The sequence below is a fragment of the Tabrizicola sp. genome (assembly GCF_034366665.1).
Taxonomy (GTDB): domain Bacteria; phylum Pseudomonadota; class Alphaproteobacteria; order Rhodobacterales; family Rhodobacteraceae; genus Tabrizicola.
In genome coordinates, this window is record NZ_JAXMMF010000032.1 from 1 (window position 1) to 54,349 (window position 54,349).

The following is a 54,349-nucleotide window of genomic DNA, read 5'->3' on the forward strand; positions in this document are numbered from 1 at the left end:
CCTCGGGCGCCCAGCAGGGCGTGTCCAAGATCGAAGTCATCCTGGTGCTCGACATCACGGGTTCGATGGGCGAATCCTCGGGCACGACCACCAAGATCGCGGCGCTGCGCACGGCTGCGACGAACTTCGTCAACATCCTGAAGTTCAGCCGCGACGCCGGGGGCAACTACACGATCCCGAAGGATCCGAACAACCTGATCTCGATCGGGATGGTGCCCTATTCGTCGAACGTGAACATTCCCAGGAACCTGCGCGACCAGTTCGCATTCAGCAACCTGGCAAGCTGGAGTGTGTCGCCGGTGCCAGCGGCAGGCACGGGCGTGCCGAACATCAACTGCCTTGAATTCCCGGTCAGCACCTGGAGCGAGACTGAAATGTCCCGCACGACGTCCTATCCACTGGCAGCGGTGGCCGACACCTATGCTCCCGGCACGACCCCGAACCCGACCGTCACCACCTCGAACACGGGTGGACGGGTCGTGCTGAACTTCCGCAGTCCCACGGCCACTGGCACGGGAACGACAGGGTCGGTTCCGAACATGGCCGGCAACGACGTGATCTGCAACCACGGCGACAACCCCAGCACTGGCACGAACGAGACGACGGGAAACATGGTCCTGCTTCCGACCACGGTGCCGTCCACCGTCACCAACCAGATCGCCCTGCTGCAGCCGCGCGGTCGGACCTCGATCGCCGTGGGGATGCGCTGGGGCACGCTTCTCATGGATGAAACCGCCCGCCCGATCTACTCGGCGCTGCGCGGCGGCGAACCCGCGATGGCCGGACGTCCGACCGCCAACAACGACGGCGAAACCCGCAAGATCATCGTTCTGATGACCGACGGCGACCACGTTGCCAGCGACCATATCCGCGACGCCTACAAGACCGGCCTTTCGCCGATCTGGCGCGGGGCGGACGGCAACTTCGCCATCCGTTACACCAATGGCGGCACTGCGCTTACCGGCGGGACCCGGCCCTTCATGCCGACGACGACGAACACCTGCTCTGGCTGGCCGATGGCGTCGAACCGCGAATATTTCATCCCTCACCTCAAGGCCAACTCGCTTGCGCCGCGTAACCGGGCCTCGGATCCCGAAGGCCAAAGCTCGGGCGGAACGGCCGTAACGGGCGCTTGCGATCCGCGTGCGTGGCAGGCTGCACCGACCTGGACCGGCAGCGGCACAGCCCGGCAGCTCGACTGGTCGGAAGTCTGGCGCTTTGTCCGCGTCGACTGGGTCGTGCAGCAGCTTTACATGCGCTCGGGCGTACAGGGGACCAGCGGGTACAACACGGTCCGCAGCCTTTTCGTCGCGCCCTACCTGCAGAACGACGCCTACATGGACGGCCTTCTGAACACGAACTGCACGGCTGCAAAGACCGCCGGTTTCGAAGTCTTCGGCATCGTCCTTGGTAACGCCGGAACGGTGAACGAAGCGCCGGTCCAGAACTGCGCGTCGCCCGGCACGGGCTACTACTACCGTGCGTTCAGTGGGGACGAGCTGAACTCGGCCTTCGAGCAGATCGCTGTCCTTGTCTCGCCGCTGAAGTTGACGCAATGACCCGGATCCGCGCATTCCTCAAGGACGAGACCGGAACGGGGCCGATCGAGTTCGTCTTCGTCTTCCCGATCATTTTCATGATCTTCACGGTCTCGTTCGAAAGCAGCATGTTCATGGCGCGCCACGTGATGTTCGACCGCGCCGTGGACCAGGTTGTCCGCCAGATCAGGCTGGGCAATTACCGAAACTTCACGCACCAGAACCTCAAGCAAAGGATCTGCGAGGAAGGGATGATGATCAATTCCGTCGCGACCTGCATGAACAACATGAAGATCTGGATGCAGCCGATCAACACCGGCTCGTTCGCGATGGTCGCTCCGCCGAAGAACTGCGTCGACCGCGTGCAGGACGTCAACCTGGACGAGCCGCCGGCCAACGAGTTCGCCTACGGCACCGACAACGACATCATGCTTCTGCGCATCTGCCTGAAGGAAAGGCCGATGTTCGGTGCCGCTTCCGCCTTTGCGGTCGGGATGAGCACTGAACCCGATGGCACCTACGCGCTGCTGGTGAACTCGGTCTTCGTGAACGAACCGGGATGAAACAGATGCGCAAATCCGTTCAACGTTTCCAGGCCTTTCTGCGCGAAGAAGATGGGCTGATCCTCGCCGAGGGGGTCATGATGCTGCCCCTGATCATCTGGGCGATGGTGGCGATGTTCATCTACTGGGACGTCTTCCGCACCGTCAACGTGACGCAGAAGGCCGCCTATTCCGTCGCGGACCTTCTGTCGCGCCAGAAGGACGACATTCCGGTCGCCTTCGCGAATGGCCTGCAGAATGTGGTGAACTTCCTGACGCCGGGTGGCCACGAGGTTGCAATCCGGATCACCAGCTTCGAATGTGTCTCTCCGGCCGACCTGGTCTGCGATTCCGACAGTGGGTCCTACCGGCTGCTCTTCTCGATGTCGCCACAGGGCAAGGTACCCGCGCTGACCCAGGCCGGCATCCAAGGCTGGCGGGGCTCCAGGATCCCTGTGATGAATGCGGGGGAAAGTCTGTACGTCGTCGAGACCGAGGTTCAGTTCCAGACCCAGATGAAATCGGTTCTGGCGGGCTTTCTGGTCGCGGTTGAAGACAGAACCTACGGCCAGTTCGTCGTGACCCGTCCGCGTCACCGCAGGCTCTGCCTGGTGGGCACGACCACCTGCACCTGATCGCTTGGCACCGACGCCTGCGGATCGCGGCCGTCCAGCGCTGACACCGGCTTCCCCCCGGCGCGTTCCGGGGGTAGCGTGCCGGGGTCACACCGGGATCATCATGCGCCTGCTTGTCCTTCTGCTATTGGCCAGCCTGTCAGGCTGCGCCCCCTTCCCCGAAATCGACGCGATGGGCCCGGATACCGGCCCGCCGCCGCAGTTGCTGCCGATCGACGACCTGCTCGCGCAGGCCGCACCGCAGACCACGGATCCCGGTCCCGCTGTCCTGGCCCGCGCGGCCGGGCTGCGGGCCCGGGCCTCGGCCGTATCCGCAGCCCCGCCCGCGCCCTGACGGCGTTGCACCCGCTTCGGCTTCCGGCTAACAGACGACAGCCGCAAACTGCCAAAGGTTCCCCGATGTCCGCCGTCCCCTTGCGTCTTGGTCTTGCCGGCCTTGGAACTGTCGGCATCGGTGTCGTCAAGATCGTCCAGGCCCATGCCGACCTGATCGCCGCGCGCACTGGCCGCCCGGTGGTGATCACCGCCGTTTCGGCCCGCGACCAGACAAAGAACCGCGACGCCGACCTGTCCGGCTATGCCTGGGAGACCGACCCTGTCTCCCTTGCACAGCGCCCCGACATCGACGTCTTCGTCGAGGTGATTGGCGGCCACGAGGGCCCGGCGAAGGACGCGACGGAAGCGGCCATCGCTGCGGGCAAACACGTCGTCTCTGCCAACAAGGCGCTTCTTGCCCACCACGGCCAGGCCCTTGCCGAGGCGGCCGAGGCTGCAAACCTCGCCCTGCGGTTCGAGGCCGCCGTCGCCGGGGGCATCCCCGTCATCAAGGCCCTGACCGAAGGGCTGGCGGGCAACCGCATAAAGCGCGTCATGGGTGTGATGAACGGCTCGTGCAACTATATCCTGACCCGGATGCAGTCGGAAAACCTGCCCTACGAGACCGTGTTCGAGGAGGCCCGCCAGCTGGGCTACCTGGAAGCCGACCCGAACCTCGACGTCGGCGGCATCGACGCGGGCCACAAGTTGTCGCTTCTCGCCTCCATCGCCTTCGGCACCCGCGTCGCGTTTGACGCCGTGGAACTGGAAGGCATCGGCAATGTCTCGATCGACGATATTCGCCTCGCCGAGGACATGGGTTACCGCATCAAGCTTCTGGGCGTCGCCCAGATGACGGGGCGCGGGCTGGAGCAGCGCATGACCCCCTGCCTTGTCCCCGCCGACAGCCCCCTGGGCCAACTGCAGGGCGGCACCAACATGGTCGTCCTGGAAGGCGACAGCGTTGGCCAGATCGTCCTGCGCGGCCCCGGTGCCGGGATGGGTCCGACCGCCAGCGCGGTGATGGCCGACGTCATCGACATCGCCCGCGGCTTCCGCCTGCCGACCTTCGGCCAGCCCGCGAGCACGCTTTCGGCAGCCCAGCCCGCGAAGTCGGCGACGCCCGCGCCCTACTACCTGCGCATGACGCTTCTCGACAAACCCGGCGCGCTGGCAAAGATCGCGACCTGCCTTGGCGATTCCGGCGTTTCGATCGACCAGATGCGCCAGTACGGCCACCAGGGCACCAACGCACCCGTGTTGATCGTCACTCACAAGGCCGCCCCCGACGATGTCGCCCACGCCATGACCCGCTTCGCCGCGACCGGAGTCCTCGTGGGCGCCCCCGTCGCGATCCGGATCGAGGAAGTCTGATTTCTTGACAGAACTTGCCCGCCGGTCCGATGCTTGGCCTTGAACCGGTTCAGTGAGATCAGACAATGCGGGGGGTCCTTCTGACCCTCTTGTTCGCCGCGCCCGCGCTGGCCGAACAAGTCGCAGGCATCGACGATCCGGCCTTTCGCCAGCCGTTCGAGATGGCGTTGCAGGCTGACGATCCCCTTGCGGTGATCGACCTGCACAACGCCGCATCGACAGGAAACACTGCTGCGCTCCTTGCGCTTCCGGCTGCATTGGACTGGTTTTCAAAGGACGTACCGTCGTCGGTCCGGCGGCAATTGGTCTTCGTAAATGGTGTTTCCGTGTTCGATGCACTTGCCAAGGCCGACCCGGTCGCCGCTGCCTGGGGAATGATGGGCGGTGTCGGAACGTCCGATATGGATGCCCTTCTTGACCGCGCCTTCTTCCTCTACGCCGCGGGCGAAGTGGAAAAGGGCACTGCTCTCTTCCTGACCTGACAGCGCCAGACGCAAGCCTATGCGCCGTTGCCGCCGGGCTTTTTTGACCAGCCCCTTCCCGATTGGGCCGTGGCCATGCACCTGCAAGATCGGCTGACCTATGTGGGCGGCGATTATCCCGCAGCAGCCGAGGCCTTGCTGGCCGAACGTCTGAAGCTGGATGATCGCGCGGGCTGGATGGGACTGGTGTTGTACTCCGGGCTGCACCTTCCGCTGGAAAACCGGGCCCAGGTGGATCAGCAGCGGATTGACCGGATCCTTTCGGCAGCAGGATATTCACCCGCTGACGGACTTGCGCGCATGGCAGAGGTGATCCCGGTGCTACAGGCCCTTCAAAGGCCCCGCCCGATCCTCAGCGCCCAGACCGCGCTGGCGGCCGCGGCGCTATTGGCCGATGACCCTGCGTTCAGGTCGTTGGAAACGTTTTGCCAAACGCGATGCTCCGCTACGATGACGGCCTGTGCCGCCGGTTACCTGGCCGCCTTTGGCCACCCGCAGCAAAGTATTGCCCTTGAAGCGCAGCCTTTCGTTGCCGTGATCTCGCAGGACGCCTTCTTCGCATCGCTGCGCGGCCAGAAGGTCATTCTGCAATCGACGCAGCGGCTCAGCGGCGCGAACCGTGCGGACTCGCCAGTCCAATTGGCCTTGCGGCAGATCGACACCTGTCTTGCCGATGCCATTCTGAACTTCCCTCGCTGACCGTTAGCGCCACCACGCTTGCCGCGTCCAAGGCCCCCGGATACACGGAAGAAAACCCCGGGGGACCAGATGTCAGAAAAATCGCAGTTCCAGGATCGTCTCCTGTCCCTCGGCCTTGGCCGTGTGTCCGAAGCCGCCGCGCTTGCCTCCGCCCGCCTGATCGGCCGCGGGGATGAGAAGGCCGCCGACCAGGCAGCCGTCAACGCGATGCGTGACCAGCTGAACCTTCTCGACATCAAGGGCGTCGTCGTCATCGGCGAGGGAGAACGTGACGAGGCCCCGATGCTGTACATCGGCGAAGAGGTCGGCACCGGCAACGGACCCGAGGTCGACATCGCCCTCGACCCCCTCGAAGGCACCACGCTGACCGCCAAGGACATGCCGAACGCCCTGACCGTCATCGCGATGGCCCCGCGAGGCACCCTTCTGCACGCCCCCGACGTCTACATGGACAAGCTTGCCATCGGCCCCGGCCTCAAGCCCGGCACCGTCACGCTGTCGATGACCCCGTCGGAACGCGTCTCGAACCTCGCCGCCGCCAAGGGCTGCTCGACCGAGGACATAACCGTCTGCATCCTCGACCGCCCCCGCCATGAGGACCTGATCGCCGAGGTCCGCTCTACTGGTGCTGCGATCCGCCTGATCACCGACGGCGATGTCGCGGGCGTCATGCACTGCGCCGAGCCCGAGCTGACCGGAATCGACATGTACATGGGCTCGGGCGGCGCACCGGAAGGCGTCCTCGCCGCCGCCGCGCTGAAATGCATGGGCGGGCAGTTCTACGGCAAGCTTCTCTTCCGCAACGACGACGAACGCGCCCGCGCCCGCAAGGCCGGGATCACCAACTTCGACCGCGTCTACACCCGCGACGACCTGGTGCGCGCCGACGTGATCTTTGCCGCCACCGGCGTGACGAACGGCTCGCTCCTGGCGGGCATCAAGCGCGATCCGGGTTGGGTGACGCTGGAGACGATCCTGATGCGCTCCAAATCCGGCTCGATCCGCCGGATGACCTACAAGACCCCGGTAAAGTAGGTCGGGCTTCAGCCCGACTCACATGCTCACAGCCGAACGCAGGTTGCCGCGTCAGGCCTCCATCGGTAACGATGCGGGACCTTGCAGCAGGACCCCGGGGAAAATGCCCACCCGCCGCGTGACTGGCCTTCTGGCCACCAACATCTTTCTGTCCGGTGCCGCCTTCGCCGCGATGACGCCCTATCGGGCCATCGTAGGCGTCGATGAGCTTGGCCTGTCGAACGCCGCTTTCGGCACGATCATGGCGCTGACCGCCGTCGGCAGCGCCTGTGCCTCGGTGGCGCTTGGCTGGCTCTCGGACAAGGTTGCCGACCGCCGTGTCCTGATCTTTCTCTGCGCGGTGATGGGCGTCGTTGCCTTCGGTCTGATCTGGGCCATCCAGACACCGTTCGTCTTCGTCCTCGCGTTCTGCCTCCTGGTTCCCTTCGGCAACGCGCTCTTTTCGCAAAGCTTTTCCTACTCGCGGGCCTTTTACAACCGCACCCACCCCGAGCGGGCCGAGTTCATCCTGTCGCTTCTGCGCAGCATGTTCACTCTGGCCTGGATCGTCGTGCCGCCCCTGGCCGGGTTGATCGCGGCACGCTGGTCGGCCTATTCGGTCTTCGCCTTCTCGGCCGTGGCCCATGTTGGCTGCACGCTGGTGATCGGCCTCCTCTGGCTGCAACCGAACGCAAAGATCGGGGTGGCTGCCTCCGACCCGGACACACCAGCGGACCCGCCGCCCCGCATCCGCATCGCCACCCCTTACAGATTCGGGATCATCGGCGTGACCTGCGCAATGGCCGCCGTGCAGCTGAACATGGTGCTTCTGCCGCTGGTCATCCTGCGCGACCTGAACGGGAGCCTGGCGCAAGTCGGCATCAACGCCTCGATCGCTGCGGCCATCGAAGTGCCCGCAATGATCGGCTGGGGCTACCTTGCGATGCGGGTGCGCAAGGACGTGATCCTTGCCGTCGCCAGCGCGCTCTTCGCGCTTTACTTCGGGCTTATGCTCTTTGTCGGCAGCTTTCTTCAGGTCGTCCTTCTGCAAGCCATCGCTGCCGTCGCCATCGCGGCTTTACTCAGCATCAACATCAGCTACCTGCAAGAGGCGATCCCGTCCCGCGTCGGCCTGTCGACGTCGCTCGTCGATCTGTCGCGGGTTGTCTCGGTCTGGATCGCCGCAGCGGTCTTTTCGCTGAACTCCGCTGCAACCTACACGCCGTTCATGGCAGTGGCCGCACTTCTCAGTCTGGCAGGGGCCGCTCTGATGCTGCTGGCCGCGCGCAGCCGCCGTCTGCAAATGCCCGGATGAACCGGACGCCACATCGGCCCCTTGCGTCCCCTCCCTGGCCAGACTGACGGCCGGAAGGTAAACGCATCCATCCAACCCCTTGATACCAAAATCGGCAGCCCACTCCCCCCTTGCGCGGCCTTCGCCTTTCCGGCACCCCTGTCCGCATGACCGCCTTCCTTTCCGTTGAAACCTCCCTCTCCGGCCGCCGCTGGGTCGGCCCCGACCCCGTGCAGGACCGGCTGGCCGAGGGCATGGCCCAGCAGACCCGCCTCCCTCTCCCCCTCTGCCGCATCCTTGCGGCGCGCGGAGTGTCCCCCGAGGACGCCCCCGCCTTCCTGGCCCCCTCGCTGCGCGATCTGATGCCCGACCCCCTGACCCTGCGGGACATGGGGACCGCCGCCGACCGTCTGCTCCACGCGGTCAGTCGCCGCGAACGGATCGCCATCTTCGCCGACTACGACGTCGACGGCGGCTCTTCGGCGGCCCTTCTCCTGGTCTGGCTCCGGGCCTTTGGGCTGCAGGCGACACTCTACATCCCCGACCGCATCGACGAGGGCTACGGCCCCAACGTCCCCGCGATGGCCCAGCTGGCCGCGGCCCACGACCTGATCCTCTGCGTCGACTGCGGCACCCTGTCCCACGAGCCCATCGCTGCCGCCAAGGGGGCCGACGTGGTGATCCTTGACCACCACCTCGCGCTGGAAACCCTGCCCGCGGCCCTTGCCATCGTGAACCCCAACCGGCAGGACGAGGACGGCGCGCTTGCCCATCTCTGCGCCGCCGGAGTTGTCTTCATGCTTCTGGTCGAGGCGAACCGACGGCTGAAGCAGCAGGGCAGCCAGGGCCCCGACCTGATGGCGCTTCTCGACCTTGTCGCGCTGGCGACCATTGCCGACGTGGCCCCGCTGATCGGTCTCAACCGAGCCTTTGTCCGGCAGGGCCTGAAGATCATGGCCCGCCGGGATCGCCCCGGCCTGCGCGCGCTGGCCGATGTCTCGCGCATGGATCAGGCCCCCACCCCCTATGCCCTGGGCTTCCTGCTTGGCCCCCGCGTCAATGCCGGGGGCCGCATCGGTCAGGCCGACCTTGGCGCACGGCTTCTGGCCACCGATGACGAGATGGAGGCCTCGCGCATTGCCGCCCGCCTTGACCAGTTGAACACCGAACGCCGCGAGATCACCGAGCGGGTCCGCGAAGAGGCCCTTGCCCAGGCCGAGGCGCGCGGGCTTGACGGACCTCTGGTCTGGGCCGCGGCGGAAGGCTGGCACCCCGGCGTCGTCGGCATCGTCGCGGCGCGGCTGAAGGAAGCGGCGAACCGCCCCTCGGTCGTGATCGGCTTCGAGGGCGACATCGGCAAGGGCTCGGCCCGGTCGGTGCCCGGCGTCGATCTAGGTGCCGCAATCCAGCGCATCGCGGCCGAGGGGCTGATCCAGAAGGGCGGCGGCCACAAGATGGCGGCGGGCCTGACCTTGACCCGGCCGCAACTGGAACCGGCGATGGCGCGGCTGGGTGAGCTGCTGGCCCGTCAGGGGGCCGGGGCCACGGGCCCGCGCGACCTGCGGATCGACAGCCTGCTTGCCACCTCGGGGGCGACCGTGCCGCTTGTGGAAGAGATCGAGAATGCCGGTCCCTTTGGCCAGGCTGCCCCCGCGCCCCGCTTCGCCTTTGCCAATGCAGCCGTCACCTGCCGCCGGATCGGCGAAAGCCATCTGAAGATCAGCGCCTCGGACGGGTCTGGCCCGGCGCTGGACGCCATCGCCTTCGGGGCCTTCGACGGCCCGCTCGGCGCAACGCTGGAAGGCGCAGGGCACAAGCGTTTCCATCTGGCGGGAAAACTGGAGCTGAACCACTGGAACGGCCGAACCCGGGTGCAGCTTCGCCTTGACGACGCAGCACCCGCGTAACGCATTTTTCCTCTTGCGGAACCCCCGCGCAGATTCTACACACCGCCCCACCAACAGCGTGGCCCGTTCGTCTATCGGTTAGGACACCTGGTTTTCAACCAGGTAAGAGGGGTTCGACTCCCCTACGGGCTGCCACTTCACCAACATGTCAGAGACCGCAGCGCGATCTTCACAAAGGCGTGCTTGATTGTTGCTGCGCACTCAATAGATTGGCCAAAATTCCAATCATAGGTGCCTGATGTTAAGCCTTCTGTCCCGTTTGTCTGCCACCGCCCTGCTGATCGCCCTGCCCTTCGCCTCGCATGCCGCAAGTTGCAGCGACACAGGTGGGCAGTACGAGGGCTGGAAGACCGAGATGGCCGCCGAGGCAAAGGCCGAAGGCGTCGGCAAGCGCGGGATCGACGCGCTGATGGCGACCTCTTATTCCAAGGCGACCATCGGTGCCGACCGGAACCAGAAAAGCTTCAAGTACAGCCTGGAAAAGTTTCTGAATGTCCGAGGGGCCGATACGATCGTCGCCCAGGGCCGCAGCCGCAAGGCGAAGAACCCCGACTTCTATGCCAGCCTTGAGGCAGCCTATGGCGTGCCCGCCGGCGTCATCATCGCGATCCACGGGATGGAGACCGGCTTTGGCGGCTTCATGGGCGACACCAACGTCGTCGCGGCCATCGCCACGCTGACCTATGACTGCCGCCGGTCCGACTTTTTCCGCCCGCACCTGATCGGGGCGCTGAAAATGGTCGACAAGGGCATGATCTCGCCCAACACCGTTGGGGCCAAGCATGGCGAGCTGGGCCACACCCAATTCCTGCCGGGCAACGCCTATACCTACGGCGTGGACGGCAATGGCGACGGCGTCGTCGATCTGTACAACCAGGCCGATGCACTGGCGACCACCGCCAATTTCCTGGCCCGCAAGGGCTGGAAGGCGGGCAAAGGCTACCAGGAGGGCGAGCCGAACTTCGCCGTCATCAAGCAATGGAACGCGGCGAAGGTCTATCAGCAGGCCATCGCGATCATGGGCGCCAAGATCGACGGCTGACCCCTTGCGCCCGTCCGCGCCTGCGGGTAACAGGCGCGCCAGTGGCCCGTTCGTCTATCGGTTAGGACACCTGGTTTTCAACCAGGTAAGAGGGGTTCGACTCCCCTACGGGCTGCCACCTTCCGTTACATCTCGCCAACGGCCATGTGACTGGCTTTCCAGCCAGTTATCGGCTTGATGTGCGCCAGTCCTGAAACTGGAGCCATCATGTTGCGATCCCTGGCCGCTCTCCTGCTTTTGTCCACCGCCGCCTTGGCCGACACCGCCGATGGCGAGGCCCTGAAAGCGATGAGCTGGGACCAGATCGTCGACCAGGCGCGCGGCGGGACGGTGAACTGGTTCATGTGGGGCGGGTCGGACACGATCAATGCCTATGTCTCGGGCTATGTCGCCGACCGGCTGCGCGCCGACTACGACATCACGCTGAACCGGGTGCCGATCACCGACGCCGCCGATATCGTGAACCAGGTCCTGTCCGAGAAAGAGGCCGGAGTGACCGACGCGGGCTCGGTCGACCTTGTCTGGATCAACGGCGAGAATTTCCGCTCGATGAAGCAGGCCGAACTCGTGTTCTGCGGCTATACGGGGCTTTTGCCCAACGACACGCTGATCAACTGGGACAACCCGGCCATCGCCAACGACTTCGGCGTGCCCGTCGACGGCTGCGAGGTGCCCTGGAATACCGTCCAGTTCGCCTTTGCCCATGACAGCGCCGTGGTGGCCGAGCCGCCGCGCGACATGGCCTCGCTTCTGGCGTGGATCAAGGCGAACCCCGGCCGCTTCACCTATCCCGCGCCGCCGGACTTCACCGGCTCGGCCTTCCTGCGCCACGTGTTCATCCACGCCGCGGGTGGCCCCGAAAGCCTGATCGGCCCCTTTGACCAGGCCAAGTTCGATGCGACCGCCGCCAAGACCTGGGCCATTCTGAACGAGATCGAGCCCTTCCTCTGGCGCGAGGGGGCGACCTATCCCACCACCGTCACCCAGCTGAACGAGCTTTTCGCCAATGGCGAGATCGACTTCAGCTTCAACTACGATCCTGCCCAGTTCGGTCTGGCCGTGCAGGCCGGGACCTGGCCGGAGTCCACGCGATCCTTCGGCCTGACGGACGGCACCATCGGCAACACCAACTACACGCTGATCCCCTACAACTCGCCCAACAAGGCCGCCGCGATGGTGGTGCAGAACCTGCTTCTGTCCGGCGAGGCGCAGCTGGAGAAAGCCAAGCCCGAGGTCTGGGGCGCGGCCCCGGCAATAGAGGTCTTGCGCACGCCCCCCGAAGTCCAGGACGGTTTTGCCGCGATCAAGACGCATCCTTCCGTGGTCCCGGCCTTCGAACTGGCCAAGGCCGCCCTGCCCGAGTTGCAGGCCGACTGGCTGACCGCCATTGAAAAGGGCTGGGCGGCGAACGTCGGCAACTGACCGCTCCTCGTTCGACTTCGTCTCCTCCTCGCTGCGCCGCGTCCGCACCCGGCGAGGAGTGACAAGGTCATCGACGAGGAAGTCTCCCTCCAAGATCAGGCACGTCCGACGTCCCCGGCTGCGAGGAGTGACGAAGTCATCGACGAGCCAGCCTCCGCTTGCCCGTAATGTTCCCATCGCGCAAGCTGCCGCCGACCCGCCCGAAAGGCCCCCTCGTGACTGATCGCCCCCGCATCGCCCTCATGCTTGCTCCGGCCCTTCTGGTGCTGGGTGGGCTATTCCTGACTGGGCTTGGTCTGACGCTGCTGCGGTCCTTCCGCTACATGCCTGCGTTGGGGCTGACCGATCCTGACCTGTCCGCCTATGCCGCCATCCTGACCGCGCCGGGCTTTCTGACGTCGCTCGCCCTGTCGCTTTGGATCGCCATCGTATCAACCCTGATCGCCGCCGTACTGGCAATGGCCGTGGCTCTCCTCCTCCGCCAGACCTTCCCGGGCCGGGCGTTCATCAGCTTCCTTGTCCAGCTGAACCTGACGATCCCCCACATCGTCGGCGCCATCGGCATCCTCTACCTCTTCTCGCAATCCGGCAGTTTCGCGCGCCTGGCCCACGCCGCTGGCCTCATCGCAACCCCGGCCGAGTTTCCCGTCCTGACGCAGGACCCCTATGCCATCGGCATCATCCTGCTTTACATCTGGAAGGAACTGCCCTTCATCACGCTGATCCTGCTGGCCAACATGCAAACCCTTGGCGAAGATCACGAATCTGTCGCCCGCAGCCTGGGTGCGACCCGGTGGCAGGCATTCCGGCATGTCCTCTTGCCCCTGCTGATGCCCGGCCTGCTTGCCGCATCGGCCCTGGTCTTCGCCTTTGCCTTCGGAGCCTACGAGGTTCCGCTGATTCTGGGGGCCCATGCCCCGAAGGCGCTGCCGGTCCTTGCCTGGCAGGCCTCGACCGACACGGACCTTGCCACCCGGCCCGAGGCGATGGCGATGGCCGTGGTCATCGCTCTGATCGGCGTTGCCCTTGTGGCGCTTTATGCCCGGGTCCTTGCGAAAGGCGGCAGCGGTGCGCGGTAGCCTCCGCACCCTTGCGGGCCTGGCGCTGGCGGGCTTTCTGGTCCTGCCGCTTGTGCCGCTGGTCGGCTGGTCGGTCGCCCAGGGCTGGCGCTTTCCAAACCTGCTGCCCGACCGGATTTCGCCCCAGGCCTGGAGCTTCGCCCTGTCGCCGCAGTCGGGGGTGCTTGCCAGCTTCGCCACCACCACGCTGATCGCCACCATCACGACCCTGCTTGCGCTGCTGATCGGCCTGCCCGCTGGCCGCGCCCTGGGCATGTACCGCTTCCGCGGGCGCGGCGTGGTCCTTCTTCTCCTTCTGGCCCCGGCTGTTCTGCCCGGCATCGCCATCGTCTTCGGGCTGCACGGCATCCTGTTGCGCCTCGGGCTTGCCGGGACCATTCCCGGCGTGATCCTGGCCCATCTGGTTCCGGTCCTGCCCTACATGACCCTGGTCCTGGCCGCCGTCTTCGCCCGCTTTGACCCGGCTTTCGAGCAGCAGGCCCGCAGTCTTGGCGCGACACCCTGGCAGACCTTCCGCACTGTCACCCTGCCCGCCATCCTGCCCGGCCTGATGATTGCGGCGCTGTTTGCCTTCCTGGTGTCGTGGTCGCAGTACCTGCTGACCCTGTCCATCGGAGGCGGCCGGGTCCAGACCCTGCCCCTTCTCCTGTTCAGCTTTGCCAGCGCCGGGCGCAACGACATCACCGGCGCCATCGCGCTTCTGTACATCCTGCCGGGGCTGCTGATCCTGGCCGTCACGGCGCGCCGCATCACCGGACGGGGCGCGGGCCTGAGCGAAAGGCTGCATCCGTGACGACCCTCTCGCTGCACGCTCTGCGCAAGACCTACCCTGGGGCCGGGCAGGCCGCTGTCCACGACATCGACCTGACGGTCGAAAGCGGCAGCCTGACCGCACTTCTTGGCCCCTCGGGCTGCGGCAAGACCACCACGATGAAGCTGATCGCGGGCCTTGTCGCCCCCGACGCGGGAGAGGTCAGGCTGGACGGCACCCCCATCACCCACCTGCCGCCGGAACGGCGCGGGGTGACGATGGTGTTTCAGAACCCGCTTCTCTTTCCGCATCTGACCATCACGCAGAACATCGGTTTCGGCCTGCGGATGCGCGGCTTCGCCCCTGCCCGGATCGCGGACAGCGTCGCCGAGATGCTGTCGCGTGTTCGCCTTGACGGGCTGGGCGACCGCCGCCCCGCCGCCCTGTCCGGCGGCCAGCAGCAACGCGCGGCCCTGGCCCGGGCGCTGGTCCTGCAGCCCAAGGTCCTTCTTCTGGACGAACCGCTATCGAACCTTGACCCCTCCTTGCGCGACGAGATGCGCCAACTGATCCGCAGTCTGCAGCAGGAAACCGGGATCACCACCATCGTCGTAACCCACGACCAGGCCGAGGCCGTGGCACTTTCCGACCGGATTGCCCTTCTGCTGGACGGTCGCCTTGCCCAGCAGGGCCCGCCCGAGGACCTGTATCGCAACCCGGCCACGCTGGCAGTCGCGCGCTTTTTCGGAGGGGTGAATTTCCTGCCCGGCCGGTCCCGGGGCGGCGTCTTCCAATCCGCGCTGGGGGCGCTGACCCTGCCCCCCGGCACGGCCGAGGGCGAGGGCGTCCTGACCCTCCGCCCCGAGGCGCTGCGCCTTGGTCCCGGCCCGAATGGCCGCTTCGCGCGGGTCGAGGCCGTCACGTTCCTGGGCACGCAGACCCGTGTCAACCTGACCGTCGAAGGCTGCGCGCTGCAGGCCTTGACCTCGCCCGATCTTGCCGCCGCACTGGTGCCCGGCACCAGCCTGACAGTCTCGCTCCCGCCCGAGGCACTTTGGCTGCTGCCGCCAGACTAGGGGGTGCGTGCAAGCGGCGGACCCGCCCTCGGGCGGACCGCCTTGCAGCTACTCGCCGCGCGTGACCAGAAGCACCGCCCGGCTGCGGCCTGCATGCTTGGCCGCATAAAGCGCCCGGTCAGCCGCGGCAAGCAGCTGCACGGGTTCCAGCACCGCAAGGTCCAGTGACCGGACGATGCCGATACTGGCCGAGACATTGCAAAGCTGCCCCTCGAAATCCATCGGTTCGCTGATGCGGGCAATGATCCGTTCGGCGATGATCTGCAGCAGCTTCGGGTCGGTGCGGTTCGCCAGGATCACCACGAACTCGTCACCGCCAACCCGCGCCGCGCAATCCTCGGCGCGCAGCTGTTCGCGCAGGATGCGGCCGACATTGCTGAGCACGAAGTCGCCCGCGGCATGGCCCAGCGTGTCGTTGACGGCCTTGAAGAAATCCAGGTCCAAGTGCAAAAGCCCAAAGCCCGCCCGGGCCGCGCAAAGCCGTTCCAGCACCAGATCGGCTGCGCGACGGTTGCGCAGGCCAGTCAGGGGGTCGGTCATCGCCTCTTCCTCGGCCGCGATCCGCGCGCCTTCCAGCCGCAGGTTCAGGCCCCGCAGCTCTCGCGTGACGGCGGCATTGGCCTCGGCCATGTAGAGCAGTTCCATCGCCAGATCAGTCGCGGCGAAATCGGCGTCCGTCAGCGCCAGATCGCGCACGGCGGTCGTCAGGTCGATCCCGAACGACAGGTTCAGCAGGATGCGCCCCGACCCCGGCAGGCGCTGGCCCAGACCGCGCAGCCCGACGCGCACACCGTTCTTCGGCAGAAGCCGGAACCGGTTGCCCCCCCGCGCCAGAACCTGTCCGATGGTGACAGCCCCACCGGGTGATCGCACCTCGAACAGATCCTCGAATCGCGCGCCGGGCACCGCGCCCGGCTGCAGCACCCGCGCCAAGGTCGGCCCGTAGCTGATCGCGCGGCCCTCGGCGTCCAAAAGCAGGTGCATCGGCATGAACTGCGCCGTGGCGGCACCGTCCAGCTCGATCCGGTCCTCGGGACGAAGTGTCTGCATCTACCCCTCCGGCAGCGCCAGGTCGAACCGCCGCGCCTTGGCGTGGCGGCGGTCAAGGACCGAAATCGAGGTGCAATCGGCTGACTCCGCCTCGATCAGGCAGAGCGTGCCATAGTCGTCAGCCATTGCTGTCATAAGACCAACCAGCACCCGCTGCGTGGCGCGCAGGTGCGAGTGGCAGCACAGCGTGAACCGGTCTTCGCCCTGCTCGACCAGAGTCACCTCCGGCGCCTCAAGGTCCGGCATCGCCAGCCGCGCCCGGCCCGGCAGCTCTTCCAGCGAATAAAGGAAATCCGCGAAGGTGACCCCGCCAAAGCGCAACAGTCGCCGGACCCCCTCGCGCCCGGGGTGGGTCACCAGATGGATACCGACATCCTCCCAGATCGCATCGGCAGAACGGCCCAGAGCTTCGGCCACGACCTGAGCGATGCGGTCGGCGGTGCCCGGTTCATAGTGGAGCATCGGCTCGAAGCTGAGCACACCCATATCCGCCCGACGACAGACCGACTGCCAGCGCTCGGCCCCGAACGTGTCGATCACATAGCTTTGCAAGGATCGCAGCAAAAGCGCATCCATGTCCGACCCCATGACAGTTTCGGCGGCAAGGCTATCGCGCATTGGTTAACAACCCCTCCTCGTCATGGCAGGAACAAAAGTCCGTCCGCGCCAGTGCCAAGCTGGTTCAGTTCGGCCGCTGTCAGCGGCGCCGGAGCGGTCTGGTACTGCCGCAACAGCCGGGCGGCCGCCTCGGACGACAGGTATTTCCCGTCCGGTTGCGTCGCCGTCCGCCAGACCAGCATCCCGCTGTCGTCCAGATACAGCCCGCTGACCTCGATGTAGTCGACTCCCCGCTGCAGAAACAGCATCGCCTCCTCGCCCGGCCGCAGCGGCAGAAGGTCTGCCACCACCAGAAGGCAGCCCGGCTGCCCCGTCTCCAGCCGCACCTTGCAGACCTGCAGCCAGTCCTGCAGCTGATACTCTTCGGCCGCGCCCAGGATCACGTCGCGCATCCCCGTGGCCGAGGTCGGCTGCACCGGCAGAAGCGCCGTCAGCTCGGCAAGCAGCGCAGGCCCGTTGTCCGCCTGCCCCGTCGTCTCGCCCCCCAGAACCGCCGCCAGCTCCTCCTGGCCCGGCTCGGTCGCCTTCGCCTCCAGAACCGCCAGCACCCCGGCCCCCGGCTTGCCCCAGGACCGCAGGGCAGAGGGGTCCAGGGCCTGGACCCCTTCGGCCTCGTACCGCGCCAACTGGCTGGCGGCCGAGATCCGCTCGGCATTCAGTACCGGCGTCAGCCACAGCGCCGCCAGTGCCAGAACCCCCAGCGCGATGCGGATGTTGCCCTGGCGGATCCGCTCCATCCAGGCACCGCCCCGCAGGACCGAGACGGCATAGACCAGCCCGTAGACCAGCCCCACAGCCGCCACCAGGACGACGAACAGCCGCTCTGGCGACCAGCCCCGGTCCGCCACCCGCAGCCAGACCGCCCACAGCGCCAGCGCCGCCACCACGGGCAGGATCAGCGCCAGGCCTTGCGTACAGCGGACCAGAAGCGGGCTTTGCGTCGCATCGGCATCAGACTGGTCAATGGCAATCGACACCAGCGCGATCCCGCCGCCGACCATCGTCAGCAACAGCGTCGCCGGAGACAGCCCGCTGACCAGCCCCTCCAGTCCGCGGAACGGCAGCGCGATCAGGAAGACCGCCATCACACCCAGCACCACTGGCAGGAACAGCCGGAACACCCGCAGGACGACGTAGGGCGACAAGAGATCGGCGAGGTCATGGATCACCGCCATGCCCAGCCCGAAGATTGCCCCCCCCAAGGCCAGCGCCACCAGCCTGTCCGTCAAGAGCTTGCCGATGATGTCGATGCCGACGATTTGCAGCAGCTCGTCCGACAGGAAGATCACCAGCCAGACCAGCCCGGTGAAGGCCCCCGCCGCGGCAAAGCGCAGGGCGATGGACCAGGCCTCCAGGAACAGGACCGGGTAGTCGTTCCAGCGGCTGCGCACCCGGGCAATCAGGAACGGCAGCGGCAGCGTCGACAGCGTGAAGATCGCCAGCGCCGGGATCACGCCGAAAAGCATCTGATCCACCGTGTCGAACCGCAGCGCCCCAAGCCAGGCCAGCGCGCCCACCACCACCCCCAGGGCCAACGACCTTGGCACCGCGCGACGCAGGCCGATCGGTCCCGCCAGGGCCATCACCGCGCCGAAGGCCGTGATCAGAAGGACAAACAGCGCCAGCGCCGGAAAATCGCCCAGCCAGGTCCGGTCCGCAGCCTCGATGGCCGCCCAAAGCGCAGCCCCGCCCAGCGCGCCCGTCAGGGCAAGCCTGATCCGTGCCGCAATCTGGCCCGTCATGTCACATACTCCCGGTTCCGTCCGCCCTTATGCGTCTGGGCAGTGTCGCGCATAGTCAGGATTTCCCGCCGCTTGCCAAGCGTTAACATATTAGGCAGGCTGAAACTGTCCGATGGAGCAATCCCCACATGCCCGCCACGATCCGCCCCTTGCGGCCCGGCGACCACGACCAGTGGCGCCAGCTTTGGACCGGCTATCTGCAGTTCTACCAGACTTCGGTGCCCGAGGAGGTCTACGCCTCGACCTTTGCCCGCCTGCTCGGGTCGGACCCGCGCGATTTCTCGGCGCTGGTGGCAGACCAGGACGGCACGCTTCTTGGCCTGACGCATTACCTCTTTCACCGGCATTGCTGGAAGATCGAGGACGTCTGCTACCTGCAGGACCTCTACGTCGCGCCCGAGGCGCGTGGCACCGGCCTGGGCCGCGCCCTGATCGAGGCGGTCTATGCCGCCGCCGATGCCGCTGCGGCCCCCGCCGTCTACTGGCTGACGCAGGACTTCAACCACGACGCCCGCCAGCTTTACGACCGGGTGGCGAAGGTCACCCCCTTCATCCGCTACAACCGCCCACCGAAATAGGACTCAGACCCCGGCGGTCGGTGAACCAGTCTGAAAAGTCATTTCAAGGGCGCGGGCCAGCACCCATAGAGGCGGCCCCGCAGCTTGTCCGATGGAATGTAGGTCGCCACGACGAGAAGACGCAGTCGCACGAGGAGCCAGCCCCCGCCTGTGCGTCTTACTTCTGCAATGCCTTCAGATACTCCGCGATCTGCACCAGCCTGACCGGGGTCGGCGTTGCGATCCCGTCGCCGCCGTCATAGGGCACCAGGTCGCCCTGCAGCAGTCCCGCAAACTCCGGCATGGGCGAGGCCTCATCCTGCCGACCTGGCGCGACCCCGGTATAGCCCCAGATCTTCGCCATCACCCGCGTGCCGGGAAAGACCCCGCCGTTCTTTGCCGACAGCTGCGTCAGGTCGGCCGGCTTGCGGTCCAGCGCCGCCGCCCCCTCGCCGTCGCCCTTGCCGGACATCCCGTGGCAGGCCGCACAGAAATCGGCAAAGTCCTCGGACCCGCTGGGCAGCGTCTCGCGCTCGACACAGGCTCCCAACACCAGGGACAGCGACAGGATCAGCAAAGGGTGGCGCATGGTGGTGTCTCCTTATGGTCGCAGTGGACCGTGTTCAGCCTGCCTGCGCCTTGATCTAGGTCACCTGGCCCGCGGTCAGCCGTACCACCCGGTCCATGCGGGCGGCCAGATCCAGGTTGTGCGTCGCGATCAGCGCCGAAAGCCCCGTCGCTCGCACCAGTTCCATCAGCACACCGAACACCTGGTCCGAGGTGCCTGGGTCGAGGTTCCCCGTCGGCTCGTCCGCAAGCAAAAGCTTCGGCCCGTTGGCCAAGGCGCGGCAGAAGGCCACGCGTTGCTGCTCGCCACCCGACAGCGCCGCGGGACGATGCCCCGCCCGCGCAGCGACGCCGACCTTGCCCAGAAGCTCCATCGCCCGCGCCTCGGCCACGGCTTTGGCCACACCGTTGGCCAACTGCGGGATCACCACGTTTTCCAGCGCACTGAACTCCGGCAGAAGATGGTGGAACTGGTAGATGAACCCCACATCGCCGCGCCGCGCCTCGGTCCGCGCCCGGTCTGAAAGCCCGCCCATCTCGCGCCCGTCCAGCCGCACCGTACCACTGTCCGCCACGTCCAGAAGCCCCGCGATATGCAGCAGCGTCGACTTGCCCGCGCCGCTTGGCGCCACCAGCGCCACGACCTCGCCCCGAGCGACTGACAGGGTCGCCCCCCGCAGCACGATCACCTCGGACGGTTTGCCCCGGTTGTAGCCCTTCTCGACACCCTCGAGGGCCAGCATCTCACTCATAACGCAGGGCCTCCACCGGGTTCATCCGCGCCGCGCGCCGGGCCGGGAAGAAGGTGACGATGAACGACAAGCCCAGCGACAGCGCCACCGCCGACATGACGTCGCCCAGCTGCAGCTTGGCCGGCAGCGAATAGATCCCCCGGATCGACGGATCCCAGACCTCGGCCCCGTTCACCCAGTTGATCGCACTCATGATCTGGTCGATGTTCAGCGCGGTCAGGCACCCCAGAGCCACCCCGGCGATGGTCCCGATCACCCCGGTAAATGCCCCGCAGATGAAGAACACCCGCAGGACCGACCCCTCGGTCAGCCCCATCGTCCGCAGGATGCCGATATCCCGACCCTTGTTCTTCACCAGCATGATCAGACCCGACACGATGTTCATCGCCGCGATCAGCACCAGAACCGAGAGGATCACGAACATCACGTTGTCCTCGATGTCCAACGCCCGCAGGAAGGCCCCCGAACTGTCCTTCCAGGTCCACAGCATCGCCACCGGCCCCGCCGCATCCAGGATCGGCTGGCCATAGCCTTCGATGGCATCGGGGTTCTCGACCATCACCTCGATCTCGTCCGCGCGACCCTCCTTGTTGAAGAAGCTCTGCGCCTCCACGAAAGGCATGTAGATCCGAGTGGTATCAATATCATACCGCCCCGCGCTGAAGATATAGACCACCTCGTAGGCATTGACCCTGGGCGTCGTCCCCATCGCCGTCCGCACCCCGCCCGGAGCGATCAGCCGCACCCGGTCGCCAACGCTGACCCCCAGCTCCCGCGCGATCCCGGACCCCAGCGCGATCCCTTCGGGAAACCGCGCCAGATCCCCGATCGCATCCGACCCCGCCCCGATCCGCGGGATGCTGGCGAACTCCTCCGGCGACATCCCGAAGACCTCGGCCCCGGTCGTGTCCTCGCCGTCCGAGACCATGAGCTTGCCCTTGATCAAGGGCGCCGCGCGTGTCACCCCCGGCACCTTGGCAATCGCCGCCGCCATCGCATCGGGGTCGGTAAAGCCCCGGATCAGCTGGCCATCCTCGCCCACCACGCCCGCCGAATAGACCGTCACATGCGCGTTGGCCCCCAGGATCGTGTCCACGAACTCGGCCCGGAACCCTGCCCGCACCGCCAGCGTCAGGATCAGCGCAAAGACCGCCAGCGTGATGCCGATCAGGCTGATCCAGGTCATGACGCTGACCCCGCCCTCGGCCCGCCGCGCGCGCAGGTAGCGCCAGGCGATCATGAATTCAAAGCCCGAAAACGGGCGCGTGCTTTGTGCCATCTGCCTTTTCGCCCGTTCGGGCCCCTGTTCGGGCTCTTGTGAAGTGCCCGGCAACCTGCGGGACAGGGCGTGAAAGGTCAAGGCATGCCCGCCGGGGCGGATTTCCGCGCGGCCGCCGCTCGCGCTTTCGTGCGCGGCCCCGGCTTGCGCTATCCTCCTCCCCCGCGGCCGAACAGCGCCCGCGAACCATCAATCACGAGGGACCCCATGCGCATCACATCCGCCCTTCTGGCACTCGCCGCCACCGGCTTTCTGTCCGCCTGCACCAGCGAAGAGGTCTGCACTACCGAGCTTGCCCAGAAAAAGGCCACCGATCTTCTGACCAGAATGCAAGAGGTCGCCACCACCGACGCCGCCAAGCTGGCCCAGCTTGCCCCCAAGGTCCAAGAACTTGCCGCCAAGGCCAGCGCCCAAGGCGACGACCTGCAGGCCGCCTGCAAGGCGATGGACGAGATGATGGTTGAACTGTCCAAGTGATCCCCGCGGTCCGGGCCGCCGCAGGTCTGGGCTGCGAAACCTCCGGTCCTGTCCAGGCCCGTGGTCCTTCGCCGCCCCCAGGCAGCCAACCCTGAAACTGAGCCGGTTCTTCACCCGAAGCCACCCGAAGCCACCCAGTCGCCCAACGCCAAAAGGCAGCACTCCCCTCGCTCTTTCACATTTGCCCAAATATCCCCGCCGGAGGCCCTTCACCCAAGCCGGTTGCGCGTTCTTCACGCGCAGAGGCGAGACAAAAGGCGTGCGGCGCAAGCCGCTCCTGTTGCGCGCAGCCGCCCCCCCCGATTGCATCGTTCAGGCCACCGCGCCCGCGTAGGGTGGGTCGTTCTGCGCCCGAAGGCGCAGGTTGACCCACCATCCGCAAACGGCCCCAAGAACAATATCCCAGACCGCCGACCGCCGACCGCAAAAGTTCAAAAGTCGGTGGGCGCCCCACCCTCCTGTTTCCGCCGCGCGACGAAGCGCTGCAGCTCTTCCAGGTGGTCCCCGTTCATTTCTGGTGCCTCGAACTCGGCCAGGATCTGCTTGTAGATCCGGTGCGCCCGCTCGACCGTCCAGACCGACCCGTCCGCTTGCCAGGCCTCGTAGTTCCGCCAGTCCGACACGATCGGCGCATAGAAGGCGTCCTGATAACGGTCCTGAGTATGCTGGACCCCGAAGTAATGCCCGCCCGCGCCCACTTCCTTGATCGCGTCGAAGGCCAGGTCCTCGTCCCGGGTGGCGAATGTCGCCTCCTCGAAGTAGCGCTGGATCATCTGCAGGACCTCGCAGTCCATGATGAACTTCTCGGGCGAGGCGATCAGCCCCCCCTCCAGCCAGCCTGCCGCGTGATAGACCATGTTGGTGCGGCTCTGCACGGCGGACCAGAGGCTGTTCGACGTCTCCCACATCGCCTGCCCGTCCGGCACGTTCGCCGCACAGACCCCCGACGCCCGCATCGGCACACCGTAGTAGCGCACCAGCTGCCCCGTCATCTGCGTCGCCCGCATGTATTCGGGCGTGCCGAAAGCGGGCGCCCCCGACTTCATGTCGACGTTCGAGGTGAAGGTCCCGATCGCCACCGGACAGCCCGGCGCGATGTACTGAAGGAGAGCAACAGCCGCCAAAGCCTCGGCAATCGACAGCGCCACCGCCCCGGACATCGTGACCGGAGCCATCGCCCCCGCCAGCGTGAAGGGCGTCACCACCACCGGCTGCCCCCGCTTGGCCATCCGCATCGCCCCGTCCAGCATCGGATAGTCGTGCTTCAGGGGCGAGACCGAGTTGATGTTGGTATACATCCGCGGCTTGGCCTGGAACTCCGCCTCCGTCAGACCCCCGGCCAGTCGGACCATCTCCATCACGTCCTCGACCCGCTCGGCCCCAAGGCTGTAGGCGTGGACCACCTTGTCGGTCAGGGTCAGCTTTTCGTACAGGCAATCCAGGTGCCGGACGGAGGCATGGATATCCACCGGCTCCACCGGATAGCCGCCCGCGATATGGATGCAGTTGAAGTACTGCGTCAGCTTCATGAACTCGCGGAAGGTTTCGAAGTCGCCCGACCGCTTGCCGCGTTCCATGTCCCAGGCGTTCGGCGGGGACGAGACGTTCACGAACAGCATGTGCTTGCCGCCCATGATCAGCTCACGCTCGGGGTTGCGCGGCGTGATCGTGAAGGTCTCGGGCGCGCGGGCGACCATCTCCATCACGAAGTCCTCGTCCATCCGGACGTTGGTCCCGTTCACGATGCAGCCCGCACGGCGCAGATGCTCCACCGCCTCGGGGTTCAGGAACTCGATCCCGATGTCGCGCAGGATGCGCATCGCGGTCTTGTGGACGCGCTGCACCGCCTCGGCATCCAACGGCTCGGTCGGAGCGTCGGGGTTCACCGGAATCCGCCAGGGCATCTGGTCGATCACCGCCGTGCCTGCGCGGACCTTCATCCCCGCCCGCCCACCGGCGCGCTTTCTCCGAGCTGGTTCATCCGCCATCGTCACTCTCCATTCGCTTGCCGCGAAGATGACGGAAGCCGGGCGGTTGTGGTCACTGCATTTGCGACGAAAAAGCGTCGTTTTTCGCGCGGGGGGCGCAGATTCAGGCCTGAAGGCCGGAAAGCCATGCCGGAATGGCCCCGATATCGTCCAGCACGACATCGGCGTGGGGGGCAAGCTCTTCGCGCTTCGCAACCCCGGTCAGGACCGCGATCGTCCGCATTCCCGCCGCCCGCCCAGCGTCCAGATCATGCCGACTATCGCCCACCATCGCCACCCGCCCCGGCTGAAGCCCGGTCTGTCGCACGAAGGCCAGGCACATCCCCGGCCCCGGCTTCGCCCCGTGGCCCGAGTCATAGCCGGCGATGAAGTCGAAGCAGTCAGTGATCCCGTGGGTCTGAAGATGCTGCCGCGCGGGCGCTTCGGAATCGTTCGTTGCCAGCCCCAGCCGCAGCCCCCGCTCGCGCAAGGCCTCCAGAAGCGGGCGCAGCGGCACCGCCTCGGACATCGGCGCCATCCCGGCGCTTGCGTCGATCCGGTCGGTCAGCTCGGCCAGCGTCATGCCCGGAAGTTCCGGCAACAGCGCTGCCGCGATATCGGCGGCAGTGGCGGCGATCACCGGGCTGTCGGGCGCAAAGGTCGCCGAGGCAAGATCATAGCCGATGGCCCGCCCCAGCCGGGCGGCATGCCCCTCGTCCGACGCGATCCGGCGCAGGAACGTCGCGGCCCATTGGCCCCAGCTGATCCGGAAGTCAAAGAGCGTCCCATCCTTGTCGAAGATCAGCCCGTCGATCATCATGCCCCTCAGGTCCAGTTCATCACCGCGCCGCCAGGCAAGGCCGCGCGGGCCGCCTGGGGTGCCGTATAGGGATGGCCCTCGGCATCGCAGAAAGCAACCACCCAGCGGTCATCCTGCAGCAGGAAATCCAGCACGGCCGCCAGGAAGTCAGGATCGGTCGCACGGCTGCGCAGTTCGGCAATGCCGGTACCGCTGGCGGTCAGGAAAACCGGAAAGATCTCGTCGTCCGCCGCGATCCAGCCAAGGGCCTGGATCGCAAGGGTCTGAGCAACTTCTGGTTGCATTGTTCTCGCTTTCATAGCCTTCTGGTGTCAGCAGATGAAATTTGATCTCCTGCCAGCAATCAGAAAGGATTTCTTAACCTTCCCGACGGCAGAGTTGTCCACAACAAGTGGAATGAAAAGACGGCATCTGGGATGAGCGCACGGATTCTCATCGTTGACGACGTGGCGGCGAACCGGATCGTCCAGCAGGCCCGGCTTACGGCGGCCTTCTACGATCCGATCCTGGCCGCCGACGGCGCGACCTGCCTCGCCGTGGCGCGGGAAGAACGGCCCGATCTGGTGCTGCTGGACATCGGTCTGCCCGACATCTCTGGTCTGGAAGTGATGCAGCGGCTGCGTCGCGACCCGGCCAGCCGCGACATTCCCGTCATCGCGCTGACGGCCTCTGGCACGGCCGAGGAACGGCTGGCCGCCTTCGCCTCGGGTGCCGACGATGTCATGGACCGGCCCGCGAACGAACGTGTCCTGCTGTCCCGTCTGCGCAACCTTTTGCGGCTGAAGGCGGAAAGCGAATTTCCCTCGACCGAGGGGCTGGCGATTGCCGGTCTGGCCGAGGCACCCCTGGCATTTGAGCCGCAGGGCACCATTGCCGTCGTGGGCTCGGACCCCGGCAATCCGCTGTGGGCGCAGCTGGCAGGCAAGATGCGCGACCGGCTGGTCATGGTCTCGCGGCGCGAGGCGCTGGCCGAAATCTCGACCGGCCACACACTCCCCGAGGTGTACATCCTGCACGACGACGGCCGGAACCCGTCAGGCACGCTGCGTCTGTTGTCCGAACTGAAAAGCCACCAGGCCACCCGCCATGCTGCCGTCTGCGTGGTCGGCCCCGCGGGTGAGGGGGACGAGGCGGCTATGGCCTTCGACCTTGGCGCGGACGATGCCGTCGGCCCCGACATCACGGCCGAGGAACTGGCCCTGCGCACCCGTGGCCTTTTGCGCCGCAAGCGCCAGTCGGACCGGCGGCGCGCGCGGATGCAGGACGGCTTGCGTCTGGCGATGCGCGACCCATTGACCGGGCTATACAACCGCCGCTGCGCCGCGCCGCAGCTTGCCGCCATCGCCGCCCGCGCGCGTGAGGACGGGTCGCAGTTTGCCGTCATGGTCATGGACCTTGACCGCTTCAAGCAGGTGAACGATGCCTACGGCCACGCTGCCGGGGATCAGGTGCTGGTCGAAGTGGCCCGCCGCCTGACTGCCAACCTGCGCGACACCGACATCCTGGCCCGCATCGGCGGCGAGGAGTTTCTGGCCATCCTGCCGCAAAGCTGCATGGCTGTCGCCCGCCGGGTGGCCGAACGGCTGTGCCAGACGATGGACGACCAGCCGATCCGGCTGCACTCGGGCGAGGAGTTGCGGGTCACCGTTTCGATCGGCGTCGCGGTGGCGGGCGCTGGTGGTGAAGACAGCTATGCCATCGAGGGGCTGGTGGAACAGGCCGACCTTGCCCTGCTGGAATCGAAGGGCGCCGGGCGGAACCAGGTCACCTACCGGCTGTCGGCGGCCTAGTCGCGCACGCCGCCCTCGCGGCCACCCCTGCGCAGGCCCTTTTCCAGCCGGTCGGCAAAACGCTGGCGGTCCTCGGTCGACATCTCGATCAGACGCGTCTCGATCAGGCTGCGCCCCAGTTGCAGCCGCTCGGCATTGCGCGTCTCGATGGCGGACAGGGCGGCCTTCATCGCCTCGGGGTCGAAGGGGTTCGCGCGCAGCGTTTCCAGCAGCGTCTCGAACTCGGCCCGGGCCTCGGTCCGCGCGGCGCGGAATTCTCCCATCCGGTCCAGAAGCGCCCGCCGGATCTCGCGGCGGTCGCTGTCATCCAGCGCCTCGCTGAACGGGCCGAAGGACATGTCGCGCGGCATGTCACGGTGCCCGCCCCCCAGCCAGGCCCCGACCGCCAGCCCCGCGACGCACAGGTTCAGCGCGACCGAGACCGCAAGCGCAATCTTCACCCCGCGCGACGAGGTGCCCGGCGGGGTCGATACGACCGGCGGCAGAGGCGGCGCAGGGGTGGGCGGCGCGGTATTCTGGGGGTCGCTCATCGCAGTCAGCCTTCCGTGGTCAGAAAATCGGCCTGCGGGAAAAACTCGGCCGTTTCGGTCGAGCTCCCGGTCAGGTAATTCAACGTGGTTGGGCTAAGGTAGCCCAGGGCCAGCCCGAAGACCGCTGCCGTCCCCAGCCCCGCCAACACCGGAGGCCCGCCAAAAAGTCCCGACAGGCGCGCAAATAGGCCAGGACGCGGCACAGACCGCACGGTCAGCGCCGCAGGCTGCAGGGCCAACCCATCGGCCAGCACCCGGTTCATCAGCGCCTCGGACGGCAGGGCGGGCCGCCGCGCCGCACGGGCCAGGAGGTCGTCCAGATCATCCTGCATCTCGGTCATCCTCATATCCCAGGTCGTCCTTGCGGCCCGACAGTATCGCCGCCAGCGCCCGCTTGCCGCGCGCGGTCAGGCTTTCCACCGCTTCCACCCCGATCTCCATGATCGCTGCAATTTCGGGGTTCGTCATCCCTTCCAGGTGGCGCAGCACCACCGCCTGCCGCTGCCGGTCCGGCAGGTCGGCCAGTGCCGCCTCCAGCGCCGCCATACGCCCGGCCTCCTGCAACTGCGCTTCCGCCCCGACGGCGCCATCGGCCACTTCGGGCGCATCGTCCAGCGCCATCTGCCGCCTGCGCCCCCGCGACCGCTGCCGGTCGATGCAGAGGTTGGTGGCGACCCGGTAAGCCCAGGTCGTCACCTTGGTTTCACCCTGCCGCCACTGGGGGGCAACGCGCCAAAGCCGCAGCATCGTTTCCTGAGCCACGTCCTCGGCCTCGGCCCGGTCGCCGCCCAGAAGCCGGGCCGAGTAGGCCAGCACGCGCGGGGTGACGCGCTGGGTCAGCGCCAGCGCGGCATGACGGTCGCCATTGGCATAAAGCACCATAAGCGCCTCGTCCGAGGTGTCCCCATGCGCGTCGAAGGCCATCGTCATTCCGTCTGCTTAGCGGCTGGGCGGCTGGGCCGCAAAGCCCTAGTTGTTGCCCATGCCGCCGCCGTGGCCGCGCTTGCCACGGTGCTGCATGGCGTCTTCCGCCTCGGCTTTCGAGATCGCGCCGTCGTTGTCGGTGTCAAGCCGCGCAAAGTGACGCTCGCCCGGACCCTGGCCCATCTCGTCCTCGGACAGACTGCCGTTGCCGTCGTTGTCCATGTTGTCCAGCATCGCCTGCGTGCGTTCGGCCATCCGCGCCTGCATCTTCGCCATCTGGTGCGCCGACAGTTCCTCGGGGCTGAGAGCGCCATCGCCGTTGGTGTCGGCGGCGGCGAATTCGGCCTTGCGGTGCGCCTGAAGCTCGGCCAGCGTGACCTTGCCGTCACTGTCGGCGTCGATGGCGTCGAACATCTGGGTCAGCATGCCGCCGCGGCCTTCGCCGCCCATGCCGTCACCCATACCGCCGCCCATACCCTTGTTCTGGGCCAGCGCCACGGTGCCAAGCAGGGCACCCGTCAGTGCCAGCGTAACCAGAACCGTCTTTTTCGAAGCAGACATCTTCTTCTCCTGTATCCGGGGCCGGTGTTTCGACCCTCATGCCCTTCAAACGGACGCAGTCAGGGTTTCCGTCGCAAGTTCTTGCGACATCTGGGCACAGGGCGGGACTTCCCTCTGTGAAGCCCGGCGCGAAGCGACTATGCTCGGCCTCCTGCAACGCCCCCAAGCCCTGGGGCCGGACCCCGGACTTTGCTCATGACCACCGTTGACACTGCCCAGCCCCTCGCAACCGAGGATCGCCCGCTGAAGCCCGCGCTTTTGCGCGGCTGGCGGCGGCGTTGCCCGAATTGCGGCGCAGGCCCGATGCTGCGCGGCTATCTGAAGGTGCGCGACACCTGCCCGGTCTGCGGCGAAGAACTGCACCACCACCGCGCCGACGATGGTCCGGCCTACCTTACGATCCTGATCGTGGGCCACCTCCTCGCGCCGATTCTTCTGATCACCTTCACCAAGTTCCGGCCCGAGCCCCTGGTCATGGCCGTGGGCTTCACCATCGGCACCGTGGCGCTGTCGCTGTATCTTCTGCCCCGGCTGAAGGGCGCACTTGTCGCCCTGCAATGGGCCAACCGGATGCACGGCTTTGCAGACCGCCCAAATGACTGACGAGCCGATCCGCCCAGCCGCCACCGTCGTCCTCTGGCGCGAAAGCGCCCAGGGTCCGCAGGTCCTGATGGGCCAGCGCGGCGAGGGGGCGGTCTTCATGCCGTCGAAGTTCGTCTTCCCGGGCGGCCGGGTTGACCACGAGGACGCCGAGGCCGCCCGCCCGGGATTTCTGACGCCCGACTGTGCCCGCCGCCTGATGCTGATGGTCGCACCCGACGCGCCTTCGCCCGGTACTCTGGTCGCCACAGCCCTGCGCGAACTGACCGAGGAAACCGGCTTGAACCTTGCCACGATGGAGCATCCCACGCTGCGCTTCATCTTCCGCGCCATCACGCCCCCAGGCCGGAGCCGCCGCTTCGACGCGCGCTTTCTTCTGGCCCATGCCGACAGCCTGGACACCAACCGCGAGGACTTCACCCTCGCCTCGGGAGAGCTTTCTCACCTGCGCTGGCTGCCCCTGCCCGAGGCGCGCGCCCTGGATCTGCCCTTCATCACCGAGGTCGTTCTGGCCGAGGTTGCGGCCCTAGTGGCGGGCCACGACCAGCCCGGCGTGCCGTTCTTCGACAACTCCGGCACCACCCCGCAATTCCGCCGGCTGGTCTAGCACTCCGCCCTTGTCGACCGGGAAGACCGGATGCGGCACCGGGTCCTTGGCGCGGAACAGGAACTCCCGGAAGATCTGAACATAGCTCGCGTAGCGGTAGCTTTCGTTCCGCCGCAGGTAATGCTCGCGGTTGCCAAAGTAGAGACCCGGCAGCTTGTACCAGGCCACACCCGGATGCATGTGGTGGACCACGTGGAAATTGTTGTTCAGGAACAACAGGCTCAGCGGCCCCCGGCTTTCGATCACCACCGTGCGCGCCCGCGCCGCCTCGTGTGCGCGGTGTTCCAGGAAGGTGCGGATCTTCAACAGGCTCCAGCCCAGGTAAGCCGCCAGCACATAGGCCCATCCCGGCATCGCGCCCACCCATTCCAGCCAGGTCCAGACCAGCGCCAGCCCGGCCGCATGCAGGCCCCAGGCCAGCGTCACCCGATGCTCGCCCCGCCGGATCGCCGCCCAGTCGCCCGCCCCCAGCGCCCAGGCCGAGATCGCGGGCCCGACCAGCATCCGTCCGAAGAGCGTGTTGTTGAACCGCAGCAGCGCCCGCTTCGCACCCGACAGCCGCGCCCAGACGGCGGGGTCAAGGTAGTTCGACTCTGGGTCGTCATAGGGGTCGGTCAGCGCCGGGTCGAAATGGTGCTGCAGGTGCAAGTCCTTGAAGCGCAGGTAGGGCACAAAGACCGTCAGTCCGGGGAACACCAGCGCCTCGGACAGGGTTTGCGACCGGAACGGATGGCCGTGCAGCACTTCGTGGGTCAAGGAGGAATACTGCCCGATGGCCAGCGATGCCGCCAGGATCGCAAGGGTGGGCGACAGGGTCCAGAGATAGGTGGTTGCCAGGGCCCAGAGGCTGTAGGTTGCCGCGAAGACGATCAGGGTGGGCCATTCGACGGCCCGGGTCTCGGTCTGCAAGATTGTTCCCGGCGCTGGAGTAACGTTCGTGTGACGCTAGCAAATCGGCGCGCCGGCTGGAATTCGGGATATTGTAAACTTTACCCATCACTCGTTTTGGATAAGCTGCACCTGATGGATAAAATCGACAAACGCGACCGTGCCCCCCAGTTTCGCGCCCGGCTGGCCGAGGCGATGGCGGCGCGCAAGGTGACCCAGGCCGAGCTTGCGCGGCAAACCGGGGTGGACCGCTCGACCATCTCGGCCCTGCTCCAGGACGGCACCCGGATGCCGAATGCCCAGCTTGCCGCCGACTGCGCCCGTGCGCTGGGGATCAGCGCCGACTGGCTGCTAGGCCTCTCGGGCCGGCCCGAACCCATCGCGGACCTTCTGGCCGCGTCCCTAAGCCTCACCGAGGCGCCCCGCGCGTTGATCGACGAACGCATCTTCGGCTGGCATCAAGAGGCGGCGGGCTACAAGATCCGCCATGTCCCGGCGACCTTGCCCGACATGCTGAAGACCCGCGCCGTGGTGGAATGGGAATACGAGCCCCAGCTGGGCCGCACGGCCGAACAGGCCATCGGCGCCTTCGAGGACCGGCTGCGCTGGATGCGCGGGGCGGGGTCAGACTATGAAATCGCGCTCCCGCTGCACGAACTGACCGCCTTCGCCACCGCCTCGGGCTACTATGAAGGGCTGGATGCCGACATCCGCCGCGCCCAGCTGCGCCATCTGATGACGCTGTGCGAGCAGCTTTACCCGTCGCTGCGGCTTTGTCTTTTCGACGCAAGGAAGCTCTTTTCGGCCCCCGTCACTGTCTTTGGCCCCCTCTTGGCGGTGATCTACCTTGGCCGCCACTACCTGGCCTTCCGCGACAGCGCCCGGGTGGAAACCATCACCCAGCACTTCGACCTTCTGGTCCGCGAAGCCGAGGTCGGCGCGCGCGACATGGTCGGCCATTTGCAGACGCTTCTGAACCGCGTCGACTGACCGCTCCTCGTGCGACTTCGTCTTCTCGTCGCAAGGCGCAGCGCCAGCGAGGAGTGACGAAGTCATCGACGAGCGGTGGATCAAAGCGCGGTCAGCGCGTCCGTCCGGTAGCCGTTGAAATCGAAGATCTCCCGCGCGGCGTTCAGCCGATCGCCCGGGATCGCGCCCCGGTCCAGGATGATCCCGAACCGCCCCGAGGGGGTGCCGATGGCCAGCGTCCGGTAGCCCACATCGACCCAGATCACCCACCAGTCCTCACCCTTCACCCGCAGCCGCCCCGGCCCGACCAGCGGTGCGGTGCCCGAGACCGCCTCGGCTTTCCCGGCCAGGCAAAGCGTCCCGCGCAGTTGCAGCCCGCCCGCGACCGGAGTGAACTCGACCGCGCCCGCATCGCAAGACCCCGCGGTCCGGAAATCCGCGACCTGCCGCCAGGTTCCTGCGACATCAGCGGGCTGGAACGCTGCCGCCGACCAGATCGGATCGCCCGCCGCCCGGAAGGCCGTCGGCGCCGGGGCTTTCGCCGCGCAACCCGCCAGCACCAGAACCAGCGCCAAAGCTATTCGATACACAGGGTCACCCGCATTCCGTTGTCCTGCAGGATCTCGTTGCAACCGTACATCGGCTTGAACGGCGCGCAGGTGCCGGATCGCGCCAGACAGACGCTGTCGCACTGGCTTTCCCGCTCGCAGCGTTTGCCCGAGTCCCTTGTCTGGAAGACGCAGGCCCGCCCCTCGCCCTTGCCGACCCGTGCCCAGCGGCCCTTCTTCTTCTCGCAGGCCAGTTGCTGTTCCGACTTCGGCGTCACCGGAATCTCGGCCAGGTCGGGCTGCGGCGCGGGGTCCGCTGCGGTGGCGGCTGGCGCTGGCTCGTCCGCAGCGGCCAAGGCGGCTTGCGGGGCGGCGGTCTCGGTGCCTGCGGCGTCAGGAGTGGCCGCGGCAACAGGAGAGGCCGCCTCGCCGGACGGCGCGTCCAGGGCTGTCACCTCGATGGGGTCTCCCACAACCGCGTTGGGCGTCACATCGTCCGGCGACTTGCCCGCAGGCCCCGGGCCACCTGCCTGACAGGCGGCCAGCAGTCCCGTGGCACACAGAAGCACGGCAGCAAGGGACAGACGGCACGGCTTGCGGGGCATCGGGTTCTCCGGTTTGGGGCAACACCTGCCTTGATCCGTCCCGCGCCGCAAGTCCCGTCAGTAAGGGGCCGGGTAGGCCCGGTGGGTTTCCGCTATGTCCTCCAGCACCTCTGACGACAATGTGACCCCAGCCGCCCCGATGTTGGTGCGCAACTGCTCCAGCGTCGTCGCCCCGATGATCGGGATCGTCGGGAAGGGCCGCGTCCGGGTAAAGGCAATCGCCATCTGGCAGGGGTCGAGGCCATGCCGCGCCGCCACCCCCAGATAGGCCGCCACCGCCGGGAAGACCTGCGCCGTCACCCGCCCCGACAGGTCCGGGTTCAGGCTGCGGCGTGAGCCTTCGGGGATCACGTCCCCCGCATATTTCCCCGACAGAAGGCCCGTGGCCAGGGGCGAGAAGGCCAGAAGCGGCATGTCTTCGATCACCGAAAGCTCGGCCCAGTCGGTGTCGAACTGGCGGCACAAGAGGCTGTATTCGTTCTGCACCGTCGCCATGCGCGGCAGGCCCAGCGTGTCGGCCAGATGCAGCCAGCGTGCCGCCCCCCAGACGGTCTCATTGGACAGCCCGATGGCGCGGATCTTGCCCTCGGTCACCAGCGCCTGCGCCGTGGACAGGATGTCGGTCATGTTGGCCGTCTCGGCCGCCCGGTCCAGCTTCGGCGGCTGATAGCGCCACATCTGGCGGAAATGGTAATGCGCCCGGTTCGGCCAGTGCAGCTGGTAAAGGTCGATGTAATCGGTCTGCAGGCGTTTCAGGCTGGCCTCCACCGCCGTCCGCATCGTGGCCCCCGTCGTCACCTCGCCCGGGCGCAGGATCGGCCCCTTCCCCGCCACCTTGGTCGCCAGCACCACCCGGTCCCGCCCACCGCGCGCGGCAAACCAGGTGCCGATGATCTCTTCGGTCCGCCCGGCGGTTTCCGCCCGCACCGGGTTCACCGGATACATTTCCGCCGTGTCCCAGAAGGTGACGCCCGCCTCCAGCGCCATGTCCATCTGGGCGTGGCCCTCGCTTTCCGTGTTCTGCGTGCCCCAGGTCATCGTGCCAAGGCACAGCTCGGAAACCGTCAGGCCGGTCTTGCCAAGGGTCAGCGTCTTCATCGGGGAACTCCTTCTGGGTGCGGGCAAAGCTAGGCCGGTTCCGTGACAGGGCAAAGACCCACACTTGAGAACATTACGCGAACACGCTAGCTTTTCCACATGAGTCTGCCAATCCAGAGCCGCCGCCCCCAGGCGCAGCAACCGCTTGCCGGGGACCTGACCCTGCAGCGGGGCCGGGTGCACGAACTGTGCGGCCCCTCGCGCCTGATGCTCGCCGCCCGGATCATGGCCAAGACCCAAGGCCCGGTGATCTGGATCCGACCCGGCTGGGCCACCGAGCGCCTGAACGCCGCCGGTCTGCAGCCCCTCGCCGATCCCGCGCGTCTGATCCTGGTCCAGGCCCAGCGCGACGAAAGCCTCCTCTGGGCGGCCGAAGAATCGCTCCGCTCCGGCGCGGCCCCGCTGGTCATTGCCGAGCTTCTGTCACCCCCCGCCCTGACCCCCACCCGCCGCCTGCATCTGGCGGCCGAGACGGGGGCCGAGGCCGCGCGGCGCGACAACGCCACCCCGCCGCTCGGCGTGGTCCTGCTGCCGGGCACGGGGGGCGCGCAGGGCGTGGAAAGCCGCTGGCACATGGCCCCCGCCCCCAGCCGTGCGCTGCTGTGGGCCGAGGAGGACAGCTTCACCCTGACCCGCATCCGCGCCCGCCTTCTGCCCCCCGCCAGCTGGTCGCTGCGCATCCGGCCAAAGGAAGAAGAACTGGAGCCAAGGCCCCTGCCCGACCTCTGACTTGACCTCGATCATGGAACCTTCCGCCCGGATATGGCCTTCCTTGCCCTGACCACAGCAAGGAGACAGTCATGCAGATCACCTTTCCCGGCAAAACCGCCCTTGTGACCGGCGCAGGCTCTGGCATCGGCGCGGCCATCGCCACCGGCCTTGCCGCCAGCGGTGCCCGAGTCCTGGTCCAGGACCTGAACCGCGACGCCGCCGCCCGCGTGGCCGAGGCGATCACCCAGGCTGGAGGCGAAGCCCGCGCCACTGGCGGCGATGTGGCCGATGCCCCCACGGTCGAACGCCTGGTGACCGAGGCCGCCGATTGGGGCGGGGGCCTGCACCTTCTGGTCAACAACGCCGGGATCGGCGGGCCGATGCTGCCCACCGGAGAATACACCATCGAAGGCTGGCACCGGGTGATGGACGTCAACCTCAACGCCGTCTTCTACGGCATGCGCTACGCCATTCCCGCGATGCTGGACGCGGGCGGGGGCGCAATCGTCAACATCGCCTCGATTCTCGGCTCGGTCGGCTTTGCCAACGCCTCGGCCTACACCGCTGCAAAGCACGCGCTGCTGGGCCTGACCCGCGCCGCCGCACTGGAATACTCGGCCAAGGGCATCCGGGTGAACGCCATCGGCCCCGCCTTCATCGACACGCCGCTTCTGGGCAACCTGCCCCCCGGCGCGAAAGAGGCGCTGATCGGCGCGCATCCCATCGGTCGGCTCGGCCGGTCGGAAGAGGTTGCAGACCTGACGCAATTCCTGCTGTCGGACCGCGCCAGCTTCATCACCGGCTCGTATCACCTGGTCGACGGCGGCTACTGCGCGCAGTAGCGCCCGGAACGCCCCCACGGCAGCTTGATTTTGTCTTGCAACCCCCCGGTGCTACCCTTGGCCTAGCCACCGGAGGGTCCCATGCGCCGACTTGTCATCCTTGCCGTCGCCGCACTGGCCCTTGGCCCGCCCGCACGGGCTGCGACCATCGCCTACCAGCTTGACCCCGTCGCCTCGACCGTGGCGTTCGAGACCGACTTCGGTCCCGACAAGATCACCGGCTCGATCCCCCTGGACAAGGCCAACCTCTCGCTTGATTTCGACAATGTGGCGAACTGCACGGTCGATGTCGCGCTGGACGTGACCGGGGCCAGGGCCAGCTTTCCCTTCGCCGCCCAGGCGTTGAAAGGCCCGAAAGTGCTGGCGGCCAAGGATCATCCGCAGATGACCTTCACCAGCACATCGGTCAGGGGCGCCGGGGATTCGGCAAATGTCACCGGCAACCTGACCATCCGCGGCGTCACGAGGACTGTCACCCTCAAGGCGCAGCTTTTCCGGCCACAAGGCAGCGCCAAGGGCGACCTCGACCATCTGACCGTCAAGCTTTCGGGCCGCGTCAACCGCTCGGATTTTGGCGCGACGGGCTGGGCCGATATGGTTGGCGACGAGGTCCGCATCCTGATCACGGCCCGGATCGACGCAAAGGGCTGACGCATGGCACTTCGCAACAGCCCGGACGCGTTCGGTCTTGTCACAAGGGTGATCCACTGGACCATGATGCTTCTGGTCATCGGCCAGCTGGCGCTTGGCCTGCGTATCAGCGACCTGCAGCCGGGGCTGGCCACCCTCTGGCTTTACGGCCTGCACAAGACCACCGGCTTTGCCATCTTCGCGCTGATCGTGCTCCGCATCGTCTGGCACATCACCAGTCCACCCCCGCACCCCATCGGCCCGCGCAACGCCGCCTTCTGGGCCGCCCGCGCCGCACATTGGGCGATCTACGCCCTGCTGATCGCCATCCCGTTGACCGGCTGGGCCGGCAGCTCCGCCACCGGCATCGACGTCATGATCGCCGACCGCTGGACCGTGCCGCCGCTGGTCGAACCGTCCGTGTTTGGTGAGGCCATGTGGTTCCGCTGGCACGACACCCTGACCAAGGTCCTGATGGCTCTTGTCACCATCCACATGCTCGCCGCCTTCAAGCGCGAGATGGAGGGCGACGGGACCCTGACCCGGATGCTGAAAGGCAAGGCCTAGCGCCGCTGGCCCTTTGCCCGCGCTTGGGCTAATCAATCGCCGGACTCAAGCGAAGGCGCAGACATGGCACGTATCCTCATCACCTCGGCCATACCCTACATCAACGGCATCAAGCATCTGGGGAACCTTGTCGGCTCCCAGCTGCCCGCCGACCTTTTCGCCCGCTTCAACCGCGCGATGGGGCATGAGGTGATGTTCATCTGTGCCACCGACGAACACGGCACCCCCGCCGAACTGGCGGCCGCCAAGGCTGGAAAGCCCGTCGAAGCCTACTGCGCCGAGATGCATCAGGTGCAGGCCGACATCGCGCGCGGCTTCCGGCTGTCCTTCGACCATTTCGGCCGGTCGTCCAGCCAGCGCAACCACCGGCTGACCCAGCATTTCGCTGGCAAGCTGGCGGAGAACGGCCTGATTGCGGAAGTGTCGGAAAAGCAGGTCTTCTCGATCGACGACAACCGCTTCCTGCCCGACCGCTATATCACCGGCACCTGCCCGAACTGCGGGTATGAAGCGGCGCGCGGCGACCAGTGCGAAAACTGCACCAAGCAGCTGGACCCGACCGACCTGATCAATCCCCGGTCGTCGATCAGCGGCAGCACGAACCTTGAGGTGCGCGAGACCAAGCACCTCTACCTCAAGCAGCGCGCGCTGCGCGACAAGCTGGAGGCGTGGATCGACAGCAAGAAAGACTGGCCGATTCTCACCACTTCGATCGCGAAGAAATGGCTGAACGACGGCGACGGGCTGCAGGATCGCGGCATCACCCGCGACCTTTACTGGGGCATCCCGGTGAAAAAGGGCGACCAGCCCTGGCCGGGGATGGAAGGCAAGGTCTTCTACGTCTGGTTCGACGCCCCCATCGAATACATCGCGGGCACTGCCGAATGGGCCGATGCCAAAGGCCTGGGCGATGACGCCTGGGAACGCTGGTGGCGCACCGACAAGGGCGCCGCGGACGTGACCTACTACCAGTTCATGGGCAAGGACAACGTCCCCTTCCACACCCTGTCCTTCCCCGCCACCATCCTGGGGTCCGGAGAACCGTGGAAGCTGGTCGACTACCTCAAGTCCTTCAATTACCTCAATTATGACGGCGGCCAGTTCTCGACCAGCCAGGGCCGCGGCGTCTTCATGGACCAGGCGCTGTCGATCCTGCCCGCCGACTACTGGCGCTGGTGGCTTCTGTCCCACGCGCCGGAATCCAGCGACAGCGAGTTCACGTGGGAGAATTTCCAGACCAGCGTGAACAAGGACCTGGCCGACGTGCTGGGCAACCTCGTCTCCCGCGTGACCAAGTTCGCCGTGTCGAAGTTCGGCAACACCGTCCCCGCTGGCGGCCATTTTGGCCCCCTGGAAACCGCCCTCATCGCCGACCTTGGCGCGCGCATCGCCGACTACACGGCCTTCATGCAGCAGATGGAGGTCCGCAAGGCCGCCGCCGAACTGCGGGCGATCTGGGTCATCGGCAACGAATACCTGCAATCCGCCGCGCCCTGGTCCGTCGTCAAGACCGACCCCGAGCAGGCGCAGGCCATCATCCGCCTCGCGCTGAACCTGATCCGCGTCTACGCGGTCCTTTCGGCCCCCTTCATCCCCGATGCGTCAGCCACGATGATGAAGGCTGTGGGCAGCGACGACTGGACCTGGCCCGCCGACATCTCGGCAGCGATGCGCACGCTTTCCGCCGGTCACGCCTTCGAGGTGCCCGAGAACCTGTTCCGCAAGATCACCGACGAAGAGCGCGCCGACTGGCAGACCCGCTTCTCTGGCGTGAGGACCTAGGCGGATCTTCGCCAGCCGTGCAGCCGCAGCAGACCTCTGGAGCATCGGCCCATGCAACCCCCGATTGCGCAGACCCGGGCCGCAGGCTTACCGCAGGAAGACGCGCCGCGCCGGGCGCGCTGTGCCGGTCTGGAAACACTGCGTTCTCAAAAGCTTGCAGATCCAAGCTTGGAACCAACGAATCGCTGACCGGACCGGTGCTCAAGCGGCGCGAAGCCGTCGGAAAAAGGTTCGTTTGCAGGCGCAGAAACACCACTGAAGCAGGCGAATATTTGCGTGCCCGGCGCGACCGCAGAACAGAATTCCGCCAACTCTGAAATCTTGGGGAGGCAGATCGCCAACAACGATGGTAATCTCTGCCCACCAAACCCGAGTCGCTGCCCCCGACTTGCTGCCTGTCAGGAGAACTCGCGAGATGACCCAAGTTCTGCAATCGCGCCCTCGATCCCTCAGAACCTATGCCGCCGCCGCCCTGTTCCTTGCCGTCTATGGTGGAGTGCTGGTCTTCGTATTCGCACCCAAGGACTTCATTTCGGTGCAATCGCCCACCGCCCTGATCGCGTCCGATTGACCGATCCCCGACGGCCCCCTCGACTCACCGAACCTCGACCGCCATCCTCAGATGATCGCCCCTTCCACCAGCGCGCGGCCCTCGGCAATGCGCTGGTAATGGAAGTCGGTCATGTCCAGCGTCCGGTAGCCGCCATGAGCGATCCATTCGGCCGTGGCGCGTCCCATCGCGGGGGATTGCTGCAGCCCGTGACCTGAAAAGCCGTTCAGGAACAGGAAGTTGCCGATCTCGGGATGTGGCCCGGTGATCGCGTTCTGGTCCAGCGTGTTGTAGTCGTATTGCCCGGCCCATTCGCTGATCACCTTGACCGCCTCGAAGGCCGGGATGCGTGTCGCAAGCGCGGGCCAGATCTTGTCCAGCCACAGGTCGTGGTCCATCGCGAAATCGTCGTGATCCACGGCCGGATCGACATCGGCATGGCCCCCCGCCATGTAGGTCCCGCCACCCACCTCACGCGCGAAAACCCCTGTCGGATCAATGACAAGCGGCAGCGGGCGGTCCAGAGGCCGGGCCGCCTGGATCACCCAGTTGAAGCGTTTGCGCGGCTCGACCGGGATCGCGATCCCCGCCATTGCAGCCACCTTCGCCCCCCGGGTGCCCGCGGCGTTCACCACCGTCCCGCAGCCGACCGTCCGCCCCGATTTCAGCCGGACGCCCGTGACCCGCGACCCCGAGACGTCAAGGCCGACCACCTCGTCCGCCACATAGTCCACCCCCGCCTCACGGGCCTTGCGGCGGAACCAGTCGAAGACGGTCGAGCCGTCGAAATACCCCTCGTCCCGGGTGTTCAGGCTGCCCAGCACCAGGTCGTCGACCGTCATGAAGGGGAACTCCGCCGCGATCTGCTCGGGCGTCAAAAGCCGTGTCCCCGCGCCCGCCGCCGCCTGGACCTTCTGGTTGGCGCGCAAAACGTCCGCGAATCCGCCGTCATCGGCCAGATAAAGATAACCGAAGTTCTGGATCTTCAGCTCTGGCACCCGGTCGTCCCCGCCCATCCGCGCCCGCAGCGACTGCACGAAATCGGCCCCAAACTGCGAGATGCCGATGTTCAGCTCGGTCGAGAATTGCTGGCGGATGCAGGAAAAGCTTAGCGTCGTCGCGGCCTTCTCGTAGGACGGATCGCGCTCGATCACGAGGACCCGGCCGGTGAAGCCCAGCTGCGTCAGCCACCAGGCCGTCGACGACCCCATGATTGCCCCGCCGATGATCACAACGTCATAGCGGTCGTGTGTTGGTTCCGTCTGAAATCCCAGCATTTCCGTCCTGCCCGAAGCACCCGCCCGACGATGTAGCGCAGCTTTCCAGCGGGGTAAATGAAGGCCCTGGGCTTAGCCGTAGGGCGGAGGCACATCGACCGAGGGAAGCCAGGGCTTGATATCCAGCAGCGGCGTGCCGTCGAAAGCATCCAGCGCGTCGAAGGTCAGAAGGCCCGCCGTCCGGTCGATTTCCAGCAAGCGGACCACACCCATCGCGATGGGGTTGGGGCGGGCCGGCGCACGCAGCGCGAAGACCCCGGTCGGGCCGTCGCGATGGGGCGGGTTCAAGACGATCATGTCGCGCCGCGCCCGACCGGTCCAGTAGAGCAGGATGACCGGCTGGCCCCGCTCCAGCCCCAGAAGCCCGGGGCGGAACGGCAGGTCGATCTCGGCCTGAAATGCCCCACCCGCCTCGCGCGCTTCGCGCAGGTTCTTCGGGCAGTTGCCCTGCGACCAGGGGCTGCGCAGCCGCCCGATGAAGCGCAACTGCGCGTCGGCTGCGATCCGGGCGGGGTCAAAGCTTAGCGCGACCTCGCCAGGACGCACGGTTTTCCCGTTGGAAGCCTCGGTCATGCAGGGGGCCTCCGGCCGCTGGCGTCGCAGGATGCTGCTGCGCCGAAGGCCCCGATGCAAGATCAGTCGTGAGCCGCGCCGTGGTCCATTGTCGAGTGGTCCATCTCGCCTGCCGCCATCGGCGGGTCGATCATGAACTCGATCTCGATCCGGCCCGCCTTCTCGAAGATCAGCGTGGCCTTGTGCATCTCGCCCTCGGTCAGGGGTCCCGTCAGGCCCATGAACATGACGTGATACCCGCCCCGCTCCAGGCTGACAGTCCCGCCAGCCGGGATCTCCAGCGCCTCGACATGGGCCATCGTGCCGACGCCGTCCGCGTCGACCTTGCTTTCGTGGACCTCGGACTTGGCCGCGATGGCGGATTCCACCCCGATCAGCCGGTCGGCCTCGGCGCCGTTGTTGACGATGGCCATGTAGCCGCCAGCCGTCTGCGCGCTGGCCGCAGGCTGGGGGATATGGGGATGGATGATCTGCAGGTCACCCGCGACAATCTCGTGCGCAAGGGCGGGGGCGGCAAGGAACAGGGCGGTGGCAAGCACAAACAGTCGTTTCATCGGTAGGTCCTTTCGGGACACGCAAGGGTTGGGAATGGCCCGCCGCACCGGGCAAGCCAAGGCTGTCGGAGATGTCTGCTGCGCTGCCCCGCTGGACAGGCGGCAACGATCAGCCGACCGGCGGTCCCTGCGGTGCCCGCGACAGGTCCAGGACCCTCGCGGCCCTTGCGTTCTCGCGTGGGGCGGTCACCTCGGCCAGCAGCAGCAGCGCGGCGGGACGGACCGGTCCCGCAAGCGACGGCAGGTCCCCACCGCCCGCAATCTGGCAGGCCTGGCACAACGGATCGGCGTGGCGTCGGCCATCACCCGCCGCGCCGCAGATGTCCGCGACCGAGGCCCCAGCCGCAAGCATCACCGCGACGGTCTGATCATCGGCGTCGGGCATGCGATGGGCGAACCCGGACGCGACCAGCGGCAGGGTGAGAAGGGCCAGAAGCACAATCCGGCGAATTTGCGTGACGAAGGCCAGCATGGTCTTCGGATTAGGCCGGACTGCCGCGCGGGTCAATCGGGCAAAGCGGCGCAGGTGGCTTGCCTTGGCCGGGCATCAGGGAAAGAGTGGGCCAGCAACCCAAATCACCCGGATCGCCAAAATGCCCGACCTCGTCCCCGTCTTTGACGGCCACAACGACATCGTCCTGAAGATCGCCGCCGCCGGCGCGAACCGCGAGCACCTCTGGCTGAAAGGCGAAGGCGCCGGGCATCTGGACCTGCCGCGGATGCTGTCGTCGGGCTTCGCGGGCGGGTTCTTTGCCGTGTACATCCCTTCGCCCGAAACCGCTGACGTGGCCTCGTACCACGATCTGATGGACAACCCGCCCTACGACGTGCCGCTTCCGGCGCTGATCGACCACGGCTCGGCCCAGCCCGTCGCGGTCGAGATGCTGGGGCATCTCATGTGGATGGAGCGTGCCTCTGGCGGCCGCTTCCGCTGGTGCCGGTCGGTCGCCGATATCCGCGCCGCGATGGCTGCCGGTGCGGTCGCGGGCGTCCTGCACTTCGAAGGCGCCGAGCCGATCGGCCCGAACCTTGATGCGCTGCACCTTTTCCACGCGATGGGCCTGCGCTCGCTTGGCCCGGTCTGGAGCCGCCCGACCATCTTCGGCCACGGCGTGCCGTTCCGCTTCCCCTCGACCGGGGACACCGGGCCGGGGCTGACCGACCTTGGCAAAGCCCTGGTCCGCGAATGCAACGCGTTGCGGATCATGCTTGACCTGTCCCACCTGAACGAGGCCGGGTTCTGGGACGTGGCCAAACTCTCTGACGCGCCGCTTGTCGCGACCCATTCCAACGCCCATGCCGTGACCCCGTCCAGCCGCAACCTGTCGGACCGCCAGCTGCGCGCCATCGGCGAGACGGGCGGCATGGTGGGCCTGAACTTCGCCACCTGCTTCCTGCGCCCCGATGGCCGCGAGAGCGCCGAGATGACGCTTGACCCGGTCATGCACCACATCGAACACCTGCTGAAGCTGGCCGGCGAAGATCACGTCGGCCTGGGGTCCGACTACGACGGGGCGACGACGCCGCGCGACATCGGCGGGGTCGACGGCCTGCCGGTCCTGATCGCCGCCATGCGCCAGATGGGCCTGGGCGAGCCGCTGATCCGGAAGATCGCGCATGGCAACTGGCTACGGCTTCTCGAACGCACCTGGGGCGCCTGACCGGGCCGCTCGTCGATGACTTCGTCACTCCTCGCTGGGGTCCGCTCCGACGAGAAGCCGAAGGCGCACGAGGAGGTTAGCCCGCAAGTGCCCCGCGCAGCCCCTGCGCCAGGTCGGTGAAGCGGTCGGAGAGCGGGTTTGACCGCCGCCAGACCAGGCCGATGGTCCGGCTGGGGCGCGGCTCGGCCAGGCGGTGCAGCGCGACCGGGGCCGCGCGCCCCTCGACCGCTGCCGCCATCTCGGGGATCAAAGTCACCCCGATCCCGGCCCCGACCATCTGCACCAGCGTGCCCAGGGACGAACCCTCCATGATATCGCCGGTCAGCCCCGGCGACAGCTTGCAGACCGCAATCGCCTGATCCCGGAAGCAATGCCCCTCCTCCAGCAGCAGAAGCTGCATCTCGCGCAGCTCTTCCAGCGCGGGGACCGGGTGATCCGACGCGGTTGCAGCCCGGACCAGCAGGAATTCTTCGTCCAGCAGCGGGTGTTCCACCAGGGACGGCTCTGACACCGGCAGAGCCAGCAGCGCCAGGTCAAGCCGCCCCTCGCCCAGGTCGCGCAGAAGCTTCGGAGTGACCGCCTCACGCGGGCGAAGTTCCAGGCCCGGAAACCGTGCGCCGAGTTCGCGCATCAGACGCGGCAGAAGATAGGGCGCCACCGTCGGGATCACCCCCAGCCGCAGCCGCCCCGACAACGGCCCCGTCGAGGCCCGCGCCAGGGCCCCCAACTCGTCCACCGCCCGCAGCACATCCCGCGCCCGCAGCGCGAAGTCCTCGCCCAGGCCGGTCAGGCTGATCTGCCGCGCCCCACGTTCGACCAGCGGTGCACCCAGGATATCCTCCAGCTCTTTCACCTGCAGGGACAGCGCCGGTTGCGAGATCGCCGAGGCCTCCGCCGCCCGCCCGAAATGACGGTGCCGGGCCAGCGCGTCGAAATAGCGCAGGTGCTTGATGGTAAGCTTTGTCATAGGCTGTACATATCGCGGTGATAGGAAAATGAAAATTCCTATTATCGTTCAACGGTGGTAGCGATAGATCACGCTATGACGCAGCCGAGTCGCCCTCCGGTTCCGGGACCGGGCGCTTGGTTTGTTTTTTGACAGCCAGTTCAGGGAGAACAAGATGGACGGCAATGACGTTGGACGCACGGGCAAATGCCCGGTGATGCACGGCGCGATCACCACGACCACGCAGACGGTCACGGACTGGTGGCCGAAGACGCTGAACCTGGATATCCTGCACCAGCATGACACCAAGGTGAACCCGCTGACCGGCTTCAATTACACCGAAGAGGTGAAGAAGCTGGATTTCGAGGGCCTGAAGCGTGACCTGACCGCCCTGATGACCGACAGCCAGGACTGGTGGCCCGCCGACTGGGGTCACTACGGCGGCCTCTTCATCCGCATGTCCTGGCACGCCGCCGGGACCTACCGCATGGCCGACGGCCGCGGCGGGGCGGGCACCGGCAACCACCGCTTTGCCCCCCTGAACTCCTGGCCCGACAACGCCAACCTGGACAAGGCCCGGCGGCTGCTGTGGCCGATCAAGAAGAAGTACGGCAATCGTCTGTCCTGGGCCGACCTGATGGTCCTGGCCGGGACCGTGGCCTACGAATCCATGGGCCTGAAAACCTTCGGTTTCGGCTTTGGGCGCGAGGATATCTGGGCACCCGAGAAGGACGTCTATTGGGGGTCCGAGAAAGAGTGGTTGAAGGACGAACGCTATCCGACGAAGGAAGACCGATCTTCCCTGGAAAACCCGCTGGCCGCCGTGGTCATGGGCCTGATCTACGTGAACCCGCAGGGCGTGGACGGCGTTCCTGATCCGCTGCGCACCGCGATGGACGTGCGCGAGACTTTCGCCCGCATGGCGATGGATGATGAGGAAACCGTCGCCCTCACCGCCGGCGGTCACACTGTCGGCAAGGCGCATGGCAACAACGACGCCGCCCGCATCGGCGCGGAACCCGAAGGGGCTGCCATCGAAGAGGGTGGCCTGGGCTGGATGGTCCACTCGGCCCGGTCCGTCGGCCGCGACACCATCACCTCGGGACTTGAAGGCGCCTGGACGACCCACCCGACGAAGTGGGACAGCGGCTATTTCCACCTGCTCCTGAAGTACGACTGGGAACTGGTGAAATCCCCCGCCGGGGCCTTCCAGTGGCAGCCGATCAACATCGACCCGGCCGACATGCCGGTGGACGTGGAAGACCCAACCATCCGCCGCATGCCGATGATGACCGACGCCGACATGGCGATGAAGATGGACCCGGCCTACCGCGCGATCAGTGAGCGGTTCGCCAAGGATCAGGCCGCGTTCTCGGACGCCTTCGCCCGCGCCTGGTTCAAGCTCACGCACCGCGACATGGGGCCGAAGGTCCGCTACCAGGGGCCCTGGGTCCCGCAGGAAGACCTGATCTGGCAGGACCCCGTCCCGACCGGCTCCACGGCCTGGAACGTGGACGCGGTGAAGGCCAAGATCGCCGCTTCGGGTCTGTCGGTCAGCGACATGGTCACCACCGCCTGGGACAGTGCCCGCACCTTCCGCGGTTCGGACAACCGGGGCGGTGCGAACGGTGCCCGCATCCGTCTGGCTCCGCAGAAGGACTGGGAGGGCAACGAACCTGCCCGCCTGGCGCGCGTCCTGTCGGTGCTGGACCCCATCGCCAAAGAGGCCGGGGCCTCGCTGGCCGACGTGATCGTGCTGGCCGGGAACGTCGGCGTCGAACATGCGGCCAAGGCCGCTGGCGTTGACGTCACCGTCCCCTTCCACGCAGGCCGCGGCGACGCGACCGATGCAGAGACGGATGCCGACAGCTTCAGCGTGCTGGAGCCTTTGGCCGATGGCTTCCGCAACTGGATGAAGAAGGACTATGCCGTCTCGGCCGAGGAACTGCTTCTTGACCGTGCGCAACTCATGGGCCTGACCGCGCATGAGATGACCTGCCTGATCGGCGGGATGCGGGTGATTGGTACCAACCACGGCGGCACGGCACATGGGCAGTTCACCGACCGTCTGGGCGCGCTGACCACCGACTTCTTCGCCGGCCTGACGGACATGGGTTACAAGTGGGTGCCGAAGGGCAACAACTTGTACGAACTGACCGACCGCAAGACCGGTGCCGTGAAGTGGACGGCGACGCGGGCGGACCTGGTGTTCGGCTCGAACTCGATCCTGCGCGCCTATGCCGAGGTCTATGCCCAGGACGACAACCGCGAGAAGTTCGTCTGCGACTTCGTCTCGGCCTGGGTCAAGGTGATGGAAGCCGACCGTTTCGACCTGCGCGCCTGATCCGCGCACCGGCTTGGATGACGCGGCCCGGACCCATGCGGTTCGGGCCGTTTCTACATCCGCCGCCCCATCCGCCGCCCACCGACGCCACGGCGGAAATTTATTTGCGCGCGCATGGAACCGACCGGCGCACGTCCGCGTTATTCCGCCAAGCGGTGCCAGGCCAATGGCACCCAGGGGGAATTCGGGGGATGAGGGAATTGGGGGGAATGAATGACGGGGGATGATCGTTCGAGCAGGGGTCTTTCGACCGAGGAAGACCTTCGCGCCCTGTACGAGTTCACCGACGCAATCTACCACGCCCGGTCTGCCGATGACATCTACAGCTCGGCGCTGGATGTCATTACCCGCACTTTGCACTGCGACAGGGCGTCGATCCTCCTCTTCGACGACGCGGGCGCCATGCAGTTCGTCGCCTGGCGTGGCCTTTCCGACCAGTATCGCACCGCACTTGCCGGCCACACGCCGTGGAAGCCGGGCGACCGGGACCCTCCACCGATCTTCGTCGAGAACATCGCCGAAAGCGACGAACCCGACTGGATAAAGCAGGGGATCACGGCCGAGGGGATCGTCAGCCTGGGCTTCGTGCCGATCACCCAGGAAGGCCGCGTCATCGGCAAGTTCATGACCTACTACAGCAGCCGACAGAGCATCCAGCCCCAGTCGCAGACGCTGGCCGTCACCATCGCCCGGCAGCTTGGGTTCAGCATTGGCCGGACCCGCGCCGAGGCCGCGCGCGAGACCGCGCTGTCCGACCTGGTTCACTCCGAGGCCCGCTTCCGCCAGATGACCGAAGAGGCCCCGATCATGATCTGGATGAGCGATCCGACCGGGCACTGCGAACAGCTCAACAAGCGTGCGCGGGACTTCTGGGGCGTGGCCGACGACGGGCTGGACCAGTTCGACTATTCGGCCACCATCCATCCCGACGACTTCGACCACATCCTGTCGCAGATGGCCGAGGCCATCACGCAGAACCGCCCCGTCACCCTGCGCGGCCGTTATGCCAACGTCTCGGGCGACTGGCGCGTCCTGCAGACCGAAGCGCGGCCCAGATATGCCTGCGACGGGCGCTTTCTTGGCATGATTGGCGTCAACGTCGACATCACCGAACAGGAAAGCAGCGCCCGGCAACGTGAACTGATGCTGGCCGAACTGAACCACCGCGTGAAGAACACCCTTGCCGTCGTGCAGGCCATTGCGCACCAGACCTTCAGGTCCGAGGGCAGCTCTCCGGCGGTGAATACCTTCCTCGGGCGGCTTGGTGTGCTGGCCAAGGCACATGACATCCTGTCGGGCGTGAACTGGGAAGCCACGCCGATGCACGAACTGGCGCGGGAAGTGCTGGGCGGACTTTCGGCCAACAAGACCCGGATCGTCACCGACGGCCCGCCGTTTCTGCTCAAGCCGAAGCAGGCCCTGGCCATTGCGCTTGCGCTGCACGAGCTGCAGACCAACGCGATGAAATACGGCGCGCTGTCGGTCGACCAGGGAACGGTCGTGCTGCAATGGCGACTTCCCTCCAGCCGAAGTCTTGAAATCCTCTGGCAGGAACGTGGCGGCCCGCCCGTCATCCCCCCCTCGCGCCGGGGGTTCGGGACGCTTATGCTGGAGCAGGGTCTGGCAGCCGAGCTGAACGGCACCGCCAGGCTGGATTTTCAACCGGACGGCCTGCAGTGCCGCATCGAAGCCGTGATCGAAGGGGTGAATGGATGAGCGTTCTGTCAGGCCGCCGGGTTCTTGTCGTGGAAGACGAATTCCTGATTGCCGCAGCCCTGTGCGACATGCTGCAGGACAGTGGCGCCGTCGTCGTGGGTCCGGCCGCGACCGTGGACCAGGCGATGCAGCTGTTGCAGGAAAGCCCTGTCGACGCCGCGCTTCTGGACATGAACCTGAACGGCCAGTGGAGCGATCCGGTCGCCGAGGACCTGCAGCAGCGACGCACCCCGTTCGTCTTTACCACCGGTTACGGGGCGAACGCGCGGGCCGACAGGTTCGGGGTGCGGACCGTGTCCAAGCCCTATTCCTGGGAAGAGATCGAGCAGCAGCTGGCGCTCTCGATGGACGAAGCATCGCTTCCGCAGAAATGACCGGGGCGCGCCCGAGGGCCGCTTAACCAAAGCAGCGCAGCAGGTCGCCGGACTGTGCTGGTACCCGCGGCCGGGCTCGAACCGGCACGGCCTTGCGGCCAAGGGATTTTAAGTCCCCAGTGTCTACCATTTCACCACGCGGGCAGCCGGGCGGACCTTAGCCTTTGCCATGCGCGGGGAAAAGCCCGCTCCTTGCCATGACCCGGCCTTGCAGACTAGCCTGCCCCGCAGCCGACGGAGGTCCGATGCGCAGCTCGCCCCAGACCCTGCCCCGCAGCCAGGACGTGGTGACCGCCGCGCTCGCCCATCTTGCCCGGATCGTGCTGGACAAGGGCCGCTTCATCTATGCGCACGACGCATACGACATCGCCGCCGTGCATGAGGGCTACAACCTTCTGCGCCATTGCGGGACCCTGTGGTTCATGGCCCGCGCAACGAACCAGCTGCCCGGTCGGCCCGACCCCGATCTTCTGGAGGCCATCATCCGGGCGACGGGCTATCTTGGACGCAAGCTCGCCCCGCCGCTCTGGGCTGCGCCCGACCGGCCCAGCCTTGGCCTGGTCGGCAATGGCGCGGTCAAGCTGGGCGGGCTTGGCCTTGGCCTTCTGGCCCTGACCGAGGTTGCCGCCCTTCCCGCGCTGGCCCTTCCGCCCAAGGCCCTGCCCCATCCCCTGCCCGCAACCTTGTCCCGGATGCGCACCTATGCCCTGGACGAGATCGACGGCGACGACTTCCGCCACAAGCGCGACTTCCAGACCGGAGAGGTCCTTGGCTTTCGGTCCGACTACTATACTGGCGAGGCGATCTTCGGACTTCTGATGTCAGGCCCTGCCACCGGTGATCTGATCCGCGTCACCACCGGACTGATGCGGCAGGGCTATGGCTTTGCCCAGCAAAGTCACTGGATGGCCTATGCCGCCTGCGAAGCCGTCGCACGCGGCGTGGTGCCCGAGGCGTTGGGTTCGGCCTATCTGACCGGGCTGATGGAGGCGATCCTGGGCGACACCCACTACCGCGCCCGCCGCCAATCCACCCCCATCGCCTGCCGGACCGAGGCGCTGACCCGCGTCCTCCTCCTTGCCCGAGACCACCCCGGCCTTCTGTCCCCCGACCTGCTGACCCGCATCCACACCCATGCGGCCGACAATCTGGCCCTGCAGCTGGACTGGTATGCCGACGGCCAGTTCTGGAAGGGCGACGACGCGCGGAAGGTGCAGATCGACTACATCCAGCACAATGCCACCGCCTTCCTGCACTGGGGACTGCTGGGGGAGGGCTGACCTCTCGCAACAGTTCCTTGTGCACTCCGTGCACGCGTCGCAGGACCCAGCGAGGAGTGCATGAAATGCTCGGCGAGCGCCCCCTCAGCCAGCCCCCGCCAGCAACCGGCTGACCAGTTCAAAGCTGTTCCGGACCCCCATCTTGCGGATCATGTTCGCCCGGTGCACCTCGACCGTACGGGGGGATGACCCCACCGCCAGCGCGATTTCCTTCGAGGTGAACCCGTTCACCAGATAGCGCGCGATCCGCCTCTCTGTCGGGGTCAGCGCGCCCGCCGGTCCCTCGGCCTCCAACGGCCGGTAGGTCCAGACCGCCAGCCGTTGCGGGTCCTCGCGGTCCAGCGCGGTGCCATGCCCCTCCATCCACAGGACCTGCCCATCCTTGCGGCGCATGAAGCGTTCGTCGCGGTAGACCCCCGCCCCCTGCATCGCCTTGCGCGCTCGTTCGCCGATCAGCTCGTAATCCGTCTGACCGGGATAGAGCATCCGGATCGACTGCCCCTCCAGCTCGCGCGGGGTCCAGCCGAACACCGCCTCGACCCGCAGGCTGGCCCGCAGGATCACCCGGTCGCCCAGGATCAGCGTCGCATCCGGTGCGTGCTGGAACGCGAGCCGTTCATAGTCGCGCATTACCGCCCCTCTACGTAGCCATATACGTATTCTTACGGATGGCAGCCCCCCGCGCAATCTTTCAGGATCACCGCAGTCCGATGTTCCGTGACTGGAACCGGGAGGAGATCACCGATGAACAAAGTCTACCCAAGCCCCGCTGCGGCCCTCGACGGGCTTCTGCACGATGGCATGCTGATCGCCTCCGGGGGCTTCGGCCTTTGTGGCATCCCCGAACTGCTGATCGCCGCCATCCGTGACGCGGGCACCAAGGACCTGACCGTCGCCTCGAACAACGCAGGCGTCGACGGCTTTGGTCTTGGCGTCCTTCTGGAAACCCGGCAGGTCAAGAAGATGATCTCGTCCTACGTCGGCGAGAACGCCGAATTCATGCGCCAGTATCTGTCCGGCGAGTTGGAGCTGGAGTTCAACCCGCAAGGCACGCTGGCCGAACGGATGCGGGCAGGCGGCGCGGGCATTCCCGGTTTCTACACCGCGACCGGCGTCGGCACGGTGATCGCCGAGGGCAAGGAACACCACGATTTCGACGGCCGCACTTACATCCTGGAACGCGGGATCGTCGCTGACCTTGCCATCGTGAAAGCCTGGAAGGCGGACCCGTCCGGGAACCTCGTCTTCCGCAAGACCGCCCGCAACTTCAACGTCCCCGCCGCCACCTGCGGCAAGACCTGCGTCGTCGAGGTCGAGGAAATCGTCCCGCTGGGCAGCCTTGACCCCGATACGATCCACCTGCCGGGGATCTACGTCCACCGCATCGTGACCGGCCGCCATGAAAAACGCATCGAACAGCGGACTGTCCGCAAGCGGGAGAACGCATGATGAGCGACGCAAAAGGCTGGGACCGCAACGGCATGGCCGCCCGCGCCGCGCAGGAGTTGCAGGACGGGACCTATGTAAACCTCGGCATCGGGATTCCGACGCTGGTGTCGAACTACATCCCCAAGGGGGTCAGCGTCACTCTGCAGTCTGAAAACGGAATGTTGGGCATGGGTCCCTTCCCGTTCGAGGGCGAGGAAGACCCCGACCTGATCAACGCCGGGAAACAGACCATCACCGAACTGCCTCAGACTGCCTATTTTGACTCGGCCCAAAGCTTCGCGATGATCCGCGGCGGCAAGATCGCGATGGCGATCCTTGGCGCAATGGAAGTGGCCGAGAATGGCGATCTGGCGAACTGGATGATCCCCGGCAAGCTGGTCAAGGGTATGGGCGGGGCGATGGACTTGGTGGCGGGCGTCGGCCGCGTCGTCGTCGTGATGGACCACACCTCGAAGCACGGCGAATCCAAGGTGCTGAAGGCTTGCACCTTGCCGCTGACCGGCAAGGCCGTGGTGAACCGGATCATCACCAACCTTTGCGTGCTGGACGTGGTCCCCGGCGGTCTCAAGCTGGTGGAATGCGCCCCCGGCGTGACCGAGGCCGACGTGCGCGCCGCGACCGAGGCCACCCTTGTCTGACCACCTCGTCACCCGCGAACACGGGGCGACCAAGGGTCGCTTCGTGATCCGGCGCGGCGGGGAAGAGGCAGAGCTGACCTATTCGATCACCACCCCGACCCTGATCATCGCCGACCACACCGGCGTCCCGGATAGCTTTCGGGGCACCGGGGCGGGCCTGGCTCTGGTGGAAGCCCTCGTGGCGGCGGCGCGAAAGGACGGCTTCAAGGTCGTCCCCCTTTGCCCCTTCGTGAACGCCACGCGGCTGAAGCACCCCGACTGGGCCGACGTCTTCGTCTGAAACCCGGCGCCTATAGTCCAGCGATGTCCGTCCGGAAGACGCACGGATCGGTCACCAGCATCGGCGGGCTGACGCAAAGCCCCTGCGCCACCTGCCAGGCGGCCAGCACCTTCGGCACATAATCCCGCGTCTCGGCATAGGGTGGCACGCCGCCGTTGTTGCGCACCGCGCCCTCGCCCGCGTTGTAGGCGGCCAGCACCAGGACCGGATCGTTGTCGAACTCCTCCAGGAGCCAGTCCAGATAGGCGACGCCGCCCTTGATGTTCTGGATCGGGTCGGTCGAGTCGCTGACCCCGAACCGCTCCGCCGTCGCCGGGATCAGCTGCATCAGCCCCACCGCCCCGGCATGACTGACCGCATCCGACTGCCCCGCGCTTTCGATCCCGATCACCGCCAGCACCAGCGCGGGCGAGACATTGGTGTCCAGCGTCGCGCGCAGGATGTCCTTGCCATAGGCGTCCGCCATATCCTGCATCGTCTGCAGCCGCGGCGCGCGGACCGAGGCCCCATCCGGCCCTTGCGACAACGAGGCCATCGCGATGTCGAACCGGTCCGAGGCGCCGCCGATCCCGGCCGGGACCTGTTCCCAGAACCAGGCGTAAGAGGACGAAGGCCCCGGGCCGGGTTCGGTCATCGGGCCCTCATCGGGCTTTTCCACCGCCTTCGGCTCCTCCAGCCCGTGATCCGGGTTCGGATCGACCTTCGGCAAGGCGGCAAGGTAGCGGGCCTGTTCCTCGGGGTCGATCTGCACGGTGATCCGTTTGCCCGGCAGGCCTTCCCCGACCTTCACCCGCTTGAAGCTGGTTTCGGCGAAAGACGCCTGGGGAAGGGCCGCGCAGAGAATCGCTGCGGTCCATGTGGTCTTGCTGATCATGTCGGGGCCTGCTCGCCTCGTTGTTTTGCAGCAAGATTCGCAGGTTCGCATCGCCCCAGCCAGCACTTTCGCGGGGCAATCATGGCATTTCCGCCAGAATTGACCGAAAAACCACGGCCTAGCATGGAAGCGTGAACAGATTCCTAAAATTTGTTTCCTTGAATTTCATAGGCTTGGCCAAGTCTCGGCAGATTTTCCGATGCGGCCGAAAATCTCCAGATGTCGTCCAAACTGCTGCCACGTTTGGGGGGCTATATGTGTTCATACCGAACGACGAAGGCGCAGCGAAGGCCAGATCGAAGCGGTTGAGTTAAAGATGAGCACCTTAGAAAGGGACAAGACCATGACCAATTTCTCCGCTTTCCTGAAAGACGAAGCCGGCGCCGTGACCGTTGACTGGGTGGTCCTGACCGCCGCTGTCGTGGGCCTCGGCCTCCTGATCTTCAACTGGGTCCGCCCGGCTGTTTCGAACCTGGCTGAATCGATCAACGCCGAGCTGGCCGAAGCTCAGGCTTGCATGGAAAGCGACGGCGTTACCTGCTAATAATCGCCGCAGGATATCCTACTCTGGCCGCGCTTCGAAAGAAGCGCGGCCAGTTGCGTTTCCGGGGGGGCACCGCCTGGTCCCGCGGCCTTGCTTCCGGGGCCCGGGATCGCCTTGCAGCGCCTGGATACTGCCGTACCCGACGCACCCTAACGCCATACCCATTTTTCGCCTTATAGTTGCTGAGCCCAGATCCTCCTGCACCAACATCTCCATTCGATTCTATTTTATTTCAATGGTTTACCTGTTTCCTGGACCCTTCTGCGTTCGGCGCAGAAATAACCAAACCAGTCCCAACTCCTGCCATGATTGTCGGGCCATATGGGTGCATACCGACCGACGAAGGCAGACGGTTCAGCCCAGATCGCACCGGTTTAGAACAGGTGAACACCTATCAAGGGACAAGATGATGACCAAGATTTCCGCTTTCCTGAAAGACGAAGCCGGTGCTGTTACTGTTGATTGGGTCGTTCTGACCGCTGCCGTCGTGGGCCTTGGCCTGCTGATCTTCAGCTGGGTGCGCCCGGCCGTTTCCAACCTCGCCGAGGCGATCAACGCCGAACTCGCCGGCGCGCAGGCCTGCATGGAACAGAACAACTCGGTTACCTGCCAGTAATTCAGGTCTCACGTTCTTCGGG

60 protein-coding genes, 3 tRNA genes and 1 pseudogene are annotated in these 54,349 nt (G+C 66.5%); 39 read left to right on the forward strand and 25 right to left on the reverse strand.

The window, feature by feature from the left end; all coding sequences use genetic code 11:
* The 17 genes and pseudogenes from U1E69_RS04025 to U1E69_RS04105 form a co-directional block, all read left to right on the forward strand.
* Positions 1–1,559, forward strand: a pseudogene (locus U1E69_RS04025) (hypothetical protein); the annotation flags it as partial.
* Positions 1,556–2,101 carry a pilus assembly protein gene (locus tag U1E69_RS04030; RefSeq protein ID WP_322243030.1) on the forward strand — a complete coding sequence of 182 codons (546 nt, stop codon included), beginning with the start codon at positions 1,556–1,558 and terminating at the stop codon, positions 2,099–2,101. The pseudogene U1E69_RS04025 and the gene U1E69_RS04030, both read left to right, overlap by 4 nt.
* 5 nt (positions 2,102–2,106) lie before the next feature.
* Entirely contained in the window at positions 2,107–2,715 is a 609-nt protein-coding gene (locus tag U1E69_RS04035; protein ID WP_322243031.1) for a hypothetical protein, read from the forward strand.
* A gap of 103 nt (positions 2,716–2,818) precedes the next feature.
* The gene (locus U1E69_RS04040; RefSeq protein WP_322243032.1) at positions 2,819–3,049 is read left to right on the forward strand and encodes a hypothetical protein; all 231 of its coding nucleotides are present in this window, start codon (positions 2,819–2,821) and stop codon (positions 3,047–3,049) included.
* A gap of 65 nt (positions 3,050–3,114) precedes the next feature.
* Entirely contained in the window at positions 3,115–4,404 is a 1,290-nt protein-coding gene (locus tag U1E69_RS04045; protein ID WP_322243034.1) for a homoserine dehydrogenase, read from the forward strand.
* An 89-nt stretch (positions 4,405–4,493) separates the two neighbouring features.
* Positions 4,494–4,886 (forward strand): hypothetical protein, encoded by a 393-nt coding sequence (locus tag U1E69_RS04050; protein ID WP_322243036.1) that lies wholly within the window; start codon positions 4,494–4,496, stop codon positions 4,884–4,886.
* Between the two features lie 75 nt (positions 4,887–4,961).
* A complete protein-coding gene (locus U1E69_RS04055; RefSeq protein ID WP_322243037.1) occupies positions 4,962–5,585 on the forward strand; it encodes a hypothetical protein in 624 nt (207 codons plus the stop codon).
* A 69-nt stretch (positions 5,586–5,654) separates the two neighbouring features.
* On the forward strand, positions 5,655–6,620 hold the full coding sequence (glpX, locus tag U1E69_RS04060; RefSeq protein ID WP_322243038.1) for a class II fructose-bisphosphatase: 966 nt from the start codon (positions 5,655–5,657) through the stop codon (positions 6,618–6,620).
* 103 nt (positions 6,621–6,723) lie between these two features.
* Entirely contained in the window at positions 6,724–7,914 is a 1,191-nt protein-coding gene (locus tag U1E69_RS04065; RefSeq protein WP_322243039.1) for an MFS transporter, read from the forward strand.
* Positions 7,915–8,060: 146 nt separating this feature from the next.
* Positions 8,061–9,800 carry a single-stranded-DNA-specific exonuclease RecJ gene (recJ, locus tag U1E69_RS04070; protein ID WP_322243040.1) on the forward strand — a complete coding sequence of 580 codons (1,740 nt, stop codon included), beginning with the start codon at positions 8,061–8,063 and terminating at the stop codon, positions 9,798–9,800.
* Between the two features lie 60 nt (positions 9,801–9,860).
* Positions 9,861–9,935 (forward strand) — tRNA-Glu (locus U1E69_RS04075).
* A gap of 103 nt (positions 9,936–10,038) precedes the next feature.
* Positions 10,039–10,842 carry a lytic murein transglycosylase gene (locus tag U1E69_RS04080; RefSeq protein ID WP_322243041.1) on the forward strand — a complete coding sequence of 268 codons (804 nt, stop codon included), beginning with the start codon at positions 10,039–10,041 and terminating at the stop codon, positions 10,840–10,842.
* 43 nt (positions 10,843–10,885) lie between these two features.
* Positions 10,886–10,960, forward strand: a tRNA-Glu gene (locus tag U1E69_RS04085).
* A gap of 89 nt (positions 10,961–11,049) precedes the next feature.
* Positions 11,050–12,264, forward strand: a complete 1,215-nt coding sequence (locus U1E69_RS04090; protein ID WP_322243042.1) for an ABC transporter substrate-binding protein — start codon at positions 11,050–11,052, stop codon at positions 12,262–12,264.
* A gap of 215 nt (positions 12,265–12,479) precedes the next feature.
* Positions 12,480–13,343 carry an ABC transporter permease gene (locus U1E69_RS04095; RefSeq protein WP_322243044.1) on the forward strand — a complete coding sequence of 288 codons (864 nt, stop codon included), beginning with the start codon at positions 12,480–12,482 and terminating at the stop codon, positions 13,341–13,343.
* Positions 13,333–14,136, forward strand: coding sequence for an ABC transporter permease (locus U1E69_RS04100; protein ID WP_322243046.1), 804 nt, complete (start codon positions 13,333–13,335; stop codon positions 14,134–14,136). Before U1E69_RS04095 ends, U1E69_RS04100 begins: the two co-directional genes overlap by 11 nt.
* A complete protein-coding gene (locus tag U1E69_RS04105; protein ID WP_322243047.1) occupies positions 14,133–15,170 on the forward strand; it encodes an ABC transporter ATP-binding protein in 1,038 nt (345 codons plus the stop codon). Before U1E69_RS04100 ends, U1E69_RS04105 begins: the two co-directional genes overlap by 4 nt.
* A 48-nt stretch (positions 15,171–15,218) precedes the next feature.
* Here U1E69_RS04105 and U1E69_RS04110 read toward each other — a convergent pair whose 3' ends face one another.
* Genes U1E69_RS04110 through U1E69_RS04120 form a run of 3 tightly spaced genes read right to left on the reverse strand, consistent with a single transcriptional unit; the run spans position 15,219 to position 18,580 of the window.
* Complete coding sequence (locus tag U1E69_RS04110; protein ID WP_322243049.1) at positions 15,219–16,220, reverse strand: GGDEF domain-containing protein; 1,002 nt, start codon at positions 16,218–16,220, stop codon at positions 15,219–15,221.
* Complete coding sequence (locus U1E69_RS04115; RefSeq protein WP_322243050.1) at positions 16,221–16,838, reverse strand: heme NO-binding domain-containing protein; 618 nt, start codon at positions 16,836–16,838, stop codon at positions 16,221–16,223. It lies immediately after the preceding gene.
* A 20-nt stretch (positions 16,839–16,858) separates the two neighbouring features.
* Complete coding sequence (locus U1E69_RS04120; protein ID WP_322243051.1) at positions 16,859–18,580, reverse strand: hypothetical protein; 1,722 nt, start codon at positions 18,578–18,580, stop codon at positions 16,859–16,861.
* Positions 18,581–18,708: 128 nt separating this feature from the next.
* Here U1E69_RS04120 and U1E69_RS04125 point away from each other — a divergent pair, with 128 nt between their 5' ends.
* Complete coding sequence (locus U1E69_RS04125; RefSeq protein ID WP_322243052.1) at positions 18,709–19,158, forward strand: GNAT family N-acetyltransferase; 450 nt, start codon at positions 18,709–18,711, stop codon at positions 19,156–19,158.
* Between the two features lie 157 nt (positions 19,159–19,315).
* Here the strand turns inward: U1E69_RS04125 and U1E69_RS04130 are convergent, their stop codons facing one another.
* Genes U1E69_RS04130 through U1E69_RS04140 form a run of 3 tightly spaced genes read right to left on the reverse strand, consistent with a single transcriptional unit; the run spans position 19,316 to position 21,735 of the window.
* Positions 19,316–19,726: a c-type cytochrome gene (locus U1E69_RS04130; protein ID WP_322243053.1), complete on the reverse strand. Its 411-nt coding sequence runs from the start codon at positions 19,724–19,726 to the stop codon at positions 19,316–19,318.
* A gap of 55 nt (positions 19,727–19,781) precedes the next feature.
* A complete protein-coding gene (locus U1E69_RS04135) occupies positions 19,782–20,456 on the reverse strand; it encodes an ABC transporter ATP-binding protein (protein WP_322243054.1) in 675 nt (224 codons plus the stop codon).
* Positions 20,449–21,735, reverse strand: coding sequence for a lipoprotein-releasing ABC transporter permease subunit (locus tag U1E69_RS04140; protein ID WP_322243055.1), 1,287 nt, complete (start codon positions 21,733–21,735; stop codon positions 20,449–20,451). Before U1E69_RS04140 ends, U1E69_RS04135 begins: the two co-directional genes overlap by 8 nt.
* Positions 21,736–21,942: 207 nt before the next feature.
* Between U1E69_RS04140 and U1E69_RS04145 the strand changes: the two genes are divergently transcribed.
* A complete protein-coding gene (locus tag U1E69_RS04145; protein WP_322243056.1) occupies positions 21,943–22,212 on the forward strand; it encodes a hypothetical protein in 270 nt (89 codons plus the stop codon).
* 431 nt (positions 22,213–22,643) lie between these two features.
* Here the strand turns inward: U1E69_RS04145 and U1E69_RS04150 are convergent, their stop codons facing one another.
* From U1E69_RS04150 to U1E69_RS04160, 3 genes are all read right to left on the reverse strand, one after another.
* Entirely contained in the window at positions 22,644–24,200 is a 1,557-nt protein-coding gene (locus U1E69_RS04150) for a trimethylamine methyltransferase family protein (protein ID WP_322243057.1), read from the reverse strand.
* 103 nt (positions 24,201–24,303) lie between these two features.
* Positions 24,304–24,996, reverse strand: a complete 693-nt coding sequence (locus U1E69_RS04155; protein WP_322243106.1) for an HAD family hydrolase — start codon at positions 24,994–24,996, stop codon at positions 24,304–24,306.
* 8 nt (positions 24,997–25,004) lie between these two features.
* Positions 25,005–25,283 carry a DUF3572 domain-containing protein gene (locus U1E69_RS04160; protein ID WP_322243059.1) on the reverse strand — a complete coding sequence of 93 codons (279 nt, stop codon included), beginning with the start codon at positions 25,281–25,283 and terminating at the stop codon, positions 25,005–25,007.
* Positions 25,284–25,415: 132 nt separating this feature from the next.
* On the opposite strand from U1E69_RS04160, the gene U1E69_RS04165 reads away from it, so the two are divergent.
* Positions 25,416–26,789, forward strand: a complete 1,374-nt coding sequence (locus U1E69_RS04165; protein WP_322243060.1) for a diguanylate cyclase — start codon at positions 25,416–25,418, stop codon at positions 26,787–26,789.
* Here the strand turns inward: U1E69_RS04165 and U1E69_RS04170 are convergent.
* From U1E69_RS04170 to U1E69_RS04185, 4 genes are read right to left on the reverse strand one after another with little or no spacing between them, the layout of a single operon-like run.
* The gene (locus U1E69_RS04170; protein ID WP_322243061.1) at positions 26,786–27,319 is read right to left on the reverse strand and encodes a periplasmic heavy metal sensor; all 534 of its coding nucleotides are present in this window, start codon (positions 27,317–27,319) and stop codon (positions 26,786–26,788) included. The genes U1E69_RS04165 and U1E69_RS04170 overlap by 4 nt on opposite strands.
* 5 nt (positions 27,320–27,324) lie before the next feature.
* Complete coding sequence (locus U1E69_RS04175; RefSeq protein WP_322243062.1) at positions 27,325–27,660, reverse strand: dihydroorotate dehydrogenase; 336 nt, start codon at positions 27,658–27,660, stop codon at positions 27,325–27,327.
* Positions 27,641–28,249 (reverse strand): RNA polymerase sigma factor, encoded by a 609-nt coding sequence (locus U1E69_RS04180; RefSeq protein ID WP_322243063.1) that lies wholly within the window; start codon positions 28,247–28,249, stop codon positions 27,641–27,643. Before U1E69_RS04180 ends, U1E69_RS04175 begins: the two co-directional genes overlap by 20 nt.
* 39 nt (positions 28,250–28,288) lie before the next feature.
* The gene (locus tag U1E69_RS04185) at positions 28,289–28,804 is read right to left on the reverse strand and encodes an EF-hand domain-containing protein (RefSeq protein ID WP_322243064.1); all 516 of its coding nucleotides are present in this window, start codon (positions 28,802–28,804) and stop codon (positions 28,289–28,291) included.
* 195 nt (positions 28,805–28,999) lie between these two features.
* Between U1E69_RS04185 and U1E69_RS04190 the strand changes: the two genes are divergently transcribed.
* Together U1E69_RS04190 and U1E69_RS04195 are read left to right on the forward strand one after the other, a co-directional pair.
* Positions 29,000–29,407, forward strand: coding sequence for a DUF983 domain-containing protein (locus U1E69_RS04190; protein WP_322243066.1), 408 nt, complete (start codon positions 29,000–29,002; stop codon positions 29,405–29,407).
* Positions 29,400–30,011, forward strand: a complete 612-nt coding sequence (locus U1E69_RS04195; protein ID WP_322243067.1) for an NUDIX hydrolase — start codon at positions 29,400–29,402, stop codon at positions 30,009–30,011. The genes U1E69_RS04190 and U1E69_RS04195 overlap by 8 nt, the downstream gene beginning before the upstream one ends.
* Here the strand turns inward: U1E69_RS04195 and U1E69_RS04200 are convergent.
* On the reverse strand, positions 29,931–30,920 hold the full coding sequence (locus U1E69_RS04200; protein WP_322243068.1) for a fatty acid desaturase: 990 nt from the start codon (positions 30,918–30,920) through the stop codon (positions 29,931–29,933). The genes U1E69_RS04195 and U1E69_RS04200 overlap by 81 nt on opposite strands.
* Positions 30,921–31,031: 111 nt before the next feature.
* On the opposite strand from U1E69_RS04200, the gene U1E69_RS04205 reads away from it, so the two are divergent.
* Positions 31,032–31,889: a helix-turn-helix transcriptional regulator gene (locus U1E69_RS04205; protein ID WP_322243107.1), complete on the forward strand. Its 858-nt coding sequence runs from the start codon at positions 31,032–31,034 to the stop codon at positions 31,887–31,889.
* 80 nt (positions 31,890–31,969) lie between these two features.
* Here U1E69_RS04205 and U1E69_RS04210 read toward each other — a convergent pair whose 3' ends face one another.
* From U1E69_RS04210 to U1E69_RS04220, 3 genes are read right to left on the reverse strand one after another with little or no spacing between them, the layout of a single operon-like run.
* Positions 31,970–32,458, reverse strand: coding sequence for a lipocalin (locus tag U1E69_RS04210; protein WP_322243069.1), 489 nt, complete (start codon positions 32,456–32,458; stop codon positions 31,970–31,972).
* Entirely contained in the window at positions 32,446–33,021 is a 576-nt protein-coding gene (locus U1E69_RS04215) for a hypothetical protein (protein ID WP_322243070.1), read from the reverse strand. The genes U1E69_RS04210 and U1E69_RS04215 overlap by 13 nt, the downstream gene beginning before the upstream one ends.
* Positions 33,022–33,078: 57 nt before the next feature.
* A complete protein-coding gene (locus U1E69_RS04220; protein WP_322243071.1) occupies positions 33,079–34,119 on the reverse strand; it encodes an aldo/keto reductase in 1,041 nt (346 codons plus the stop codon).
* Positions 34,120–34,218: 99 nt separating this feature from the next.
* Here U1E69_RS04220 and U1E69_RS04225 point away from each other — a divergent pair, with 99 nt between their 5' ends.
* From U1E69_RS04225 to U1E69_RS04250, 6 genes are all read left to right on the forward strand, one after another.
* A complete protein-coding gene (locus U1E69_RS04225; protein WP_322243072.1) occupies positions 34,219–34,848 on the forward strand; it encodes a hypothetical protein in 630 nt (209 codons plus the stop codon).
* Positions 34,849–34,919: 71 nt separating this feature from the next.
* On the forward strand, positions 34,920–35,672 hold the full coding sequence (locus U1E69_RS04230; protein ID WP_322243073.1) for an SDR family NAD(P)-dependent oxidoreductase: 753 nt from the start codon (positions 34,920–34,922) through the stop codon (positions 35,670–35,672).
* 81 nt (positions 35,673–35,753) lie between these two features.
* On the forward strand, positions 35,754–36,323 hold the full coding sequence (locus U1E69_RS04235) for a YceI family protein (protein WP_322243075.1): 570 nt from the start codon (positions 35,754–35,756) through the stop codon (positions 36,321–36,323).
* Between the two features lie 3 nt (positions 36,324–36,326).
* The gene (locus tag U1E69_RS04240; RefSeq protein ID WP_322243076.1) at positions 36,327–36,869 is read left to right on the forward strand and encodes a cytochrome b; all 543 of its coding nucleotides are present in this window, start codon (positions 36,327–36,329) and stop codon (positions 36,867–36,869) included.
* A 63-nt stretch (positions 36,870–36,932) separates the two neighbouring features.
* Positions 36,933–38,651 carry a methionine--tRNA ligase gene (metG, locus tag U1E69_RS04245; RefSeq protein ID WP_322243078.1) on the forward strand — a complete coding sequence of 573 codons (1,719 nt, stop codon included), beginning with the start codon at positions 36,933–36,935 and terminating at the stop codon, positions 38,649–38,651.
* A 415-nt stretch (positions 38,652–39,066) separates the two neighbouring features.
* A complete protein-coding gene (locus U1E69_RS04250) occupies positions 39,067–39,222 on the forward strand; it encodes a hypothetical protein (protein WP_322243079.1) in 156 nt (51 codons plus the stop codon).
* Between the two features lie 47 nt (positions 39,223–39,269).
* Here U1E69_RS04250 and U1E69_RS04255 read toward each other — a convergent pair whose 3' ends face one another.
* The 4 genes from U1E69_RS04255 to U1E69_RS04270 form a co-directional block, all read right to left on the reverse strand.
* Complete coding sequence (locus U1E69_RS04255; RefSeq protein ID WP_322243080.1) at positions 39,270–40,478, reverse strand: FAD-binding oxidoreductase; 1,209 nt, start codon at positions 40,476–40,478, stop codon at positions 39,270–39,272.
* A 72-nt stretch (positions 40,479–40,550) separates the two neighbouring features.
* Positions 40,551–41,051, reverse strand: coding sequence for an SAM-dependent methyltransferase (locus tag U1E69_RS04260; RefSeq protein WP_322243081.1), 501 nt, complete (start codon positions 41,049–41,051; stop codon positions 40,551–40,553).
* 62 nt (positions 41,052–41,113) lie between these two features.
* A complete protein-coding gene (locus U1E69_RS04265) occupies positions 41,114–41,605 on the reverse strand; it encodes a copper chaperone PCu(A)C (RefSeq protein ID WP_322243083.1) in 492 nt (163 codons plus the stop codon).
* 109 nt (positions 41,606–41,714) lie between these two features.
* The gene (locus U1E69_RS04270) at positions 41,715–42,077 is read right to left on the reverse strand and encodes a hypothetical protein (RefSeq protein ID WP_322243084.1); all 363 of its coding nucleotides are present in this window, start codon (positions 42,075–42,077) and stop codon (positions 41,715–41,717) included.
* Between the two features lie 121 nt (positions 42,078–42,198).
* On the opposite strand from U1E69_RS04270, the gene U1E69_RS04275 reads away from it, so the two are divergent.
* Positions 42,199–43,266: a dipeptidase gene (locus tag U1E69_RS04275; RefSeq protein WP_322243086.1), complete on the forward strand. Its 1,068-nt coding sequence runs from the start codon at positions 42,199–42,201 to the stop codon at positions 43,264–43,266.
* Positions 43,267–43,342: 76 nt separating this feature from the next.
* Here the strand turns inward: U1E69_RS04275 and U1E69_RS04280 are convergent, their stop codons facing one another.
* Entirely contained in the window at positions 43,343–44,233 is an 891-nt protein-coding gene (locus U1E69_RS04280; protein ID WP_322243088.1) for a hydrogen peroxide-inducible genes activator, read from the reverse strand.
* A gap of 154 nt (positions 44,234–44,387) precedes the next feature.
* Here U1E69_RS04280 and katG point away from each other — a divergent pair, with 154 nt between their 5' ends.
* From katG to U1E69_RS04295, 3 genes are all read left to right on the forward strand, one after another.
* Entirely contained in the window at positions 44,388–46,556 is a 2,169-nt protein-coding gene (gene katG, locus U1E69_RS04285) for a catalase/peroxidase HPI (RefSeq protein WP_322243090.1), read from the forward strand.
* A gap of 213 nt (positions 46,557–46,769) precedes the next feature.
* Positions 46,770–48,272 carry a sensor histidine kinase gene (locus U1E69_RS04290; protein ID WP_322243091.1) on the forward strand — a complete coding sequence of 501 codons (1,503 nt, stop codon included), beginning with the start codon at positions 46,770–46,772 and terminating at the stop codon, positions 48,270–48,272.
* Positions 48,269–48,646 carry a response regulator gene (locus U1E69_RS04295; RefSeq protein WP_322243092.1) on the forward strand — a complete coding sequence of 126 codons (378 nt, stop codon included), beginning with the start codon at positions 48,269–48,271 and terminating at the stop codon, positions 48,644–48,646. Before U1E69_RS04290 ends, U1E69_RS04295 begins: the two co-directional genes overlap by 4 nt.
* A 58-nt stretch (positions 48,647–48,704) precedes the next feature.
* Here U1E69_RS04295 and U1E69_RS04300 read toward each other — a convergent pair.
* Positions 48,705–48,790, reverse strand: a tRNA-Leu gene (locus tag U1E69_RS04300).
* Between the two features lie 101 nt (positions 48,791–48,891).
* Between U1E69_RS04300 and U1E69_RS04305 the strand changes: the two genes are divergently transcribed.
* Positions 48,892–49,926, forward strand: a complete 1,035-nt coding sequence (locus U1E69_RS04305; RefSeq protein WP_322243093.1) for a hypothetical protein — start codon at positions 48,892–48,894, stop codon at positions 49,924–49,926.
* 84 nt (positions 49,927–50,010) lie between these two features.
* Here U1E69_RS04305 and U1E69_RS04310 read toward each other — a convergent pair whose 3' ends face one another.
* A complete protein-coding gene (locus U1E69_RS04310) occupies positions 50,011–50,556 on the reverse strand; it encodes a LuxR C-terminal-related transcriptional regulator (protein ID WP_322243094.1) in 546 nt (181 codons plus the stop codon).
* Between the two features lie 114 nt (positions 50,557–50,670).
* Between U1E69_RS04310 and U1E69_RS04315 the strand changes: the two genes are divergently transcribed.
* From U1E69_RS04315 to U1E69_RS04325, 3 genes are read left to right on the forward strand one after another with little or no spacing between them, the layout of a single operon-like run.
* The gene (locus U1E69_RS04315) at positions 50,671–51,375 is read left to right on the forward strand and encodes a CoA transferase subunit A (protein WP_322243095.1); all 705 of its coding nucleotides are present in this window, start codon (positions 50,671–50,673) and stop codon (positions 51,373–51,375) included.
* Complete coding sequence (locus U1E69_RS04320; protein WP_322243097.1) at positions 51,372–52,013, forward strand: 3-oxoacid CoA-transferase subunit B; 642 nt, start codon at positions 51,372–51,374, stop codon at positions 52,011–52,013. The genes U1E69_RS04315 and U1E69_RS04320 overlap by 4 nt, the downstream gene beginning before the upstream one ends.
* Positions 52,006–52,293 (forward strand): GNAT family N-acetyltransferase, encoded by a 288-nt coding sequence (locus U1E69_RS04325; RefSeq protein ID WP_322243098.1) that lies wholly within the window; start codon positions 52,006–52,008, stop codon positions 52,291–52,293. Before U1E69_RS04320 ends, U1E69_RS04325 begins: the two co-directional genes overlap by 8 nt.
* A gap of 10 nt (positions 52,294–52,303) precedes the next feature.
* On the opposite strand, the gene U1E69_RS04330 is transcribed toward U1E69_RS04325, so the two are convergent.
* On the reverse strand, positions 52,304–53,167 hold the full coding sequence (locus tag U1E69_RS04330) for a lytic transglycosylase domain-containing protein (RefSeq protein ID WP_322243100.1): 864 nt from the start codon (positions 53,165–53,167) through the stop codon (positions 52,304–52,306).
* 343 nt (positions 53,168–53,510) lie between these two features.
* On the opposite strand from U1E69_RS04330, the gene U1E69_RS04335 reads away from it, so the two are divergent.
* Both U1E69_RS04335 and U1E69_RS04340 read left to right on the forward strand, forming a co-directional pair.
* The gene (locus tag U1E69_RS04335; protein ID WP_322243101.1) at positions 53,511–53,711 is read left to right on the forward strand and encodes a hypothetical protein; all 201 of its coding nucleotides are present in this window, start codon (positions 53,511–53,513) and stop codon (positions 53,709–53,711) included.
* Between the two features lie 409 nt (positions 53,712–54,120).
* Positions 54,121–54,327, forward strand: coding sequence for a hypothetical protein (locus U1E69_RS04340; RefSeq protein ID WP_322243103.1), 207 nt, complete (start codon positions 54,121–54,123; stop codon positions 54,325–54,327).
* Positions 54,328–54,349 lie beyond the last annotated feature (22 nt).

Bases quoted from the DNA above. Each gene is read 5' to 3' on its own strand.
- U1E69_RS04030 (WP_322243030.1), top strand. From the start codon at position 1,556: ATGACCCGGATCCGCGCATTCCTCAAGGACGAGACCGGAACGGGGCCG.
- U1E69_RS04035 (WP_322243031.1), top strand. From the start codon at position 2,107: ATGCGCAAATCCGTTCAACGTTTCCAGGCCTTTCTGCGCGAAGAAGAT.
- U1E69_RS04040 (WP_322243032.1), top strand. From the start codon at position 2,819: ATGCGCCTGCTTGTCCTTCTGCTATTGGCCAGCCTGTCAGGCTGCGCC.
- U1E69_RS04045 (WP_322243034.1), top strand. From the start codon at position 3,115: ATGTCCGCCGTCCCCTTGCGTCTTGGTCTTGCCGGCCTTGGAACTGTC.
- U1E69_RS04055 (WP_322243037.1), top strand. From the start codon at position 4,962: ATGCACCTGCAAGATCGGCTGACCTATGTGGGCGGCGATTATCCCGCA.
- glpX (WP_322243038.1), top strand. From the start codon at position 5,655: ATGTCAGAAAAATCGCAGTTCCAGGATCGTCTCCTGTCCCTCGGCCTT.
- U1E69_RS04065 (WP_322243039.1), top strand. From the start codon at position 6,724: ATGCCCACCCGCCGCGTGACTGGCCTTCTGGCCACCAACATCTTTCTG.
- recJ (WP_322243040.1), top strand. From the start codon at position 8,061: ATGACCGCCTTCCTTTCCGTTGAAACCTCCCTCTCCGGCCGCCGCTGG.
- U1E69_RS04080 (WP_322243041.1), top strand. From the start codon at position 10,039: ATGTTAAGCCTTCTGTCCCGTTTGTCTGCCACCGCCCTGCTGATCGCC.
- U1E69_RS04090 (WP_322243042.1), top strand. From the start codon at position 11,050: ATGTTGCGATCCCTGGCCGCTCTCCTGCTTTTGTCCACCGCCGCCTTG.
- U1E69_RS04110 (WP_322243049.1), bottom strand. From the start codon at position 16,220: ATGCAGACACTTCGTCCCGAGGACCGGATCGAGCTGGACGGTGCCGCC.
- U1E69_RS04115 (WP_322243050.1), bottom strand. From the start codon at position 16,838: ATGCGCGATAGCCTTGCCGCCGAAACTGTCATGGGGTCGGACATGGAT.
- U1E69_RS04120 (WP_322243051.1), bottom strand. From the start codon at position 18,580: ATGACGGGCCAGATTGCGGCACGGATCAGGCTTGCCCTGACGGGCGCG.
- U1E69_RS04125 (WP_322243052.1), top strand. From the start codon at position 18,709: ATGCCCGCCACGATCCGCCCCTTGCGGCCCGGCGACCACGACCAGTGG.
- U1E69_RS04130 (WP_322243053.1), bottom strand. From the start codon at position 19,726: ATGCGCCACCCTTTGCTGATCCTGTCGCTGTCCCTGGTGTTGGGAGCC.
- U1E69_RS04135 (WP_322243054.1), bottom strand. From the start codon at position 20,456: ATGAGTGAGATGCTGGCCCTCGAGGGTGTCGAGAAGGGCTACAACCGG.
- U1E69_RS04140 (WP_322243055.1), bottom strand. From the start codon at position 21,735: ATGGCACAAAGCACGCGCCCGTTTTCGGGCTTTGAATTCATGATCGCC.
- U1E69_RS04145 (WP_322243056.1), top strand. From the start codon at position 21,943: ATGCGCATCACATCCGCCCTTCTGGCACTCGCCGCCACCGGCTTTCTG.
- U1E69_RS04150 (WP_322243057.1), bottom strand. From the start codon at position 24,200: ATGGCGGATGAACCAGCTCGGAGAAAGCGCGCCGGTGGGCGGGCGGGG.
- U1E69_RS04155 (WP_322243106.1), bottom strand. From the start codon at position 24,996: ATGATCGACGGGCTGATCTTCGACAAGGATGGGACGCTCTTTGACTTC.
- U1E69_RS04160 (WP_322243059.1), bottom strand. From the start codon at position 25,283: ATGCAACCAGAAGTTGCTCAGACCCTTGCGATCCAGGCCCTTGGCTGG.
- U1E69_RS04165 (WP_322243060.1), top strand. From the start codon at position 25,416: ATGAGCGCACGGATTCTCATCGTTGACGACGTGGCGGCGAACCGGATC.
- U1E69_RS04170 (WP_322243061.1), bottom strand. From the start codon at position 27,319: ATGAGCGACCCCCAGAATACCGCGCCGCCCACCCCTGCGCCGCCTCTG.
- U1E69_RS04175 (WP_322243062.1), bottom strand. From the start codon at position 27,660: ATGACCGAGATGCAGGATGATCTGGACGACCTCCTGGCCCGTGCGGCG.
- U1E69_RS04180 (WP_322243063.1), bottom strand. From the start codon at position 28,249: ATGACGATGGCCTTCGACGCGCATGGGGACACCTCGGACGAGGCGCTT.
- U1E69_RS04185 (WP_322243064.1), bottom strand. From the start codon at position 28,804: ATGTCTGCTTCGAAAAAGACGGTTCTGGTTACGCTGGCACTGACGGGT.
- U1E69_RS04190 (WP_322243066.1), top strand. From the start codon at position 29,000: ATGACCACCGTTGACACTGCCCAGCCCCTCGCAACCGAGGATCGCCCG.
- U1E69_RS04195 (WP_322243067.1), top strand. From the start codon at position 29,400: ATGACTGACGAGCCGATCCGCCCAGCCGCCACCGTCGTCCTCTGGCGC.
- U1E69_RS04215 (WP_322243070.1), bottom strand. From the start codon at position 33,021: ATGCCCCGCAAGCCGTGCCGTCTGTCCCTTGCTGCCGTGCTTCTGTGT.
- U1E69_RS04220 (WP_322243071.1), bottom strand. From the start codon at position 34,119: ATGAAGACGCTGACCCTTGGCAAGACCGGCCTGACGGTTTCCGAGCTG.
- U1E69_RS04225 (WP_322243072.1), top strand. From the start codon at position 34,219: ATGAGTCTGCCAATCCAGAGCCGCCGCCCCCAGGCGCAGCAACCGCTT.
- U1E69_RS04230 (WP_322243073.1), top strand. From the start codon at position 34,920: ATGCAGATCACCTTTCCCGGCAAAACCGCCCTTGTGACCGGCGCAGGC.
- U1E69_RS04235 (WP_322243075.1), top strand. From the start codon at position 35,754: ATGCGCCGACTTGTCATCCTTGCCGTCGCCGCACTGGCCCTTGGCCCG.
- U1E69_RS04240 (WP_322243076.1), top strand. From the start codon at position 36,327: ATGGCACTTCGCAACAGCCCGGACGCGTTCGGTCTTGTCACAAGGGTG.
- metG (WP_322243078.1), top strand. From the start codon at position 36,933: ATGGCACGTATCCTCATCACCTCGGCCATACCCTACATCAACGGCATC.
- U1E69_RS04250 (WP_322243079.1), top strand. From the start codon at position 39,067: ATGACCCAAGTTCTGCAATCGCGCCCTCGATCCCTCAGAACCTATGCC.
- U1E69_RS04255 (WP_322243080.1), bottom strand. From the start codon at position 40,478: ATGCTGGGATTTCAGACGGAACCAACACACGACCGCTATGACGTTGTG.
- U1E69_RS04260 (WP_322243081.1), bottom strand. From the start codon at position 41,051: ATGACCGAGGCTTCCAACGGGAAAACCGTGCGTCCTGGCGAGGTCGCG.
- U1E69_RS04265 (WP_322243083.1), bottom strand. From the start codon at position 41,605: ATGAAACGACTGTTTGTGCTTGCCACCGCCCTGTTCCTTGCCGCCCCC.
- U1E69_RS04270 (WP_322243084.1), bottom strand. From the start codon at position 42,077: ATGCTGGCCTTCGTCACGCAAATTCGCCGGATTGTGCTTCTGGCCCTT.
- U1E69_RS04275 (WP_322243086.1), top strand. From the start codon at position 42,199: ATGCCCGACCTCGTCCCCGTCTTTGACGGCCACAACGACATCGTCCTG.
- U1E69_RS04280 (WP_322243088.1), bottom strand. From the start codon at position 44,233: ATGACAAAGCTTACCATCAAGCACCTGCGCTATTTCGACGCGCTGGCC.
- katG (WP_322243090.1), top strand. From the start codon at position 44,388: ATGGACGGCAATGACGTTGGACGCACGGGCAAATGCCCGGTGATGCAC.
- U1E69_RS04290 (WP_322243091.1), top strand. From the start codon at position 46,770: ATGACGGGGGATGATCGTTCGAGCAGGGGTCTTTCGACCGAGGAAGAC.
- U1E69_RS04295 (WP_322243092.1), top strand. From the start codon at position 48,269: ATGAGCGTTCTGTCAGGCCGCCGGGTTCTTGTCGTGGAAGACGAATTC.
- U1E69_RS04305 (WP_322243093.1), top strand. From the start codon at position 48,892: ATGCGCAGCTCGCCCCAGACCCTGCCCCGCAGCCAGGACGTGGTGACC.
- U1E69_RS04310 (WP_322243094.1), bottom strand. From the start codon at position 50,556: ATGCGCGACTATGAACGGCTCGCGTTCCAGCACGCACCGGATGCGACG.
- U1E69_RS04315 (WP_322243095.1), top strand. From the start codon at position 50,671: ATGAACAAAGTCTACCCAAGCCCCGCTGCGGCCCTCGACGGGCTTCTG.
- U1E69_RS04320 (WP_322243097.1), top strand. From the start codon at position 51,372: ATGATGAGCGACGCAAAAGGCTGGGACCGCAACGGCATGGCCGCCCGC.
- U1E69_RS04330 (WP_322243100.1), bottom strand. From the start codon at position 53,167: ATGATCAGCAAGACCACATGGACCGCAGCGATTCTCTGCGCGGCCCTT.
- U1E69_RS04335 (WP_322243101.1), top strand. From the start codon at position 53,511: ATGACCAATTTCTCCGCTTTCCTGAAAGACGAAGCCGGCGCCGTGACC.
- U1E69_RS04340 (WP_322243103.1), top strand. From the start codon at position 54,121: ATGACCAAGATTTCCGCTTTCCTGAAAGACGAAGCCGGTGCTGTTACT.